This window comes from Dyella sp. CR10, assembly GCF_055814425.1.
Map to the genome: position 1 here is coordinate 4,653,300 of NZ_CP185986.1, position 56,849 is coordinate 4,710,148.

A 56,849-nucleotide genomic window follows, 5' to 3' on the forward strand; every position below is an offset into this window, starting at 1 on the left:
CGGTTCGTCGGCGCCGTTCATCGGTCTGCTCGGTACCGTGTGGGGCATCTACCACGCGCTGATCAAGATCTCGGCTTCGGGCAATGCCTCGATGGAAGCGGTGGCCGGTCCGGTGGGTGAGGCGCTGATCATGACCGCGTTCGGTCTGTTCACCGCGATCCCGGCGGTGCTCGCCTACAACTTCTTCAACCGTTCTAACCGCCTGACCTACGCTCAGTTCGACGAGTTCGCGCACGACCTGCACGACTTCTTCGCGACCGGCGCCCGCGTCGAAGGCAAGTGAGGGATTGACCCATGGCGATGAGCACTGGAGACAGTTCCGGCGGTCCGATGTCGGAAATCAACGTCACGCCGCTCGTCGACGTGATGCTGGTGCTGCTGATCATCTTCATGATCACCGCGCCGCTGATGTCCCACCGGATCACCGTTGAACTGCCGACCGCCAATCCGAAGGTCACCGATACGGAACCGGTCGAACCCATGGATCTGGCCATCAAGCCCGACGGAACCATGTACCTCAACGACATCGAGGTCACGGAAGCCGAGCTGAAGGCACAGTTTGCGGTTGCGGCGGCGAAGTCGCCGCAGCCGGAACTCCAGCTCCGTGCGGACAAGACGACGGAGTACAAGATCGTGAAGAAAGTTCTGGCAAGTGCCAAGGAGCAAGGCATGGTCCATGTCGGTTTCATCACGACCGGCAAGGAGTAAGAGTCATGGCATTCAGTAGTGGAAGCGGCAAGGGGCCGATGGCGGACATCAACGTCACGCCGCTTGTCGACGTGATGCTGGTGCTGCTGATCATCTTCATGATCACGGCGCCCATCCTGACGCACAAAGTGAAGATCGACCTCCCGCAGCCGAACCCGAACGTGGTTCAGCCGGAAAACCCGCCGGATCCGATCCGTCTGAAGATCGACCAGTCGGGCGCGCTGTACTGGAACGACACACCGGTCGACGAACTGGGCCTGCGTGCCCAGATCGCGGTGATCGCCAGCCAGTCCAACCAGCCCGAACTGCAGATCAATGCGGACGATGGCGTGGCTTACGAGCATGTGGCCCGCGTGCTGGCCGCCGCCAAGAGCTACGGCCTCACCAAGATCGGCTTTACGGAAGGTCAGTGATCCGGCAACGGATCGTTTGAACGCTACCCGCGAAACCCCCGCTTCGGCGGGGGTTTTTTTATGCGCGCCCGATAGGTGGCGACGCCTGTGGTAGCGAAAAGCGTGTCGGCCTGCAGATGGAAAAAACGATCACGCCGAGCGACGCGCGCGTGCCGCCGGCATCAAGCATATGGACGTCCAGACGTCCCGTTGCTCATCTTTTTCCCTGCTGGCACGATGGCCAGAGCAACGCTCAGCGCAGAATCTGCAGGTAATTCCTTACCGTAGTCGCCAGCCCCTCGTAGAGCGCCTCTCCGATCAGTGCGTGTCCGATCGAAACCTCGGCCAGTCCCGGGATGGCGACATGGAAAGCACCAAGATTGGCCTGGCTAAGATCGTGGCCGGCATTGACCGCGAGCCCAGCCTGCTGCGCGCGCCGCGCCGTCTCCGCGCATAACGCCAGCATCCCTCGCGCATCGCCTTCCGCAAAAGCGTGAGCATAAGGACCCGTATAGATCTCGACGCGCCGCACGCCGATCGCCGCGAGACGCTCGAAACCGCTGGCGCCGGCGTCGACGAACACGCTGACGCGACAACCGATCTCGCGTAGCGCAGCCACCAACGGCTCCAGCTTCGCGATGTCCCGATCATCCATGGGATCGAAGCCGTGGTCGGAGGTGATCTGCTCGTCGCTGTCGGGGACCAGCGTCACCTGGGCCGGTCTGGCTTCGCGCGCCAGCGCGATCAAGCCGGGATAGCTGCCGTGCGGCGGCGCGAACGGATTGCCCTCGATATTGAACTCGACGTGCCGGTACTCCGCGCGGCTGCGCAGCAGCTCGGCGATGGCGCGTACGTCGTCCGGTCGTACGTGTCGCTGGTCCGGCCTGGGGTGCACGGTGATACCGCCGCAGCCTGCGTCGATGCAGGTCTGCGCGGCGCGAAGCATGTCGGGTTGATCGCCGCCGCGGGAGTTGCGCAGCACGGCGATCTTGTTGAGGTTGACGCTAAGCAGGGTCATGGGTGCATCGGCTCGCGGCGAACGCCTTTTGCGGGACGATGGCAAGCCGGCATCCCGCGGCAGGCAGGACCGGCAACACTGCGCCTATCGGGGCGCCGTGGCAAGTGTCCGCCACTGGATCGTTCGCGGCCCCCCGCGCCAGGCGATGCTGCCCACGTGCTCCGCATCCAGCACCAGGCGATGCAGCTGCCATTGGGCCGGAAGCTCACCGTCGAGAAAGCGCAGCACCAGGCGCTCCTCCTGATCATGAATACCCAGCCGATGCAGGCCGAAGGCAAGACCACGACCGGTCGCCTTCAGTACCGCTTCCTTGGCCGTCCACAGCTGGAGAAACGCCAGATCGAGCCGCTCCGATGGCAGCGTCGCAAGCGTTGCGGTTTCTTCGTGGCTGAAGTAACGCTCCGCGATAGTCAGCGCACGCGGTCGCGGCCTCACGCGTTCGAGATCGACACCAGGCTCGATGCCGCGCGCGACCGCGAACAATGCCTGGTCGCCACTGTGCGACCAGTTGAAATGCAATCCGCTTTCATCGGCACCGGATAGCCGGGGACGGCCGAACTCGCCAGCCTCGAACAATACGTCTTTGGCAGGCACGCCCAGATAAGCCGCCAGCAGCGCCTGGAAGGGCGCGCGACCTTGGTGATGGTCATAAGCCATCCGCCATAGGTGTATCTCGTCATCGCGCAGGCGCTCTGCTACTTTCGCTGGCACCTGGTCGTCCGTCGTGGTCATCCGCGCATGGTGCCGGCCGGAAGGGGAACGAACAAGCGGCCAGGCGCGCCGGTGCCGCCGCTTGCTGGCAATGAAGGCGATGGAGTGCCCATGACGGGAGAACTACCCTTGATCGCCGGCTGGCTGTTGCTGCTCGTGTCGCTGCTCTATGTGGGCCTGCTTTTCGTGGTGGCCTACGCGGGCGATCGCCGGCCGCTGTACCCGCGCCAGCCGAAGCTCCGCCCGATCGTCTACAGCCTGGCCCTGGCGGTGTACTGCTCGTCCTGGACGTTCTACGGCGCGGTCGGCACCGCGGCGCGCGAAGGTCTGGGCTATCTGCCGATCTATCTTGGTCCCGCGCTGCTGTTCGTGTTCGGCTTCGGCCTGATGCGGCGGCTTGCGCTGGTGGCACGGCGGCGCAACATCACCTCGATCGCGGACTTCATCGGCGCCCGTTTCGGCAAGTCGCACGGGCTCGCCGCGGCCGTGGCGCTGATTGCCGTGATCGCGATCGTCCCCTACCTGTCGCTGCAGTTCAAAGCAGTCTCGATGTCGTATGCGGCGCTCGGTGGCGGCGCTTCGCAATTCGGCGACAGTGCGATGTGGTGCGCGATCCTGCTGGCGACCTTCGCCATCCTGTTCGGCACACGCACCATCGACGCGACAGAACATCACCACGGCATGATGCTGGCGATCGCACTGGAATCGCTCATCAAGCTCGCGGCCTTCGCAGCACTCGCTGTCTACGCGCTTTGGCACGGGCCCGGACTGAAAGCGACCGCGGCCTTACCGGTGCAGCAGTTCGCCGAAGGCATTTCGCCCGGCTTTCTCGCGCAATCGCTGCTCGCGTTCTGCGCGATGTTCTGCCTGCCGCGCCAGTTCCAGATCGGCGTGGTCGAATGCGAGGATCCCAACGATCTTTACCGCGCGCGCTGGATGTTCCCCCTATACATGCTGATCGTCAGCGTGGCGGTGATACCCATCGTGGCGGCCGGCCTGCAGCTGCCGGCGGTGAGTCATGGCATCGCCGATGCGTGGGTGCTGAATCTGCCGCTGGCGCATGGCCATCGAGGGATGGCGCTGCTGGCCTTCATTGGCGGCTTCTCGGCTGCCACCGGCATGGTGATCGTCTCTTCGGTCGCGCTTTCCACGATGATCAGCAACGACCTGGTGATGCCGGCGCTGCTGCGCATCCGCCGGCTTCGGCTGGAACAGCGCAGCGATCTGTCGCAACTGGTGTTGCTGGTGCGCCGCATTGCCATCGTCGCGCTTGCGTGCATGGCTTACGTCTACTATCGGGTCGCCGCGGATACGGCCAATCTCGCCGCGACGGGCCTGCTCGCCTTCGCCGCCGTCGCGCAGTTCGCGCCGGCCATCGTGTCCGCGCTGTACTGGCGTGGCGCCAGCCGCCGCGGTGTCGCCACCGGTTTGCTCGCCGGCTTCGCGGTGTGGGTCTACACCCTGCTTCTTCCGGCAATGATTCCTGCCGCGCCTTGGTTAAGCGAAGGCCCGCTCGGGCTCAGCTGGCTGCAGCCGCAGGCGTTGTTCCACCTGAGTGGCTGGGATCCTGTCATGCACGGCACGTTCTGGTCGTTGCTGACGAACATCGGCTGCCTGGTCTTCATCTCGCTGCGCTTCCGTCCCAGTCTCGAAGAGCGGTTGCATGCGGCGATGTTCATCGAACCCGACGCCGTGGATCGCGGCGGGGCGAGCGATTGGCGCGGCCGCGTCTCCGTGGCCGATCTGCGCACCATCGCCGAGCGCATCGTCGGCGAGCGCAGTACCCAGCGTGCCTTCGAGGATTACGGCGAGCGCCGCGGTCGAGCGCTCGCGGCGTCGGAATCGGCCGACCGCGCGCTCATCCAGTACACCGAACGCCTGCTCGCTTCCGCGGTCGGCGCGGCCAGCGCGCGGCGCATCCTGATGGGGGCGCTATCCGGCTCCGGCCTGGATATCGCCGAAGCCATGGCCCTGATGGACGAAGCCTCGCAGGAACTGCGCTTCAACCGCGAGCTGCTTTCCACCACGCTGGAAAACGTTTCCCAGGGCATCAGCGTGGTCGATGCGGGTATGCGGCTGGTGGCCTGGAACCGTCGTTACCTGGAGCTGTTCGATTATCCCGACGGCATGGTCTATGTCGGTGTGCCGGTAGCGGATCTGATTCGCTGGAACGCCGAGCATGGCGAATGCGGCCCTGGCGAAGTGGAAGGACATGTCGCCAAGCGCATCGGCCACATGCGCGCAGGCTCGCCCCATCTGTTCCAGCGCATACGCCCGGACGGCACCGTGATCGAAATGCGCGGGCGCGCATTGCCCGGTGGCGGCTATGTCACCACCTACACCGACGTCACCGCATACAAACACGCCGAGCAGGCGCTGATCGAGGCGAACGAGAACCTGGAACAGCGCGTGGACCAGCGCACCGCCGAACTGAGCGAAGCGCTCACCGCCACCGCGCATGCGCGCCGTGAAGCGGAGGCGGCCAATGCTTCCAAGACGCGCTTCCTCGCCGCCGCCAGCCACGATCTGTTGCAACCGCTCAATGCGGCGCGTCTGTTCACCTCAGCATTGCGCCAGCATCCTGGCCTGGATGCGGAAGCCGGCCAGCTCGCCGAACGCATCGACGCTTCGTTCCGTGCCGCTGAAGACTTGCTCGACGCGTTGCTCGATACCTCGCGTCTGGACGCTGGCAGTTATCGTCCGGACATCGGCAGCTTCGCGCTGGCGGACCTGTTCGACTCGCTCAAGGCGCAGTTTGGCGTGCTGGCCGAACAGCGCGGGTTGCAGTTGCGCATCGTCGATAGCCGCCTTGCGGTGCGCAGCGATCCTCAGCTGTTGCGGCGCATTCTGCAGAATTTCGTATCGAATGCGCTGCGCTACACCCAGCGTGGCGGTGTACTGGTGGGTGCGAGGCGTGTCGGCGATGAAGTGCGCATCGAAGTGTGGGACACCGGCCCGGGAATCGCCGAAGAGCAACGGGCGCGTATTTTCGGCGAGTTCCAGCGGCTGGACCGCCCTTCGCCCTGGGGCGAGAAAGGTCTGGGGCTGGGTTTGTCCATCTGCGATCGCATCGCGCATATCCTCGGTCACCGCCTCGAGCTTTCCTCGCGCGTGGGGCGCGGCAGCCGCTTCGCGGTCGTGGTGCCGCGCGTGATGGCGGCGCCGGTCCGGCGGCGCGCGGCCGCGCCGCCTGCCGCGGTCGCCGAGCGCCTGCCATTGACCGTGCTGTGTCTGGACAACGATGCGGCGATCCTCGACGGCATGCGCGCGCTGCTGCAGCGTTGGGGCGTGGATTGCCGCGTCGCGCTGGACGTGCAGCAGGCGCAGCAGGAGTTGCACCGCGGCGGCATCGATATGATCCTTGCCGATTACCACCTCACCGAAGAAATGAACGGCCTGCAGGCGCTGCAGTACCTGCGCGGCATCGTCGGCGACCTGCCTCCGGTCGCGATGATCACCGCCGACGGCAGCAGCGAGTTGAAACAGCGCGCGCGCCTGCTCGGTTACCCGCTGCTGCACAAGCCGGTGCGCCCCGCTGCTTTGCGTGCGCTGTTGAGCGCACGCTTGCGCAAGGCAGCAGTCTGAGCGAAAGACTCAGTCGTCTTCTTCGGGCATCGGCTGCAATGCGCCAGGCTCCAGCGAAAGCTGGCTCGCGGCGAGCGCCACCTGGGTGCGGTTGTTGACGCCGAGCTTGCGCATGATCGCCGTCATATGCGCCTTCACGGTAGCTTCGGATACGCCCAGGTCATAAGCGATCTGCTTATTGAGCAGGCCTTCGGCGATCATGGTCAGCACGCGAAATTGCTGCGGCGTGAGCGACGCTACGCGATTGGCCACATCCGCTTCGTCGTCCCGCAGCATGGCACCGCCATCACCGAGCATGGCACGAGGCAGCCACACGTCACCGTCGAGCACGGCACGGATCGCCTTTACGATCTCTTCGCCGGAACTGGACTTGGGAATATAGGCGGATGCGCCGTGCGCCAGCGCGCGGCGCGCCACGTGTGCTTCCTCGTGGCCGGACACCACGATGGTGGGCAATCCCGGAAACTGTCCGCGGATATGCGCGAGAGCGGAGTAGCCGCGCGCGCCGGGCATGTGCAGGTCGAGCAGCAGCAGGTCCGCTTCCGGAAACTGCTCCACCAGGATCAGCAAGCTATGCACGCTGTCCGCGCAATGCACGCGCGCGTCGGGCAGGGCGTTGAGCACCGCGCGCTGCAGGGCATCGCGGAAAAGAGGATGGTCGTCGGCGATCAGGACATCGGGCATGGGTATGAAAAAGGAGCCGGATCATCGATGACTCGTCGCCACGCGATTCGCCCGGCTCCTCGGGTCCTCATTTGATCAGGCGTTCTTCCACCAGGTTTTTCACCACGCTCGGATCGGCCAGCGTGGAGATGTCGCCCAGCTGGTCGGGCTGGTTCTCGCCGATCTTGCGCAGAATGCGGCGCATGATCTTGCCCGAACGCGTCTTGGGCAGGCCTGGCGCCCACTGCAGGTAATCCGGTGTGGCGATCGGGCCGATCTCCTTGCGTACCCAGGCGATCAGCTCCTTGCGCAGCTCATCGCTGCCTTGTTCGCCGGCGATCAAGGTGACGTAGGCGTAGATGCCCTGGCCCTTGATCTCGTGCGGGCAGCCCACCACCGCGGCCTCGGCCACCTTCGGGTGGGCGACCAGCGCGCTTTCCACTTCGGCGGTGCCGATACGATGCCCGCTCACATTGATCACGTCGTCCACGCGGCCGGTGATCCAGTAGTAGCCGTCCTCATCGCGGCGCACGCCGTCGCCGGTGAAGTAGTTGCCGGGGTAGGCGGTGAAATAAGTTTCGATGAAGCGCTGATGGTCGCCGTACACCGTGCGCATCTGACCTGGCCAGGAATCGGTGATCACCAGGTTGCCCTCGGTGGCGCCTTCCAGCACCGCGCCGCCCGCGTCGACAATGGCCGGCTTGATGCCGAAGAAAGGCTTGGTGGCGGAGCCGGGTTTGGTGTCGATGGCGCCGGCCAGCGGGGTGATGAGGATGCCGCCGGTTTCGGTCTGCCACCAGGTATCCACGATCGGGCAGCGCTCGTCGCCCACCACGCGGTAGTACCACTCCCACGCCTCGGGATTGATCGGTTCACCCACCGAGCCGAGCAGGCGCAGCGACGCGCGCGAGGCCTTCTTCACCGGCGCCTCGCCTTCGCGCATCAGCGCCCGGATGGCGGTCGGAGCGGTATAGAACAGGGTGACCTTGTGCTTGTCGACCACGTTCCAAAAGCGGCTGGTGTCCGGATAGTTGGGCACGCCGTCGAACATCAGCGTGGTTGCGCCGTTGGCCAGCGGGCCGTACACCACGTAGCTGTGGCCGGTGACCCAGCCCACGTCGGCGGTGCACCAGTACACGTCGTCTTCGCGCAAGTCGAACACCAGCTCATGGGTGTAGCTGGCGTACACCAGGTAGCCGCCGGAGGTATGCAGCACGCCCTTCGGCTTGCCGGTCGAGCCGGAGGTGTACAGGATGAACAGCGGGTGCTCGGCCTCCACCGGCGTGGGCGGGCAATCCGCCGACTGGCCTTCCATCAGCACGTGGTAGTAGCGGTCGCGCGGCGATTGCATCGGCACGGCGCTGCCGGTGCGGCGAACGACGATCACGGTTTCCACGCTGTTGGTACCGGGGCGCTCCAAGGCGGCGTCGACGTTGGCCTTGAGCGGGATCTTCTTGCCGCCGCGCACGCCTTCGTCGGCGGTCACTATCACCTTGGCGGTGGAATCGGCGATGCGGCCAGCCAGCGAATCGGGCGAAAAGCCGCCGAATACCACCGAGTGCACCGCACCGATGCGCGCGCAGGCCAGCATGGCCACCGCCGCTTCGGGGATCATCGGCATATAGATGGCCACGCGGTCGCCCTTGACCACGCCCAGGTTCTTCAGCGTGTTGGCGAACTTGCACACTTCGGCGTGCAGTTCGCGATAGCTGATGTGGCGCGATTCGTTCGGGTCGTCGCCCTCGAAGATGATCGCGGTCTTGTCGCCGCGCGTGGCCAGGTGGCGATCCAGGCAGTTGGCCGAGACGTTGAGTTCGCCGTCCTCGTACCAGCCGATGCGGAAGTCCTTGGGATCGAAGGAAACGTTCTTGATGCGCGTGGGCGCCTTGCTCCACGTCAGGCGTTGGCCGATCCGGCCCCAAAAACCCTCGGGATCGCGCACAGACTCCGCATAAAGACGCTCGTAGTCGTCCTTGCGGACGCGGGCCTGGGCGGCGAACTCGGGCTTGACGGGGTACACCTTGCTCATGGGGGAAGCTCCTGACCGGGCGGACAGGCGCCCGAGAAACGTGGAAAAGCCCGTGGCAAGGCCCTTGCCAACGGCGCGTCCAGCGAGTTTAGCGAAAGGGCGGCAAAGCGGACGTGACCGGTTCGCTTCGACTTTGGTCGAGGTTCGACCAATGGGGAATAGGCGCCCGCAACGCAGCACGCCCAAGCTCGGCCTGGCCATAGCCTGGGGAGGCAAGATCATGGTGTTCAAACGTTCGGGCGGTCGTCGCACCGCCGTCGCGCTGGCCATTGCCGTCGCGCTGGCCCTGCCGCTGGGGGCGCAGGCCGAGCCGCAAGCCAAGGCCAAGACCAAGCCGGCCACGCGCGAGCAGCAGCTTGAATCGCGCGTGTCGCAGCTCGAACAGGAGCTGACGGAACTTAAGGACATGCTGCGCCAGCAACAGGCCCAGCAGCAGCAACAGCAGCAGCAGGTGGTCCAGGCGCAGCAGCAGGCGGCCGAGGCCAACGCCACCGCGCAGAAGGTTGCGGCCGCGCCGCCGCCGAAGGAAACCTTCACGACGGCGCCGGGCGTGTCGGTGGCCCTGCACGGGTTCATCAGCACCAGCGCCTTCACCCAGAGCAAGAACTTCTCGTTCGGCAACGGCCAGAACGCGGAGTACCCGGTCCCCAAGACCACCGCGGCGCCTTCGTCCGGCTCGCTCAGTGGCGTGGACATACGCAACACCCGCTTCTGGCTCGACTTCAAGGGTGCCAAGCTCAACGACAGCTGGAATGGCGGCGGCCGCATCGAGATGGACTTCTTCGGCGGCTTCAACGGTACCGGCCCCTACAGCGAGCAGCAGCCGGTGCCGCGCCTGCGCCAGGCCTACATGGACCTGACCAATCCGGACATCGGCAGCACCGTGCGTATCGGCCAGCAGTGGGAGCTGTTGTTCCCGCTCGACATGGTGCCGACTTCGTTGTCGCACATCGCTTTCCCGCCGGGCTTCGGCACCGGCCTGATCGGCTGGCGCTTCCCGGGCGTGGTGTGGATGCAGGACCTCAATCACGGATCGTCCTCCGGCCCCAAATGGCGGCTGGACGTCGGCGCCTTCGAGGGCACCTGGAACGGCCCGGGCGACAACGTGAACTACCTCACCGCGGGCAATGCCGGCTTCCGGCCGCAGGTGGAAGCGCGCCTGCATGTGCAGGACAAGGACTGGCTGGCCTTCTTCGTGGCGCATTACAGCCAGGTCAGCCTCAAGGGCGTCGGCGACACGGTAGCCGCGCCGATCAAGGACAAGATCACCAGCCTCGCCTACGAAATCGGCGCCAACTGGAAGCCGGGTCCGTGGAATCTCAAGGCCCTGGTGTATGCGGGCAAGGGCATCGGCCAGGTGTTCGGCGACCTCTCGCAGTTCGGTGATATCAAGGACAAAGGCGGCTATCTGCAGGTCGGCTACAACTTCACCAAGAACTGGAGCGTCAACGCGTTCTATGCGCAGAGCAATCCCGATGACAAGGATGTGATCCGCTGGGCCGGCAAGGCGCCGTTCGCCAATGGCCGCCTGCGCAACCGCCAGTCCATGCTCAGCCTGCAGTACGCCGCGGGCGCATACGAACTGGGCGCGGAGTGGATGTACGACAAGCTCGACTACACCACCACCGGCCTCGACCGGAAGAAACTCAGCGGCAACCAGTTCAGTCTCAACGCGCTTTACAAGTTCTGATCGAAGGAGCGACGCACGGGGGTGCGTCGCTCTTACGACGCCTCATGGACGATCGCGTCATCGCCCGATCCGCCTTCGTGGCGGCCGATACACCTTGGCCCAGCCTTTCCATCCCTGGGGGAGCAACATGGCAACGACCGCAATGGACGCCTCGCTGGACACCAGTCACCGCAGGGTGATTCTGGCCTCCAGCCTAGGCACCGTCTTCGAGTGGTACGACTTCTACCTGTACGGCTCGCTCGCCGTGCTGATCGGCAAGCACTTCTTCTCCGGGCTCAACGAGACCAGCGCCTTCATTTTCGCGCTGCTGGCGTTCGCGGCCGGCTTCGCGGTACGACCGTTCGGCGCAATCGTGTTTGGACGGCTGGGCGATCTGGTGGGGCGCAAGTACACCTTCCTGATCACGATCATCATCATGGGTTTGTCCACGTTTCTCGTCGGCGTGCTGCCCAGCTATGGCACGGTGGGCATCATCGCGCCGGTGATGCTGATCGCGCTGCGCCTGTTGCAGGGCCTGGCGCTCGGCGGCGAATACGGCGGTGCGGCCACCTACGTGGCCGAGCATGCGCCGCATGGCAAGCGCGGCCTGTACACGAGCTTCATCCAGATCACGGCGACCTTCGGTCTGTTTCTGTCCTTGCTGGTGATCCTCGGCACGCGCATGAGCCTGGGCGACAAGGTGTTCGAGGACTGGGGCTGGCGCATTCCGTTCCTGATCTCCGCGGTACTGGTCGCGGTATCGGTGTACATCCGCATGCAATTGCAGGAGTCGCCGGTGTTCCGCCAGATGAAGGCCGAGGGCAAGCACTCAAAGGCCCCGCTGACCGAAGCCTTCGGCCAGTGGAAGAACCTCAAGCTGGTGATCCTCGCGCTGCTCGGTGCCACGGCCGGGCAGGCGGTGGTGTGGTACACGGGCCAGTTCTATGCGTTGTACTTCCTGACCCAGAGCCTGAAGATCGACGGCACCACGGCGAACCTGCTGATCGCCGCCGCGCTGGTCATCGGCACGCCGTTCTTCGTGGTCTTCGGCTGGCTGTCGGACCGCATCGGCCGCAAGAGCATCGTGCTGGCAGGCTGCCTGCTGGCGGCACTGACTTACTTTCCGATCTTCAAGGGCCTGACCCACTTCGGCAACCCGGCGATCGAGACGGCCGCGGCCAGTGCGCCGGTCACCGTGGTGGCCGATCCGAACGCGTGCAGCTTTCAGTTCGATCCGGTCGGCAAGAGCAAATTCACCAGCTCCTGCGACGTAGCCAAGACCTTCCTCGCCAAGAAGGGCATCCCTTACCGGAACGAAGCGGCTCCGGCGGGAGCGGTGGCACAGGTGAAGATCGGCGACCGCACGCTCGACTCGTTCGAAGGCGGCAGTCTCGACAGCGCGGCGTTCGCGGCGCAGAGCAAAGCCTTCAGCGCCAGCGTCGGCGACGTGCTCAAGAAAGCTGGCTATCCGGACAAGGCCGACCCCGCGCAGACCAACTACCCGATGCTGGTGATCCTGCTGGCCATCCTGGTGCTGTACGTGACCATGGTCTACGGCCCGATCGCCGCATGGCTGGTGGAGATGTTCCCCACGCGCATCCGCTATACCTCGATGAGCCTGCCGTACCACATCGGCAACGGCTGGTTTGGCGGCTTCGTGCCCACCATCGGATTCATGCTGGTGGCGTGGAAGGGCGATATCTATTACGGCCTGTGGTATCCGATCATCGTGGCCGTGGGTACGTTCTTCATCGGGCTGCTGTTCCTGCGCGAGACAAAGGACGTGGACATCATCGACTGAGTGCCAGTGGATGAATCAGCGGCGAAGGCATGCCTCGAGCATGCCTTCGCCATGTCTTTCAGCTGCTCGAGAGCGTGTTTCGTCTTATCGCGGCCGGGCAGGCCAGGGAACGAACGCAAAGACCCACAGCGCTACCAGGTTCAACAAAGGCACCCAGAGCAAGAGCGCGAGCGCGCCTGGAAAGCCGGCGCGAGCGACGATGCGCCAGCACGGCACCAGCATAAATACCGAAAAGAAGAGCAGTACGAGCAGGTGAACGATCGACATCGTGGAACCCGGTAAGAAAGTGTCGAGGTCCTGCCCCGGTCATCGGCTGTCGACCGTGAATAACACGGACCGCCAGACTCGCGGGGCAGCGGCAGCTTGCTCGTTCCGATGCAAGCCGCCGGCCATGGCTGACAACACGTGCGCTCATGCCTGAGGCCAGACGGCTACGGCTTTCAGTCGTAGCCTACTTGGGGAGGCAACTGACGGTGATTCTCCCCTCGACATTCACCGAGCCGCACAGCCACTCGCGTGCGTAGTGAATGTCCTCCACTTCGGCGCCGAGGAATTGCAGGCGCTCGCGCATATCGATGACGTCATCGGCGCGGCCGTTGCCCGTGTAGTCGAAACCCCATACCTCGTTCTCGAGCTGGGTCCTCTGCACCGGCAAGGAATTGCCGTGCGAATCCCGCAACGAATCCTCCACGACCTTGTACACCGGCACGGTCGTGCTGTTGTCCAAGCGCAGGGTGACCTGGCCGCCCTCCTTGAAGTACACGATGACATCGATGGCCGGAAGCTTGTTGTTGTCGATGATGCCGAACGCGGAAAGCACCTTGGCCACGTTGTCCATGCCGATGTTCACCCTTTGCAGCATGTTGTCGCGCACGTGGTCGAGCAGCACGGCGCGCTTGGGACCGGCCTTGGCGATGTCGAACGGGGTCACATTCGGATCCGGGTAGTCGATCACCGGATTGATCGGGTTGCCGAGAATGCCGGCATTCGTGGGAAAGAAATTCCCGTCCTTGCGAAACTTCCGGTATGCGGCCGATGCCGGCTGCGTCGGGTCGACGATCTGGAACTCGTAGAACTTCTTAAAGCCCACCGGCTCCGTGTAATAGAACTGCATCATCGACTGATAGGCCTCGAGATAGGGCTGCTCGACCTCCTTGTCGTACACGTAGGTCACGATCGGCGCATCGTTCGGCCGAACGTTTCCTATCGAGCGTTCCTGCTGACAGCCCGGCTCCAATGGACTGGAACAGGGCGGCCGCGACCAGCCGCGCGCCAGCTGGTACTTGTGAATCGTCTGTGCGGGAACGTTGGCGACATAGAAATCGAACGTGCCCAGCTCACCGGTGAGACCCTTCACCATCTCGCGCTCCTGCTCCACCGAACAGCCATCGCAGGAATAGAGGTTGACGCGATCGGCGGCGACGACCGGCAGGGCCGTCAGCGCCAGCAGGGCGCCGCTGAAAATTTTGCCAATCATGAATTGCTCCTTTTCGTCGTTTGGCAACTTTGAGTTGCGAAACGGAACATGGGCCAAGGCGTCGGGCCGAGGCAATCGGAGCAAGCCGAAAATCGGCTGATGCGCTCCGGACATCGGAGCGCTGAGCCATCAAGAAAAGAAGAACGGCGAAGCGCCGCTCAGCGGCCGAAGGGCTGCTTGCCTTCGCGCAGGCGCTGCAGGTCGTACTCGGACAGGGTTTCTACGCGCGCGTTGGCGCTGATCTTCGCGTCCGCGAAGGCAAACACGGTGACGAAGGCGCCCACGACGCCGAGCAGCAGCCACAGCCCCATCGCGCCGCCGCTGTGGCGGGTGAAGCTGACGGTAAGGGAGAGCAGGGTGCCGATCAGCAATAGCCAGCGCATGGGGTCCTCATTGCCGGGGCGCAGGAAGGTCGCCGGAACGGTTCTCACGCTACGCCGGCCGCGGCGCGGAGCATAGTAGGCCGAACGCCCAGGGTATGCCGTACCACGCACAAACCTGCGGAGCCCGAGTCGTAAGATCGGGGCCGGTTTCCCCTCGGATCGCGCGGACATGAAGGACGCCGCTTCCACCCCCATCGACGCCGGGCGCCCGGGCTGGCCGCAGCGCGCCATCGACCGCGCCGGCAGCACATTCGCGCTGCTGCTGGATCACCTCAAGCCGTTGCGCGTATCGCTGTGGGTGCTGGCTATCACGGCCGTGGTCGCGACGGGCGTGGACCAGGCCGCCGAGCTGTTCCTGATTGCGGTATGGATCGACCCCAGCCTGGGCCGCTACCTGGCGTTGCTAAGCAGCAGCGCGCTGGCGGGACTGGCAGTCTGGTACGGCGCGCGCAATGCCTACCGGCTGAATTACCTGCGCTGGCCGGCGCTGCAGGATCGCCGTGGCGCCGGCTTGCGCGACTGGCTGCCGCGTGTGCTTGGTGCGTCGGTGCCGCTGCTGGTGCTGCTCGGCTATCTGTTCGCGCTCAATCGCGTGCCGCATGGCCCCTGCGGCGCGACGCTGGATTGTGCGGGACGGGCTTGGCGCGCCAGCGGCCTGCTGCTGGTGTCGCTGGCGCTGATCGTGTTCTTCATGACTCGGCGTCGCTTCGTCAACGCCTTGCCGCGCTCGGATGGCCACCTGCCGACCATGTGCGCGCGTCCGTCGGAGGAACCGCGCGTCGATCGGGCCGGCCTGCTGGGACGCACCGCGCGGCTGGTCTATGCGCTGTCCATCTTCGCCAACGTCGCCGCCACCGTGTTGATCGCGCTGCGGCCGGAGCTGCTGGACGGGATCGGGCCGCTGGCGATCCTGCTGATCGCCGCCGCCTTCTTCTGCCTCAACGGTGGCTGGCTGTGCCTGCTGGCGGACCGGCGCGGCTTTCCGCTGCTGAGCTCGCTGCTGCTGCTGAGCGTCGTGCTGCACCTGCTCCACCTCAACGACAACCATCGCGTACGCCAATACCCGGGGATGAGCACCCACCAGCATCCCGCTGCCGCGCCGGCGGATACGCGGCCCGCGTTCGAGGATTACGCCAACGCCTGGCTGGACGACCGCTGCGCCGGCCGTTCGCCGTGTCCGGTGGTGGTGGTCACTGCCGAAGGTGGCGGCATCCGCGGTGCGGCCTGGACGGCGCTGGTGCTGGCGCGCCTGACCGCGATGGTGGACGAGCGCGGTCCGCGCCATGGCGAGTCCCTGCTGCCGCGCTTCATCTTTGCCGGCAGCGGCGTGTCCGGCGGCAGCTTGGGACTGGCCGCCTACGTCGCGCTGCTGCGCCAGCCGGGTATGCGGCCAGCCGATCTGGAACCACGGGCGCGCAACCTGCTCGACCACGACTTTCTCGCGCCGGCGCTGGCCAACATGTTCTTCGTCGACTTCACCCAGCGCTGGCTGCCGGGTTCGTGGTTCGATGATCGTTCCCGCGCGCTGACCCGCGCCTGGGAGCATGCCGGCCGCCGCGAGGGCACCGACGCCTTCGCGCAGCCCTTCAGCGCGCTGTACCGCCTGGCCGACGGCCGGCCGGATACCGCTACGCCGGCGTTGTTTCTCAACAGCACCACCGTGGCCGAAGGACGACGCTTCATCCAGCATCCGTTCCGGCCGCTCGCCTCGCCGCGCGAACAGCCCTGGACCGCGGCCTTCGACGGCTCGGCCTGGCTGGATCCCCGTGTGCCGCTAGGCGAAGCGGTGCTCGACAGTGCGCGCTTCACCTATGTCAGCCCCGCCGGCACGCTGGAAACGAAACTCGCGCCGGGCCTTACCTCGCCCGTGCCAGAGCGCTTGCAACTGGTCGACGGCGGCTACTTCGAGAATTCCGGTGCTTCCACGCTGGACGAGGTGATGCATCGCCTGCGTGTCCTGGCCGATGCGCGAGGTCTGCGCCTGCGCTTCATCGTCCTGCACATCAGCAACGATCCGGAGCTCGCCGACTTCGTCGACCGCCACGATCCCGCGCAGCCGCTGCCGCTCTACACCACGGCCTGTCCGGGACCACAGGTCACCGGCAAGGGGACCTCTCCCCGAGGCGAAGCCACCGCGCCGCTGCTGGCGCTGCTGGACACGCGCACTGCACGCGGCGAATACGCACGAGCCCAATTGCTGTATCGCTTGCACCCGGATCCGGCGAATCCGGCGCAGGGAGACATGCTGTGGCATTTCCGGCTGTGTCCGGGCAGTTATCCGATCCCGCTGGGCTGGACCATTTCGGCGCCGGTGTTCGACGAGCTGCGCCGTCAGCTGGAAGCCAATTACCCGTTGGCATCGATGGCCGACGCGCTGCATTCGCAGCTGGACGCGCCTGACCGGTCGCGCTGACCGGTCGCGCGAATCTCGGGCCCTGCGACGGTGCGGGCGTAGGCTCGGTTGCCTATGTCCGAGACCGCCAAGCCCATCCAGCCCATCAAGGGCCGGGGTTCGTCCTCCCGCACGGTCAGCCGCTTCGACAAGCGCACCTACGAGGCGGAAGACGACGGCTGGTACCGCGAGCCGGACGAGGCGCCGCGCCTGCCGACCGACGTGCGTGAGGACATCGCGCGCAGCATCATCAGCCGCAACGATTCGCCCGACGTGGGCTTCTCCCAGTCAGTCAATCCATACAAGGGTTGCGAACACGGTTGCGTGTACTGCTTTGCGCGGCCCACCCACGCCTACCTGGATCTGTCGCCGGGCCTGGACTTCGAAACCAGACTGTTCGCCAAGACCAATGCGCCGGAGTTGCTGCGCAAGGAACTGGCGCGGCCGGGCTACCGCTGTTCGTCGATCGCGCTGGGCATCAATACCGATGCGTACCAGCCGATCGAACGGAAGTACCGCATCACCCGCCAGTGTCTGGAGATCTTCGCCGAAACGCATCATCCGGTGGGTTTGATCACCAAGAACGCCCTGGTCGAGCGCGATCTGGACCTGCTCGTCCCGATGGCCCGCGAGCGGCTGGTGCACGTGTACTTTTCGGTGACCACGCTGGACAACCGCCTGGCGGCCAGGATGGAGCCGCGCGCCAGCGCGCCGCATGCGCGGCTGCGCGCGATGAAAGCACTGCACGAGGCCGGCGTGCCGGTGGGCGTGATGGTCGCGCCGGTGATTCCGATGATCACCGACCGGGAGCTGGAAGCCATCCTGGAAGCGGCGCGGGAGCACGGCGCGCAAGCCGCCGGCTACGTGCTGCTGCGTTTGCCGCACGAGCTGAAGGAGATCTGGCGCGAGTGGCTGCAGCTGCACTATCCGGAGCGCGCCGAACACGTCATGAGCCTGATGCGGCAGATGCACGGCGGCAAGGATTACGACAGCGCATTCGGCAAGCGGATGCGCGGCGAAGGTCCGTTCGCCCAGCTGATCCAGCAGCGCTTCGCCAAGGCGTACGCGCGCCTGGGTTTCGGCCGGCTGGCGCCGGTGGACGTGAGCCGTTTTGTGCCGCCCAGACCGCCTTCGCCGCAAGGCGAGTTGTTCTAGCGAGCAGGGGAGCGTGTCGCGCGGAGCGAGACGCCGCCGGCGCACACTATGCCGATGACCGTGCCTTCCGATCCCACGCCTTCCGATCCCTGGCTCCGTGCGCTCAAGGGTCGTGGCGCCGCCTCCAATCCACAGGGACGTTTCGAGACCATCCGCCGCCATGCGGAGGACGACGGCTGGCAGCACGCGATGCTGCTGGAGGAACAACCGCGTCCGCAGACCGTGGTGACGGAGGAACACGCGCGCAGCGTGATCACCCGCAACGATTCGCCGGATATCGGCTTCGACCGGGCAATGAATCCCTATCGCGGCTGCGAGCATGGCTGCGTGTACTGCTTCGCCCGCCCATCGCACAGCTATCTCAATCTCTCGCCGGGCCTGGACTTCGAAACCAAGCTGCGCGCCAAGAGCAACTTCGCCGAAGTGCTGCGCGCGGAACTGGCCAAGCCCGGCTACGTGCCCAAGCCCATCAATATCGGCAGCAATACCGACGTCTATCAGCCGATCGAGAAACGCTGGCGGCTGACGCGCGCCGCGCTCGAAGTGCTGGCCGAATGCCGGCACCCGTTCACCATCGTCACCAAGAACGCCTTGATCGAACGCGACCTGGATCTGCTCGCGCCGATGGCGCGGGAAGGCCTGGTGCAGGTGTTCATCTCGATCAACTCGCTGGACAACCAGCTCGCCGCCAAGCTGGAGCCGCGCGCCAGTGCACCGCACCGGCGCATCAAGGCCGTGCGCACGCTGGCCGAGGCCAGTGTGCCGGTGGGCGTGCTGGTGGCGCCGATCATCCCCGCGCTCAACGACCGCGACATGGAAGCCGTACTCGACCAGGCAGCCGAAGCCGGCGCCAACAGCGCCGGCTACACGGTGCTGCGCCTGCCGCACGAGCTCAAGACGCTGTTCCGCGAATGGCTCGCGCTGCACGCACCGCAGCGTGCGGAGCACGTGATGAGTCTGGTGCAGCAGATGAACGGCGGCCGCGACTACGACGGCGACTTCGCCACGCGCATGCGCGGGCAAGGCGTGTTCGCCGACCTGCTGCGCCGCCGCTTCGACGTCGCCTGCCGCCGGCACGGCTTGGGGCGCGCATGGGAGCTGTCGCTGGACACCTCCCGTTTCATACCGCCGCGCGCGCCATCACCGCAGGGGCAGCTGTTCTGAGGCGGCGAATCTTCAGGAGAAGCACTGGCGCACGGGATGATCCTCAAGGCTTCGCCGGCAGGTACTTCTGGAACCACAGCAGGGCCCGCTGCAGCACATCGCGCTGGTGCGCCGGATTGACGAAGCGGTGGCCTTCGCCGGGATAGACGACCAGCGCGGTGGGCACGCCCTGCGCACGCAGCGCGTGCCAGAACTCCAGCGATTGCGCCGCCGGGCACTCGGCGTCGCGATCGCCGACGACGACCAGGGTGGGCGCGCTGCTCTGCTTGATGAAGTTGACTGCCGAGCTCTTGGCGTAGGCCGCCGGATCGTCGTACACCGAGGCGCCGAAGTACGGCAGCATCCACTGGTCGATCAGGTTCTGGCCGTAGTAGCTCTGCCAATTGCCGATGCCGGCGCCGGCGACCACGGCCTTGAAGCGCTGGGTCTGGGTGGGCGCGAACATGCTCATGAAGCCGCCGTAGCTCCAGCCGGTGAGACCGAGCCGCTTGTCGTCTACGGGCAGGCGCTTTTCGATCGCATCGATGCCGGCCAGCGTGTCACGCAGGTCGCCATAACCGAAATCCTTGCGGTTGGCCTGCACGAAGGCCTCGCCCTGGCCATAGCTGCCGCGCGGATTGGGCATGAATACGAAATAGCCCAGCGCGGCGAACGGTACGCCGCCGTAGCCCACGCCCGGCCAGCGCGGCAGGACCGCGCTGGCCGGACCGCCGTGGATATTCACCACCATCGGGTAGGTCTTGGCCGGGTCGTAGCCGGCCGGATAGATCAACCAGCCCTGCACGTGCCGGCCTTCGTGGTCCCACTCGATCGACTCGGCCTTGCCCCAGGCGGGACGGCTGTTCGCGTTGAGGCGGGTGACCGCGGGCGGCGCACTGGCGCCGAGCGGGCCGGCGTGCACTTCCGGCGCGGCGTCGAAGGCGCTCTGCACGTAGGCCAGCTGGCGCTGGTCGGCTGACAGCGACAGGGCCATCGCGGCGCTGCCGTCGCCGATCGTGGCGGGCAGGGTGAACAGCACGCGTTCCTGCGTGGCGGAGCTTCCGGTGGCGGTGTACTCGGCCACCTGGCTCTGGCCGTTGGCGATCTGGCTCACCAGCAGGCGCTGGCCGCCGGTCCAGGCCAGCCATACCGGCGTGACGCGGATGCCGGGAGTGAGGTCCACCGGTTCGCCACCCGCGGCCGCAACGCTGTAGATGTCGCCGCCGGTGGCGCCCTGGTCGCTCATCAGTCCGCCGATGAACGCGATGCGCTCGCCGTCCGGCGACCACCGCGGCAGGGCGATCTGCAGGCCACGCAGGTTGCCTCGCGTGCCGGTCGAATCGACCACCACGCGCGCGGCGGCACCGGCCTGCGCGTCCTGTACCACCAGCTTGGCGATCCACCAGTTGTTGTCGCCGGGCGGTGGCGCGGCCACGTAGGCCAGCCGCCTGGCGTCAGGCGACCATGCGAATTCATAGACGTGCGTGCTGGTGGAAGTGAGGCGGCGCGGCGCGCCGCCTTGGGCATCCACCACCGCGACCTGCTGGACTTCCACGCCATCCACGCCGACTTCGCCGGCCATCGGCCGGGCCGCCTCCAGCGCGCTGGAGCGGCGAGTGGCGTTTTCCACGTAGAGGAAGCCCAGCGCACGACCGTTCGGCGCCCAGGCCAGTTCCTGCGCGATGCCTTTGAGCGTGGCGAGCTTTCTGGCGCCGCCGGGGCTAACGACGTCGGCGACGAAGACATCCTTGTGCCGATCGCTGTTGCCGCAGTCGGACAAGTACGCGAAGCGGCGCGAGTCCGGCGTCCAGGCGATATCGCTCTGGCTGCAGCTGCCAGGCGCGATGTTGCCGACCGGCAGCGGATTGCTGCCGTCGGCCTTGGCCACCTCCACCATCGGCTTGCCCTGGCGGGTCACCACCCAGGCCAGCCAGCGGCCGTCCGGCGACAGCTTCGCCATGCTGATCTGCTGCGTCTTGGCCAGATCGGCAAGCAGGCGTTCGATGCGCGGATCCGTAGCCGCTTGATCGGCGCAAGCCAGCGGCGCGACGACCAGAGTCAGGATGCCGGGAAGCCAGCGGAGCATGTGGCGCATGGGATTCTTTGGATGGCTAAGTAAGCCGGTCACGCTAGCAGCAGACCCGGGTCCGGACCAGTCGTGGCAAGGCGATGCCCGCGGTTCGGCACGCTGGCTATAATTCGTCGCTTTCCTAATCGGCTGCCACGCATGGAATCCGCAGCGGACCTCTCGATCCTCAATCCCGACGTCGTCGCAGCGTCCGAACGCATCCGCGGCGAGTTCCTGTCGGCGTCGCCGTTTCCACATGTCGTCATCGACGACTTTCTGGATCGCGCCTTCATCCAGGCATTGCTGGAATAGTTTCCGGCGTTCGAAAAAGGCAATGCGATCGGCGACGATGGCATGCCCGGCGGCAAGTCCACGCTGGCCAGGATCCGCGATGTCGGTGCGGCCTACCGCCGGCTGGACGACGTGATCCAGAGCCAGGCATTCCTGCGCGCGGTCGGCGCTTTTACCGGCATCGACGGGCTGCTCTACGATCCCTGGTACCTGGGCGGCGGCACGCACGAGAACCGCGACGGCATGAGCCTGGACCCGCACGTCGATTTCAACTTCCATCCGAGCGAGCGCTGGCACCGGCGCCTGAATCTGATCGTCTATCTCAATCCCGAGTGGGAACAGAGCTGGGGCGGCCGCCTGGAATTGTTCCGCGATCCGCAGGCCGACGCGCGGCCTTCGCGTTCGGTCGCGCCGGTGTTCAATCGCTGCGTGATCTTCGAAACCTCGGAGCGCTCGTGGCATGCCTTTGACCGCATCTGCCTGCCGGAGGATCGCGCGCCGCTGACGCGGCGCTCGATCGCGCTCTACTTCTATACGAAAGACCGACCCGTCGAGGAAACGGCGGACCGGCACACCACGTACTACGTCAATCGACAGCTGCCCGAGCGCATCGCCGAAGGCAGCACGCTGAGCCGCGGCGACGTGGCTGAGATCAGACATCTGCTGGAACAGCGCGATGCCCAGATCCGCATGCTCTACGCGGAAAACACGGCGCTGCGCAAGGCGCAGGACGCCGGCCTCACCGGCCACCTGCTGTATCTGGCCAAGCGCGCCTACGTGCGTTTCCGCCGCTGACGCGCCGCGTCGTCAGTGCGTCGCTATCACCGGCGCGGCTGGTGCCTTGCGCGCGGCTTCGAGCGTGGCCAGCTTCGCCTTGATCGCCGGCATCGCCGCCTGCGCGGCGCGTTCGCCTTCGAGGATGGCCTGGTTCTTCTGCTCGAAATCCGTGGCGCCGATCTGATTGACCTTCGGGCGGATCACCACGTCGGCGCGGGCCAGCTCCTGCTCGCCGAGCTTCTGGCCCATGATGCTGATCGACTGGCCGACCACACCCAGCATGCCCTGCGGATTGCTGCCGTCGGCCTTGGTGGAGATATCCACCGCGATCACCATGTCGGCGCCCAGCTGGCGCGCCGCGTCCACCGGCACCGGGCTGACCACGCCGCCGTCGACGTAATGCCTGCCGCCGATCGTCACCGGCTCGAACACGCCGGGGATGCTGCTGGACGCGCGTACCGCCTGACCGGTGTTGCCGCGCACGAATACCGTGCGGTGGCCGTCTTCGAGCTGGGTGGACACGGCGGCGAACGGCAGCTTGAGTTTCTCGATCGGGCGATTGCCGACCAGCTGGTTCACGTAGTCCTGCAGTTTCTGCCCTTGCACCAGGCCGCGCGAGAAGAACTGCACGTCGCGGATCTTGGCCTCGTCCATGCCAAAGGCCTGTTCCTGCATCTGGAACGGGTCCATGCCGCTGGCGTAGAGCGCGCCTACCACGCTGCCGGCGCTGGTGCCTGACACCACATCGGCACGGATGCCATTGGCCTCCAGCATCTTGATCACGCCGATATGCGCGAAGCCCTTGGCCGCACCGCCGCCCAGAGCCAGGCCGATGCGCAGCTTGGGCACCACCACCGCCGGCGGCGGGGCCTGCGTGGGCTTGGTCTTGTCGCCGCCGAAGCAGGCGGCCAGGGCGAGGGTGGAAAGCAGCAGGGCGAGACGGGCGGGGCGGCGCATGGGGATCGGCGATGGGTGAGATGGCGGGCGAGTGTAAGGCCGGATCGGGCCGGCGCGGGGCGCGGATGAGGCCGGCGCGAGGAAGCGTCAGCCGCCGTATAGCTTCTCAGCGCGCTGGAACAGCACCCAGCTGGTGGCGATGTACTTGTCGCCGCCGCGCGGCCGGTTGCCGCGATGGGTATGGGTGAACGCAGCCGGGGCGATCAGCAGGCTACCGGTACGCGGCGCCACCTTGCGGCCCTGGTGCAGGAACTCGGTCTCGCCCTCGGCGAAGCCGTCGTTGAGATAGATGGTCCACAGCAGGTGCCGGTGCAGCGTCTGCGCGGTGGCGTCGCGCGGAAACAGCTCGCAATGCCAGTACGGGTAGCCGCCGCTGTCGGCACGATAGCGCTGCAGGTTGATCGAACCCGGCACGAAGACCTGGCGCGCGAGCGCGCCGAGCGCGGCGTCGTCCATCGAGGCGATGTCCGTTTCTTCCAGCCGGCGCCGCTCGCCGGTGGCCGGGTCGGGCACCTGCAGCATGAGCGGCGCGATCAGCGTGTAGGGATAGCGCCGCAGATACGCCACCAGGCCGGCGAGCATGGCGAGGTTGAGCGCGGTCTCCGCGTCGCGCCATGCCGGATGCTGGCTGATGGTGATGTCGCTGCTGCGCTTGAGCTGCGGATACACGCCGCCGCCGACCTGGCCGGGCGTGGCGTCGCCACTGCGTTCGAAACGCTCGATCAGCGCGGCGCAATGCTCCGGCGCCAGCGCATCCTCATAGATCTCGATGAAATCGCCCGGCATGTCCTTTCCTGCGATGCGGGCCGGCATGGGCCGGCCCGGTTCGGATACCGCTCAGCCCTGCGCGCCGTCGGCTTCGAGGTGGTAGTGCGTGGCCACCTCGACTTCGTGCTTCGAGCCAAGGAACACCGGCACGCGCTGATGCAGCCCGGTCGGCTGCAGCTCCATGATGCGCTGGCGCCCGGTGGTGGCCGCGCCGCCGGCCTGCTCGACGATGAAGGCCATCGGGTTGGCTTCGTACATCAGGCGCAGCTTGCCGCCCTTGGACTTGATCTTGGCGTCCAGCGGATAGAAGAACACGCCGCCGCGGGTCACGATGCGGTGCACGTCGGCCACCATCGATGCCACCCAGCGCATGTTGAAATCCTTGCCGCGCGGCCCTTCCTTGCCGGCCAGCAGCTCGCCGACATAGCGCTGCATCGGCGCTTCCCAGTGACGCTGGTTGGACATGTTGATGGCGAACTCCGCCGTCTCCTCCGGAATGCGGATGTCGCGGCGGCTCAGGATGAAGCTACCCACCTCGCGGTCCAGGGTGAACTCGTGCGTGCCGTGGCCGAAGGTCAGCACCATCAGCGTGGCCGGGCCGTACACCACGTAGCCGGCGGCCAGCTGCTCGGTGCCCGGCTGCTGGAAGTGTTCGGCCTTGGGTTCGGTGATGCCGTCAGGGCAGCGCAGGATCGAGAAGATCGTGCCCACCGAGATGTTCACGTCGATGTTGGACGAGCCGTCCAGCGGATCGAACAGCAGCAGGTGGTTGCCCTTCGGGTACATGTCGGGAATCTGCTGCGGGTCTTCCATCTCCTCGGACGCGCAGGCGGCGAGCTGGCCGCCCCAGGCGTTGGCTTCGAGCAGGATCTCGTTGGAGATCACGTCCAGCTTCTTCTGCGCCTCGCCCTGCACGTTCTCGCTGCCGGCATTGCCCAGCACACCGCCCAGGGCGCCCTTGCTGGTGGCCACCGAGATGCGCTTGCAGGCGCGGGCGACCACTTCGATCAGCAAGGACAGTTCGGCGTTGATGCGGCCGGCGCGGCGTTCCTCGATCAGGAACTGGATGAGCGAAACGGGCTTCATGGCGGGTCCGTGACGGAAAGGAACGCGCATTGTCCGGGCAGTTGCTGAACCGCGCCAGCCGGAAACCGGCGGCGCGCCTTCACCAAGCTGTCACGACCGGACCGTGGGCCTGCTGACAACACGTTGGCAGCAGGGGGTGCCCAGACTCCTCTTCCGTGCACTGGGCACCCACTAGGAACACAAGGACATGCTGAACCCGATCGTCACCAACTGGTTCGAGATCCCGGTCCGCGAGATGGATCGCGCCATCCGCTTCTACGACGCCGCACTGGGCACCGCCCTCAAGCGCGAGCCGTTCGGCGGCATGGAGCTGGCGGTGTTTCCGTACGACGCCGAGCAGCACGTCACCGGCGCACTGATGCGCCTGGAGCAGTGCGAGCCGTCGATGCACGGCAGCACGGTCTACCTCAGCGTGGCCGACGTGGGCGACACGCTGGCTCGGATCGAGCAGGCCGGCGGTGCGGTGATCGTGCCACGCACGGTGCTGCCGGAAGGGCGCGGCGCGTTCGCGCAGTTCCGCGACAGCGAGGGCAACCGGGTGGGGCTGTGGTCCCGGCAGTGACCGGCAGCATCCGGGCTACGACCGCGGCCGGCAGGGGCCGGCGCGGCGCGGGCCTGGGGAGCGGCGCGATGTCGTGGCGCGCTGCTCCCGTTCGTCGTTATCAGGCGCACCGTCCTGTGCGGACCGCGCGGGCTCAGGCAAAGAAAAAGTATGAGAGGAGGGATGGCAATGCGTGACACCGTGTATTTCCTGGTGTTCGACGGTTTCGCCGACTGGGAGGCCGCGCTGGCCTTATGCGAGATCCGCCGTCCGGGCGATTGGCGCATCGTGACCGTGGGTTTCTCGCGGCGCGCGGTGACCTCGATGGGCGGTCTGAACGTGCTGCCCGAACAGACGCTGGACCGTATCGATCTGTCGCGCGCGGCGCTGCTGATCCTGCCCGGCGGGCACATCTGGCAGCGCGGCGAAGGCGAGGAGGCCATGGATGCCGCCGAGCGCGTGCACGCCGCCGGCGGCACCGTAGCGGCGGTCAGCAGTGCGGTACTGGCGCTGGCGCGACACGGACTGCTGGCGCGCAGCCGGCATACCGGCAACTTCACCGGCTTCGTCGGCGGCCAGGTGCCGGCCTATCCGGGGTCCGAGAAGTACGACCCCGATGCGCTGGCGCTGAGCGAGGGCGGCTTCATCACCGCCAGCAGCCTGGGCAGCGTGGAACTGGCGCGCGAGGTCATCCGCACGCTGGATCTCTACAGCGGCAGTGACCGCGAGCACTGGTACCGCCTGTTCAAGCACGCGGCCCCGCCGCCGTGGTTCGCCGGCGAAAAGGCCGTGATGGCCTGAAGGAGACGTGCCGTGAGCGACGTAATCAACCGAGTGCTGATGGCCCACCGCCCGCTTTATCTGCGCGGACTGCTGATGGATGGGCAATACCGCCTGCCCGCGAGGCCGCCGCAAGCTTCGCGCGGCAAGCGCGCGCCGGTTCCGCCGCGCGTCGCTGCTTCGGCGAGCGGCCTGGCGGCGATTGCCGCGATCGCCGCCGCCGCGCGCCAACCGATCAAGGGAGTTTTTCGATGACCAAGACCTACCACGGCAGCTGCCATTGTGGCCGCGTGCGCTACGAAGCCGACCTCGACCTCGCGGCCGGTACGGGCAAGTGCAATTGCTCGATCTGCTGGAAGATGCGCTTCTGGGGCAAGACGGTGAAGCCGGAGGCGTTCCGCCTGTTGGCCGGCGAGAGCGACCTGACCGACTACCAGTTCAATACGAGCAGCTGCCACCACGTGTTCTGCGCGCATTGCGGCGTGCATGCGTTCGGTCGCGGCTATATCGAGGAAGCCGGCGGCGCCTATGTCTCGGTCAACCTGGCCTGCCTCGATGACGTCCAGCCGCAGGAACTGATCGAAGCACCGGTGCGCTATTTCGACGGCCGCCATAACAACTGGATGGAGACGCCGGCGGAAACCCGCCATCTGTAATGGTCATGAGCAGGCTCGCGGCACATTGCCATGAGGGTCATGCGGACCGCATGGACGCGGCTGCATGGCGCCGTGACATCCGGCGCTGGTCGCGATCGGTCGGCTCGGCGATCATGCACGGATGCGCCGCGCCGATCGTCTCTTCCTCATCATCCACGCCCTGCGCGGGCGCCGTACGGCGCTGCCGGCGCGGCACCTGGCGGACACGCTCGGCGTGTCGCTGCGCACGGTCTACCGCGACGTGGCGGACTTGCAGCTATCCGGCGTACCGATCGAAGGCGAGGCCGGCGTGGGCTACATCCTGCGCAAGGGCTCGGACATTCCGCCGCTGATGTTCAACGCCGACGAGCTCGAATCCCTGGTGGTCGGCACGCGCTTCGTGCGCGCCTTCGCTGGCGAGAAGCTGGCGGCCGGTGCGCAGGCGGCGCTGCTGAAGATCGAGGCGGTGCTGCCGCCGGAGCTGCGCGAGCGCGCCGCGCGCACGCGCATCTATGCGCCGATCTGGCGCGACCCGGGTCGGGTGGCTTTCGCCGAAATGATCGATCGGCTCAATGCGGCCATCGCCGACAGCCAAGTGCTGAGTCTGGACTACGCCGACGAGGCCGGCCGTGCCAGCCAGCGCGAGGTTGAGCCGCTGTGCCTGGCCTTCTGGGGCGGCAAGTGGACGCTGGGCACGTGGTGTCGCCTGCGCGGGGGCTTCCGCAACTTCCGTCCCGACCGCATCGCCGACTGCCGCGTCACCGGCGAGCGTTTCGCCGCGCAGCCCGGCCGTGACCTCGATGCGTATCTCGAGGCCATGCGCGGCTATTACGAAGGCATGGGCTGAGCCGTCAGGGCGACTGCCTCAGCGCTTTGAGAATGCGCTGGCCGGCGCGACCGTCGTCCGGCAAGCCGTGCTTGCGCTGTTCCTGCTGGATCGCCTGGCGCGTCTTGTCGCCGATCATGCCGTCCGCATCGCCGATCTCGTAGCCGCGGGCGATCAGCAGGCGCTGCAGTTCGCGGCGTTCCGCGCGCGAGGTGCCAGGGTCGTCGGTCGGCCATGCGGCGACCAGGCCCGGCTTGCCGCGCAGCCGCTCCGACAGCAGGGCGATGGCCAGGGTGTAGTTGATCGATGCGTTGTACGCGTAGATCGCGTCGAAGTTTCGCAAGGTGAGGAAGGCCGGACCCTGCGTTCCGGCCGGCAGCACCAGGCCGGCGGGTTCGTCGCCGCCGGGCAGGGGCGAGCCGTCGACCAGACGCACGCCCTGGGCGCGCCAGTAGCTCAGCGGGCGTTTCGCGGTGCGGCCGCTCACCTTGCTGTCGAACGGCGTCGGCAGCTTGACCTCGTAGCCCCAGGGCTGGCCGCTCTGCCAGTGCGACAGCTGCAGATAATGCGCGGTCGAACCGAGCGCGTCAGGGACGCTGGCGATCAGGTCGCGACGGCCATCGCCGTCGAAGTCCACCGCCACGCGCTCGAAGGTCGACGGCATGAACTGCGTGTGTCCGAACGCGCCGGCCCACGAACCCTTGAACTCGTCGGCGGTGATGTCGCCGCTCTGCACGATGCGCAACGCCGCGTAGAACTCGCCGCGGAAATAATCCTGCCGCCGCCCCATGCACGAGAGCGTCGCCAGCGACTGCAGCAGCGGCCGCTGGCCGAACTGCTGGCCGTAGTTGCTCTCCACGCCCCACACCGCCATCACCGTGGCCGGATCGACGCCGTAGGTCTGCTGCGCGCGGTCCAGCACCGCGGCCCACTGTTTCATGCGTGCCTTGCCGTCATCGACGCGCTCCTGGTCGACCAGGGCGGACAGGTAATCCCACACCGGGATGACGAACTCGGGCTGGCGGTTGAGCGCGTCGATCACGCTGGTATCGGCCACCAGGTCGCGGGTGTAGCGCTGGTAGGTATCGGCGCGCACGCGCTGCTGCGCGGCCTTGGGCGCCAGGTCGGCGAGGCAGCGGGCGAAGTCGTCCTGCGACTGCGCCAGGGCAGGCGTCGCGAAAAGAGCGAGCAGCATGGGAACAAGGCGGGCGGGGGACACGGGCATGGCGTGGCCGTCTTGGCGGGGAGGGGCATGCAGCGTAACGCAGCGACCGGCCGGCTTGCCGGGGCGCCGCAGAAAGCTGCGCCGCGCTTGGGCTAATCTCGCCCGGCCATCTCCGCCGAGCTGCTCATCGAACCCCGTCGATCAAGGAGCTTCACCATGTCCGAACCGCATGTACGCCACCCCTTGCTGAGCGTTGCGCCCGCCAAGCTGCGGCCGACCCAGCTCACCGTGGGCAAGGCCGAAGTCGCCGAGAAACGTGCCCTCTGGCGCAGCCTGGGCAAGAAGAAGCGCAAGGAGCTAATCGACGCGCACTGGTTTCCCGGCGTGCTCGGGCCGAAGAACAAGGTCTACATCGTTGACCACCATCATCTCGGCCTGGCCTTGCTCGAAGAGGGCGTGAAAAGCGTGCCGGTGATGGTGCAGCGGGATTTCTCCTGGCTGGAGCCGGACGTGTTCTGGCGCACCATGGAGTTCAATCGCTGGGCGCACCCTTACGATGCGCAGGGCAACCGCACTGCCTACGACGCGATCCCCGTCGGGCTGGATCAGCTCGCCGACGATCCATTTCGCACGCTGGCCGCCCGGCTGCGCCAGGCCGGCGGCTACTCGAAGGACGCCACGCCGTATGCCGAGTTCCTGTGGGCGGACTTCTATCGCCGCCGCCTGAAGCTGGCGGGCGGCAAGGTCACCCGCCGCGTCGTAGACGAAGCCCTGTTGCACGCCCACACCCACGACGCGGCTTATTTGCCCGGCTGGACAGGCGTGATCGGGTGAGCGCCCGGCCTTCCGCCGTGCCTGGCTCGCCGGGCGTCGTGGCCGACGTCCTCGCCGGCTTGGCCATCGCCGGTTTGTTGTTGCCCGAAGCGGTGGCTTATGCGGGTATCGCCGGCCTTCCGCCACAGGCCGGCGTGATGGCGCTGTTCGCCGGCCTGGTCTGCTATGGCGCATTCGGCAGCAGCCGCTACGCCATCGTTTCGGCCACGTCGTCGTCGGCTGCGGTGCTCGCTGCCGGCACGCTGGCGCTGGCCGGCGGCGATCCGCTCGCGCGCGCCGCCATCGTGGCGGGGCTGGTGGTGCTTACCGGAGTGTGTTTCCTGCTGGCCGGTGCCCTGTGGCTGGGCGGCCTCTCCCATCTGATCGCGCGCCCGGTGCTGCGCGGCTACACCTTCGGCCTCGCTTGCGTGATCGCGCTCAAGCAGTTGCCTGCGCTGCTGGGCGTGCCGTCGCTGCACGGCGATTTCGTGCCGGCCCTGCTGCTGGATCTGCTCGGCGATATCGGCGGGCTGAAGCCGGCGGCGCTGGGCATCGGCGCCATCGCGCTGCTGCTGCTGTTTGTCTGCGAGCGCGTGCGCCGGCTGCCGGGCAGCCTGCTGGCGATCGCGCTGGGCATCGCCGCCTCCGACTGGCTGGCACGGCACGGCGTCGCGCTGGTCGGCGCGATGCACTTGGCACCGCAGTGGGCGTGGCCGACCTGGCCGGCCAGCGGGCAGTGGCTGCCCAGCGTGGAACTGGCGGCGGCCCTGGTGCTGATCCTCTATGCCGAGTCGTATGGTTCGATCCGCAACTTCGCGCTCAAGCATGGCGATGCGGTGAACCTCAACCGCGACCTGGCCGTGCTTGGTGCGGCCAACATGGTGGCTGGTCTGCTGCATGGCATGCCGGTGGGCGCGGGCTATTCGGCCTCCTCGGCCAACGAAGCGGCCGGTGCGCGTTCGCGCGTAGCCGGCCTGGTTGCGGCGGCCGGTGTGTTGCTGATGGTTCTGCTGCTGTTGCCATGGATCGAGCGCATTCCGATGCCAGTGCTGGCGGCGATCGTGATCCATGCGGTGAGCAAGTCGTTGCGGCTGTCGGTATTCACGCCGTATCTGCGCTGGCAGCGCGACCGCCTGGTGGCATTGGCGGCAGTGCTGTCGGTGTTGTCGCTGGGCATCCTCAACGGTCTGCTGGTAGCGATCGCCTTCAGTCTGATCATGCTGTTGCGCCAGCTCGCCACGCCTCGCCTGAGCGTGCTCGGGCGGCTCGCCGACGGGCACGATTTCGTCGACATTGCCACGCACGCGCAAGCGCACGAGGTGCCCGGCGTGCTGATCGTGCGGCCGGAAGAGCCGCTGTTCTTCGCCAACGCCGAGGCGGTATTCGCCCAAGTACGCCATCGCGCGACCGATCACACAGGCTTGCGCGACGTGGTGTTGAGCCTGGAGGAATCGCCCGATCTGGATGGCACCGTGCTGGAATCGCTGGGCGATTTCGCCGCCTGGCTGGACGCGCGCGGCATCGCGTTGCGCGTGGCGCGACTGAAGGATCTGGCGCGCTCGGCGCTGGAGCGCATGGCGCTGCCCCAGCTTCCGCCACAGGCGCTGGATTACTGGAGCGTCGAGGATGCCGTGCTGGCATGCTCGTCAGAAGCAAAGGAAACGACCTAGTGAAGATCACCCCCCGCATGACCTGGCTGGCGCTCGGTGCCCTGGCGCTCGCCGCGCCTGCCTGGGCCGACGACGCGGCCGCGCGCTTCCATCGGATCTACGAGCAGGAGTGGGCGTGGCGCAACGGCCAGGCCGGCATCAGCAACGCGGGCGAAGCGCAGCCGAGCAACGCGCGCCTGGACGACGTGGATGCGGCCAGCCAGCAGCGCCGGCTGGACGTGTGGCAGAAGGCGCTGGCCGACCTGGGCACGATCGATCCAAGACAGCTCGGCGCCGAAGACCGCATCAACTACGCCGTCTACCGCGCGCAGATCCAGAACCTGCTGGCCGCGCAGCAGTTCAAGCAGTGGCAGATGCCGTTCAACAGCGACTCGGCGTTCTGGAGCGACCTGGGCTACGTGCTCAATGCCGATGACCTGCGCACGCCGCAGGATTACCGCCGCTACCTGGATCGCCTCGGCCAGGTGCCTGCCTATTTCGCCCAGCAGATCGACAACATGCGCGACGGGCTCGACCGCGGCTTCACCGTGCCGCGCGCGGTGCTGGACGGACGCGACGCGTCGATCGTCGCCGTGGCGGAGCTGAAAGACCCTGTGCAGAGCGGTTTCTACAAGCCGTTCGAACATATGCCGCCGAGCGTCCCCGCGGAGGACGCGGCGCGCATGCGTGAGGAAGCGAAGCAGACCATCGCGCAGAAGGTGATTCCCGCGTACGCGACGCTGCTGAAGTTTTTCCGCGAGGAGTACCTGCCGCGCGCGCGCACCACGCTCGCCGCGGAAGCGATGCCCGACGGCAAGGCCTGGTATCGCCAGCAGATCGTCGAGTACACCACGCTGGACCTAGACCCCGATGCGATCCACCAGGTCGGCCTGGAACAGGTCGCGAAGATCCATGCCGAGATGGTCAAGACCATGCAGGAAAGCGGCTTCAAGGGTAGCTTTCCCGAGTTCCTGAAGTTCCTGCGCACCGACCCGCAGTTCCATGCCAAGACTCCGGACGAACTGCTGATGCGCAGCGCCTGGGTAGCCAAGCAGGTGGACGGCCAGCTGGGCAAGTTCTTCGGCCGCCTGCCGCGCCAGCGCTTCGCCATCGTGCCGGTGGCGCCGGACATCGCGCCGTACTACACCTCCGGTCGCGGCGGCGCGAGCGCCTACCTGGTCAACACCTACGACCTGCCGTCGCGCCCGCTGTACAACGTGGCGGCGCTGACGCTGCACGAATCGGCGCCGGGTCATTCGCTGCAGCTGGCGCTGGCCGCGGAGCAGAAAGGCCAGCCGGCGTTCCGCCGCGACGGCTACATCTCGGCCTACGGCGAAGGCTGGGGCCTGTACTCGGAGTACCTGGGCAACGAAATGGGCATCTACAAGACGCCCTACGAGCGGTTCGGCTATCTCACCTACCAGATGTGGCGCGCGTGCCGCCTTGTCGTGGATACCGGCATTCATCACCTGGGCTGGACCCGCCAGCAGGCGATCGACTACCTCACCGACAACACCGCGCTGTCCGCGCGCGAAATCGCCAATGAAGTGGACCGCTACATCAGCTGGCCAGGCCAGGCACTGTCGTATGAACTGGGCTATCTGAAGATCCTGGAGCTGCGGCGCAAGGCCGAGCAGGCGCTGGGCACGAAGTTCGACATCCGCCATTTCCACGACACGCTGCTGCAGATCGGCTCGGTACCGCTGCCGGTGCTGGAGAAGCGCATCGACCGCTTCATCGAGGAGGGCGGCCCGGCGCCGGATTTCGGCTGCGATTGCGCCAAGGGCGACGGGAAGTCCTGATCGGAACGGGCCTGGCCCGGCCAAGCCAGGCCGTCCCCCTGGCTATCTGTGGCAACGACTTCACAAATGTAGTAAAGTTGACCACAACTTCACATGGAGAGTCGGATCATGGCGGCACATCTCCAGCCAGGCACCTTCCCCGCGGCCGACCTCGGCGGCCCGGCGCTGCGCGCGTTCTTCAAGCTCGCCGAGCAGTGGGAGTTGCGCATCAGCGACCAGCGCAAGCTGCTCGGCGATCCGCCGGAATCGACGTTCTACAAGTGGAAGCGCCAGCAGGAAGGCAGCCTCGGTCGCGACGTGCTCGAGCGCATCAGCTATCTGCTGGGTATCTACAAGGACCTGCAGATCCTCTTCACCGATCCCAAGCAGGCCGATGCCTGGGTGCGCAAGCCGAACACGGCGCCGCTGTTCGGCGGCCGTTCGGCGCTGGATCGCATGCTTTCGGGCAACGTTGCCGACCTTTATGTGGTGCGGCAATACCTCGACGCGCAGCGCGGCTGGTGATGGCGGCGCGGCGCGCGTCGCAATCGACGATACGTCGCGCCGGCATACTCGATCGTCCCGGCAGGCATACCGAGACCGCTCCCGTCATGGCTGACACCCCACCCCTCAAACGCCTTCGCTGGAGCCATGCCTATCGCATCGTGCCCAGCCGCTTTCCGCCGGTGAGCGTGTACGACCGCATCGCCGATCCGCAGGACCTGGAAGCGCTGTTCGCCATCGAGGAACTGACCAATCCGCGCATCCGCGACGAGCTTGGCACGCTGCCTCTGGTGCCGAAGGACCGTCGCGTCAGCGGGCCCGGCACGACGCCAGTGATGGCCGCATTCACGCATCTGAATCCCGATGGCAGTCGTTTTTCGGATGGCAGCTGGGGCGTGTTCTACGCCGGGCACAGCCTGATCACCGCGGTGGAAGAAACCGTCTACCACCGTGAGCGTTTCCTCGCCGCCACCAGCGAACCGCCGTGCGATGTGGAGATGCGCTGCTACCGCACCAGCATCCATGCCAGGCTGCACGACCTGCGTGGTGGCTGGGCCGCCGAACACGATCCGGACAGCTACGTCGCCAGCGTCGCGCTGGCACGCCGGCTGCGCGACGCCGGTTCGGACGGCATCGTGTACGACAGCGTGCGTCACCCAGGCGGCGAATGCGTCGCCGTGTTTTATCCGGACTGCGTCGCGCCCTGCGTGCAGGCCGATCACCTGCGCTATTGCTGGGACGGCAAGCGCATCGCGAAAGTGCTGGCCGTGAGCGAGTTGAAGCGCGGCAAGAAGCACGAGGCCTGAAGCGCCGCAGCGACGAAAGAAAAACGCGGGCCACGTCGGTCGCGGTGGCCCGCGGCGCCTTCCCTGCATGGAAGGCGAGAAAACTCAGAGGCGGTAGGCGAAGCTCAGGCCGTAGGCCAGCGGATTGACCGTGACGTGGCCGACCCTGGCACCATCGACGCGCACGTCGCTGGACAGGTCGATCCAGCGCACATCGGCGGTGATGCTCCAGCGCGGGTTGATCCTCACATCGATGCCGGCGTGCGCGGCGACGCCCCAGCTGCTGTCGATGTCGACCTTGGTGCCCTTGAGCGGGCCCTTGCCGTCGATATTGAAGAAGCGCGTGTAGTTCACGCCCAGGCCGACAAAGGGCGACACGGTGCGCTCGGGCATGAAGTGGTAGTTCACGCCCAGCACCGGCGGCAGCTGGTGCGCCTCGGCTACCTTGGCGCCGTCGAGGCGCACGTTGTGGCGGAACGGGGCGGCAAGCAACAGCTCCGCGCCCCAGTTCGGCGTGACCAGGTACTCGATGCTCGCGGTCGGCTTGAGGTCGCTGCTGACCTTGGCCTTCATGCCGGCCAGCGTGCCGTTGTCGGATTTCGGATCGACGACGTGCGCGCCGAAGCGCAGTACCCATGCATCGTCGTTGGCATGGGCGGGCAGGGTAGCGGCGAGGCCCGCCGCGACGAGCAGCGGAAGCAGGATCTTCATGGCGTGTCCTTGTGGTTTTCTCGGATGGCGCATCCATGCTGGCCCTGCGCCGCGATCGCGCATCTGATCTGAGTCAGGAACAAGGCATCGTGAAGGTCTGGCGCGACAATGCGCCGCACGCGAGAGGCGCGTCACAGTTTGCGCAAGCGACAAAAAAAGCCCGCATGAGCGGGCCCTTTTCAGCGACTTTCGACGCCGCTCAGGTGTCGGCGCCTGTCGCGAAACCTTCGCGCGTGCCGCGGTTGAACACACGGTCGCCGTCGAGCACGTCGGCCGCCGCATGCGCCTCGTTCGCCTTCAGGCGCGCGTAGATCGGCGTGAAGTCCGGCCGCGTGGCTTCGAACAGCTGCTCGAAGCTGTCGATCACGAAGTACGTCTGCTGGTAGGTATCGATGCGGTAGCGCGTATTCATCACGCGCTCCAGGCCGAAGCCGATGCGGTTGGGTGCGGCCGAGTCCAGGCAGTAGATCGACTCGCCCTTGGAGCTGACGATGCCGGCGCCATAGATGCGCATGCCCTCGGCGGTGTTGATCAGGCCGAACTCCACCGTGTACCAGTACAGACGCGTGAGGTTCATCAGTGCTTCCGGGCCGATGCCGAACGCCTTCATGCCGCCGCGGCCGTAGGCTTGCATATAGTCGGCGAACACCGGGTTCAGCAGCAGCGGCACGTGGCCGAACAGGTCATGGAACAGATCCGGTTCGCTCAGGTAGTCGAGCTGCTCGGGCTTGCGGATCCACCAGCTCACTGGAAAGCGACGATTGGCCAGGTGATCGAAGAACACCTCATCCGGCAGCAGGCCTTCCACCGCCACCAGCTGCCAGCCGGTGGCCTTGCCCAGCACCTTGTTGAGGTCGTCGAACTTCGGGATGCCGTTCTCGCCCATGCCGAAGCGTTCCACGCCATCGAGGAACTCCTGGCAGGCGCGTCCCGGCAGCAGTTCGCGCTGGCGCCGGTACAAGGTGTTCCACACGTCGTGATCGGTACGGCCATAGCTGGACCAGGGCTGCTCGACCACGCCGGTGGCGTACACCGGCACATAACCGCGGTCGGTCTGCTGGTGTTCGACTTTGCGTGGCGTGCTGTGGTCCATGGCGGGCCTCCGGAGCGGAATGGTCAATCCCGGCGAGGCCGGGAAGCTACCCAACAGCATATGGCCAAGCCCACGCACGAAGGTTGTTTTGTTGCATGCATTGGCGTCATATGAGCAATATTCTTGCTCATATGGCGTTATTGTTTGGAGTATCTTGCATGGCCAATCTCGACCGTACCGACCTGCGCATGCTCGCCGTCCTGCAGTGCGAAGGACGCATCACCAATGCGGAGCTGGCCGAGCGGGTGAGCCTGTCGCCCTCGGCCTGCCTGCGTCGCCTGCAACGGCTGGAAGCCGAGGGCATCCTTACCGGCTACAGCGCGCAGGTGGACCCGGAAGCGGTGGGCCTTGGGCTGCAGGCCTTCGTGCGCGTACAGCTGGGCAAGCACGAGAGCGAATCGATCGAGCGCTTCGTGCGGCAGGTGAACGAGTGGGACGAGATCGTCGCGTGCTATGCGCTGACCGGCGACATGGATTACCTGATGCATATCTATGTCGCCGATCTGCAGCACTTCTCACGCTTCCTGCTCGATCGGCTCCTCAACGCCTCCGGCGTGGCGGACGTGAACTCCAGCTTCGTGCTGCGCACGGTGAAGCGCTCGGCGGCGCTGCCGTTGTCGCAGCTCGAAGGCTGACGCTCAGGCCGCGTCGCCGGCCAGCGCCGGCAGCTCGCCGCGGTCGCGGCTGCGGCCGATGCGCAGCGCCAGGAAGGCGGCGACCACGCCGGTGGCGCCGGCGATCACGAACGGCATCAGGTAACTGCCCAGCTGCACGCGCAATACGCCGGCCAGGAAGGCCGCGCAAGCCGCGCCGACCTGGTGGCCGGCGACCACCCAGCCGAATACCACCGGCGCGTCGCGATCGCCGAAGGCATCGGTGGTCAGGCGCAGCGTGGGCGGCACTGTGGCGATCCAGTCCAGGCCGTAGAACACGCCAAACAGCGACAGGCTGGACAGCGAGAAATCGGAATAGGGCAGGTAGATCAGGGATAGCCCGCGCAGCCCGTAATAGGCGAACAGCAGCTTGCGCGGATCAATGCGGTCGGTGAGCCAGCCCGACGCCGTCGTGCCGAACAGGTCGAAGATGCCCATCATCGCCAGGAGTCCGGCCGCGCGCACCTCGGGGATGCCGTGGTCGCCGCACAACGCGATGAAGTGCGTGCCGATCAGGCCGTTGGTGGTGAAGCCGCAGACGAAGAAGGTGGCGAACAGCAGCCAGAAGGTGCCGCTGCGCGAGGCGTTGCGCAACACGCCCAGGGTGAGCGCGAACAGGTTGCCTGAAGAGCTGCCGGCATCGACCGGCTCATCGGCGGGCGCGCCATAACGGCGCAGGCCGATGTCGGCGGGCCGTTCGGGCAGCAGCCAGAGCACCAGCGGAATCAGCGCCGCGCTCACCGCCGCGATGGTCAGCACCACCGCGCGCCAGCTGAAGTACTCGGCGATCGCCGCCAGGCCGGGAAGGAAGATCAGCGTGCCGGTGGCCGTGCTGGCGGTAAGCAGTCCCATCATCAGGCCGCGGTGCGTGCTGAACCAGCGGCCCACCACGGTGGCGCCCAGCACCACCGCGATGCAGCCGGTGCCGGCGCCCGACAGCACACCCCAGGTGGCGACCAGCTGCCAGGGCCGGCTCATCAGCGCACTGGAGGCGGCGGCCAGGGCCATCACCGCCAGCGCGGTCAGCATCACCCGGCGGATGCCGAATTGCTGCATCAGCGCCGCGGCGAACGGACCCATCAGGCCATAGAGCAGGATGCCCACCGCAGCGGCGGAGGAAATGCTGTCCTGGCTCCAGCCGAAGGCGCGGCCCAGCGGCAGCATCAGCACGCCGGGCGTCGCGCGCATGCCGGCCGAGGCGAGCAGGGCCAGGAAGACGACGGCGATGACCACGAAAGCGTAGTTTTGGCCGAACGGCCGGCGTCGTTGTATAGTCATGTTACCGATCGGTACGTGGCGGGAGCGCAGAGTACGTACCGATCGGTAACATTGTCAACAGGCCGACCATGTCCCAGCGCACGAAATCCACCCCGGAAACCACGGAAACCCCCGAGACGCCGCGCCGCGCCGCCGACCGCATCCGCGATACCGCCTTCGACCTGTTCTATCGCGAGGGCATCCGCGCCATCGGCGTGGAAGAAATCGTCAATCGCGCCGGCGTGACCAAGCCCAGCCTCTACCGGGCGTTCGAGTCCAAGGACGAGCTGATCGCCGCCTACCTGCGCGACTACGACCGCCGCTTCTGCCAGAGCTTCGAGGCGCCGGCTGCCGATCACCCGGACGATCCCAAGGCGCACCTGCTCGCGTACGTGGACAGGCTCGCCGTGCGTGCCAGCAGCGAGGGGTATCGCGGCTGCGGCCTCACCAACGCCGTCATCGAATACCCGGATCCGGCCCACCCGGCCCATCAGGTCGGCGTGGACAGCAAGCAGGCGCTGCGCCAGCGCCTGCGTGACATGTGCACGGCGATGGGGGCGAAGGATCCGGATGAATTGGCTGACGGGCTACTGCTGTTGATCGAAGGCAGCTACGTCTCCGGCCAGGCGTTCGGCGAGGGCGGTCCCGCGCGCGTGCTCGGCGCGATGGCGCGCCGCCTGATCGAGGCCAGCCTGACCTCGCGCTAGTTTCAAACGTTGGGGATGGCCGTCTGCACCATGCGCATGCGCATCGCCGACGTATCGTCCGACTAACGCTAAACTAACCGGACTGATGAGCACCGATACCGTCTCCACCCAGGACCGGGATTTCCTGCGTCCGCTGCGCTATTTCTGGCGCATCCCCCTGTTGCTCCTGCATGTCCTGCTGGGCGTGCTGCTGTGCGCCGGCATTCTCAGCTGGAACAAGCACGTGGTGATGAAGGACGGCCGCGAGCCGTTCGCGCATCGCATGATCCGCTGGTGGTCGACCAAGCTGCTGCGCATCTTCGGCCTGCGTTCGGTGCGCTTCGGGCAGCCGTTGCGCGACCCGGTGCTGTTCGTCGCCAATCACACTTCGTGGATCGATATCGAGCTGCTGCACAGCCAGCGCGCGGCCTGCTTCGTGGCCAAGGCCGAAATCGCCAGCTGGCCGCTGGTCGGCTGGCTGGCCGCCAGCGGCGGCACCATCTTCCACCGCCGCGGCAACAACCATTCGCTGGCCACGGTGATGCAGGTGATGGTCGATCGCCTGCGCGGAGGGCGATCGGTGGCGGTGTTCCCGGAGGGCGGTACCGGCCACAACGGCGCGTTGCGCGTCTTCCATGCGCGCATTTTCCAGGCTGCGCTCGACGCCGAGGTGCCGGTACAGCCGGTGGCGCTGCGCTTCGCGCGCGACGGGCGCCGCGTGATCGACGCCGGCTTCCGTGAGCGCGAGAATTTCATGCAGAACTTCCTGCGCTTGCTCGGCGAGGCGCCGCTGGACGCCGAAGTGCATTTCCTCGAGCCGGTACCGGCCACGCCCGATGCGCGCCGCCGCATGGCCGAGCTGTCGCGCGAGCGCATCGCCGCGGCCCTGGAAGATCGTCCGGCATGACGCTCCCGCGCGGCGCCGATTTCCGTCCGCCCTGGCCACTGAGCAGCGGGCACATCCAGACCATGCTTTCCTCCAGCGGGGTGCGCCGGCAGCTGTTGCCGCGCGCCGCGCAGACCGTGCGCGAGAACGCGCAGGCGGTGATGGTGGACGGCGGCGACGGCGTGCGGCTTACCGGCGCCTACACGGCGCAGACGTCGCGGCCGCGGGCGCGCGGACTGGCCGTGTTGTTCCACGGCTGGGAAGGCAGCGTGGATTCCACCTACGTACTGCAGACCGGCAGCCGGCTGCTGGCCGACGGATGGGACATCTTCCGCCTCAATTTCCGCGACCACGGCGACAGCCATCCGCTCAACGAGGCGCTGTTCCATTCCTGCCGCATCGATGAAGTGATGCACGCGCTCGGCGATATCGCACGCCGCTGGCCGGCGCGGCCGCTGGCCCTGGCCGGCTTTTCGCTCGGCGGCAATTTCGCCCTGCGCGCCGCCCTGCGCGCGCCGGCGGCCGGCGTGCCGCTGAGCTACGCACTGGCGGTATGCCCGATCGTGGATCCGGGCGAGGGCCTGTTCTCGCTGGAGGAGGCCGCGCCCTGGTTCTATCAGGCCTACTTCCTGCGCAAGTGGCGGCGCTCGCTCAAGGCCAAGCAGGCGGCGTTCCCGCAGCGGCAGTACTTCGAGCTGGACGAGCTGAAGCAGAATCTGCGCGGGCTCACCGAGTCGCTGGTGCTGCGCCATACCGATTTCGGCTCGCTGCAGGCGTATCTGGATGGCTATTCGGTCGCCGGCGACGCGCTGGCGGCGATGCAGGTTCCGGCCACCATCCTGACCGCGCGCGACGATCCGGTGATCCCGGTAGCGGCCTTCGAGCAGCTGCGCCTTCCGTCCAACGTGGAGCTGGATATCGCGCCGCACGGCGGCCATTGCGGCTTCATTCGCGGCCTGGACATGACCAGCTTCACCGACGACTACATCGCGGCGCGTTTCAACGCGATCGCCTGAGCGCCACCCGCTCCCAGGGATTCGTTATAGGCTGGGGAACCCCTTCCCATGGAGGTCCCCATGCGCCTGTTGCTCGCCTTCGTGTTCGGCCTGCTCGCCGTGCCCGCCGTGGCCGCGCCCCAGCTGGACAAGCTCACCCTGCCCAAGGGTTTCCATATCGCGGTGTACTCGGACCAGGTGCCCAATGCGCGCGAGATCGCGCTCGGCGCCAAGGGCACCGTGTTCGTCGGCTCCAACGATGCGGGCAAGGTCTATGCCCTGACCGACAGCACCGGCAGCGGCAAGGCCGACAAGGTGCGCACCATTGCCACCGGCCTGCAGCTGCCGGTAGGCGTGGCGTTCAAGGACGGCGACCTCTACGTATCGGCGGTGAGCAAGATCGTGGTGCTGCGCGATATCGAGAACCATCTCGACGATCCGCCGAAACCCGAAGTCGTGTACGACAAGTTTCCCACCGATACGCACCACGGCTGGAAGTTCATCGCCTTCGGCCCGGACGGCAAGCTCTATGTGCCGATCGGCGCACCCTGCAACTTGTGCGACAAGGACAAGGACTACGCCAAGCTCACCCGTCTCAACAAAGACGGTAGCGGACTGGAAGATGTGGCTTACGGCATCCGCAATACCGTCGGCTTCACCTGGCGGCCGGGCAGCAAGGATCTGTGGTTCACCGATAACGGCCGCGACCTGATGGGCGACGACATGCCCAGCGACGAGCTCAACCGCCTCACCCGCGTGGGCGAGCATTTCGGTTACCCGTATTGCCATCAGGGCGACACGCTGGATCCGGAATTCGGCAAGGGCAAGAGCTGCAAGGACTACACGCCGCCGGTGTACAAGCTCGGCCCGCACGTCGCTTCGCTGGGCCTGCGTTTCTATGAAGGATCGCAGTTCCCCGCCAGCTACAAGGGGGCGTTGATCATCGCCTTGCACGGCTCGTGGAATCGCACCAAGAAATCGGGCTATCGCGTTATGGTCGCCCGCCTCAACGGCAACAAAGTAGTGTCATACGAACCGCTGATCGACGGCTTCATGCAGGACGAGAAAGTCTGGGGTCGTCCCGCCGATGTACAGCCGCTGCCGGACGGCAGCCTGCTGGTGAGCGACGACGAAGCCGGCGCGATCTACCGCGTGACCTACCAGGCCAAGTAGGCGGCATCGAGGCAACACGACGAAGGAGAACAGCCTTGCAGCTACGCAGCGATAGTTTCCAGAACGGTCAGCCGATTCCGCCCCGGCTCGCTTTCGGCAAGCCTGGCGAACCGGTGGCTCTGTCGGACAATCTCAGCCCACACCTGGCGTGGAAAGATGCGCCTCCCGCCACGCGTTCGTACGTGCTCACCTGCATCGACACCGACGTGCCCAGCCGCGGCGACGACGTCAACCAGCCCGATCGCACCGTGCCCGCCGATCTGCCGCGCGTGGAGTTCGTCCACTGGCTGATGGCGAACATCCCTGTAGAGTTCGTCGAACTGGGCGAAGGCGCCTGCAGCACCGGCATCGTCGCGCGCGGCAAGCGCGCGCCGGCCGGACCGCCCGGCAGCGTGCAGGGCAAGAACGACTACACCGGCTGGTTCCAGGGCGACCCGGACATGGGCGGCGAGTACCTGGGCTACGACGGCCCGTGTCCGCCATGGAACGACGAGCGTCTGCATCACTATCACTTTCGCGTCTATGCACTGGATACCACGCTGGCGCTGGCCGACGGTTTCACCATCGACGAACTGCGCAAGGCGATGCGCGGCCATGTGCTCGCCGAGACGGAAATCGTCGGCACGTATGCGATCTACGACCGCGCGGTGGCGCGCGCTTAGCGGCCGTTTAGCACGCCAAACGCTGTAGCGGTTCGATGTAGTGAAGGTGTGCAGGCCGCGGCGCGCGGCCTTCACGCCGGCAAGGCGCGCGCTATGGATGAATGAGCCAAGGACGTTCCGTCCCGCTTCGCCACCGAGGAATCGCGCCATGCTGCACTATGCCCTGGTCTTTCTGGTCATTGCCATCATCGCGGCGCTGCTGGGTTTCACCGGAATCGCAGGCACCGCGGCGGGCATTGCCAAGATACTGTTCATCGTGTTCCTGATCCTCGCCGCGATCGCGTTCTTCCGGCGGGCCAGCTGAATGCGAAGCTCCGTTCCGCGCACATCGGCGCGGGAAATTCGCTAGAGTCCATCTTCCCGTCCCAAGGAGAACGCCATGAACCATGAAGTCCGGGCGCAGGAAACGACTCCCGATCAGGCCATCGGCACGGGCGGCAGCCGCATCGAGGAGAAGGCCGAGCGCATCAAGCACGCCGCGTCCGATGCCGTAGCCGGCGCCAAAGAGAAATTCGACCACGCCGCCGATCGCGTGGAGGAAGGCATCCATCGCGCCACCGACAAAGCGGCCGGCGCCGCCACCCGCGCCAGCGAGAAGGCCAACGAATACAGCGAGCGCGGCCGTGAAGCCTACGACGAAGCCATGGACCGCGCGGACGTCTGGCTGGAGAAGGCGCGCGACTACGTGCGCGAGAAGCCGGTGCAGTCGGTCGCCATCGCGCTGGGCGCGGGCTGGCTGCTCGGCCGCATTCTGCGTCGCTGATCCGGCGGACGGCGAGGATAGGGGATGCAAGATGCCGGAGGCGAGGAAGGCCCTGCGACGTCCGGGGATGGCCCGCAAGCGGACGCCGCGCCGGGCCTGCTCGACGAGATAGGCCGCGCGGGTCGCGCGGCTCGGCATCTGTTCGGCGCGCAATGGTCGTTGTTCATCGCCGAACTGGGCTTGGCGCGCAGCGCGATTTCCTGGATGCTGCTGGCGGCCCTGGCCGCCACCGTCGCCGGCGTGGGCCTGGGCCTGACCCTGATGGCCCTGATCGGCGTGCTGCTCGCGCAATGGCTGCATTCCTGGGCGTGGGCGCTAGTGGTGCTGGGCGTGCTGCAGGCGCTGTTGCTGTACGCCATGATCGTGCTGTTCCGCCGCTGCATGCATTGGCTGAGCCTGCCCGCCTCGCGCGCCGAGTGGCGTGAGACCATAAGGCAGGCGATGCGCCGGTCCGAGCGTCGCGACGCGTCCATGCCGGAGACGGATCCGGCTGGCGCGAAACGGGAGGAGGGCACATGAGCATGTTCAAGCAAGTGCGTGCCGTGCGCGAAGCGCGCGGCCGCGTGGCCGCGGCGCGAGACGCCCTGGCCGAGCCGGCCGGCGCGCTGCTGGCGCGTGGCCGCCGGCATCCCCTTGGCACGGTGAGCGTGGCGGCAGGCCTCGGCGTGGTGCTGGGCACGCTTAATGTGCACCCGCTGCGAATACCGGGCCTGGGTGCGCTGCTCAGCGGCAGCGCGGCCGAACTGGTGACGCAGGCCGTACGTCTGGTCGCCGAATTCAGCGAAGGCGGCTTCGATCCCTCATGAGCCATGCCGGCCCCCTGGTACCGCCGCCGCCTGCCGGCGGGGGACATGACGGTGCGCAGGCTCCTTGGGTTCCTCGCCTCGCCCAGCGGCATCTGCTGCGCATCCGCGTGGTGCTCAACATGCTGCTGGCGCTGGCGCTGCTCTATACCGTCACGATCGCGCGCGGTTTGCTGATTCCGTTGGTGCTGGCCGCCTTCATTGGCTTGGCGCTCAATCCGATCGTGGCCTTCTGCGCACGCCGTCGCGTGCCGCGCTGGTTCAGCGCCAGCGTGCTGGTGATCGCGTTGATCTCCGGGCTCGTCACCGGCATCGCGCGGCTCACGCCGCCGGCGCTGGAGTGGTTTCACGACGCGCCGGCGCTGGTGCGCAACGTGGTTCCGAAGCTGCGCGCCGTCATGCAACCGCTGGAGGCGGCCAACCGTGCCACGCAGACCCTGGTCGGCGGTCAGGCCGCGCGGCCCGCTGCGCGGCCGCCTACGGTCGCCTTCGATACGTGGGACGTGCTGATGGGCACGCCCAAGGTGCTGGCCGCGGTGCTTACCGTGGTGCTGCTGGTGTTCTTCTTTCTGATCTACGGCGACACGTTGCTGCGCCGGCTGGTCGAAATCGCGCCGAACTTCCGCTACAAGCGCCGCACCGTATCGATCGTGCGCAGCATCCAGGTCGAGGTCTCGCGCTACATCCTCACCACGATAACCATCAATGCCACGTTGGGCACGATCACTGCCGGGATGCTGTGGGCCTATGGCGTGCCCGATCCGGTGCTGTGGGGCACGGTGGCGATGATCGCCAATTTCATTCCCTATGTCGGCTCGATCACTACCACCACGTTGCTGGCGCTGGTGGGCATGATGCATTTCGACCAGCCTGGCGCGGCGCTGCTGCCGGCGCTCACCTTCGCCGGCATCACCATGGTGGAAGGCAACCTGATCACGCCGCTGATCCAGGGACGCCGGATGCGTCTGAGCCCGGTGGCGATCCTGCTATGGCTGCTGGTGTGGGGCTGGCTGTGGGGCATCCCCGGCGCGCTGCTGGCCGTGCCGATGCTCACCAGCGTCAAGCTGATCGCTGAGAAGCTCCGCGGCTGGCGCTGGTTCGCGCTGCTGGTGCAGCGCTAGGGCGGAAGCCATCCGAGGGGTCGCTTCCGCCCCGCCGGCTCACCAGTTCAGCCGCACGCCCACGGTTCCGTTCACGGCCTGGATGCCTCGGCTGAAGCCCTTCTGGTAGCCCAGGGTGGCATAGACGGACGTCATGCGCGTCAGCTGCGCGTTCGCGCCGGCGCTCAGTTCGTACCACGAGCCGCGCAGATTGGAGCGGAACGGCACGAAGCCGGTTTCCGACGAGATCTCGGTCCTGGGATTGGCCGAGAACTCGTGCCACACGTTGCCGCGCAGCCATGCCGTAACCAGCCGCGGATGGGCACCATCGTCCAGCGCCCAGGTGCGGGCGAGGCGCGCGCCGACGCGACCGGCAACCGAGTTGGCATTGCCGAAACGCACATCGGCGGCGCTGTCGGATGCCTTGTCCACGCTCACGCCCTGGTATGTCAGCTGCGCCTGCGGTTCGATGATCCACTGATTGCGCAGCTGGAACGGATAGCCGGCTTCCACCGATGCGGCGAAGGCAAAGGCATCGGTCTTGAGATCGGCCAGCGCGCCGGAGCCGGAGCGGGCGTCGTACCAGCTGCCCTGCATGACCGCGTCTATGTACCAGCGCTTCGCGCCGTAGTAGGTCCAGTAGCCTCCGAACGACACCGCGTCGAACTTGTTGTTGCCCGCGCGGCTGCCGTCGTAATGCGTCACGCTGCCATGGCTGTGACCCACCGCGCCGTACAAGCCGGCGCGCTCATATGCTCCGTCGGCCATCTCCCGGTGATAGAGGTCAGCGCCGGCTTGCACGGCGACGAAGTTGTCGTCGAACGATGGGCCCTGGTTGTAGATGCCACCGGCGCGCGCATTCCACTTGCCGTCCTGGCCGATCACGCGAGCCCAGGCGCCATCCACGCCGCCGTCGGCGGCAGGCAGCTGCGCCTGTTCGCCCATGCGCTCATGCAGCGTGCCGAGCGTGGCGCGGCCGAAGTTGAGCATCATCGACGACAGCGCGGTGTAGTCGGAGACCTCGCGGCGATAGTCGGGGCGCGGGTCCGGTCCGGGCTCCGGCTCTGGCGGGACGACGTTGGTGCCGTTGTCGCCGCCTTCCTTGATCTCGGTACGCAGGTACCACGCGTCCGGCGTCGATCCGTCGCGCCCGCCGCGGTACAGCGAGTACTCGTAGGGGCCGGCGACCGCACGGCCGCCGAGCACGAAGGCGCCGGCCGCGGTGGTGCCGCCGTTGATCGCATTGACCACCAGGATGCCGTTGCCCGGCGTTTCCTGGCCTTCGCCGCCGACGTTGGTGATCTTCAGCGTGGAGGCGCCGGTGGCGCGGCCGCCATCGATCACCAGCCGATCCGAGGGCGCGTTGTCGCCGGCCAGCTGCGTGTTGAGCGCAACGGTACCGCCCTGGCCCACGTAATGACCCACGGTAAGCGTATTGCCGATGCCGCTGCCGCCGACCTGCGCAAGGCCTGTGTTGGTCAGCGTGCCATTGATGGTGAAGCCGCCCTTTGCGCCGCCAGCGAACGCGGGCAGTGCATCGGCCACCGCGATAGTGCCTGCGTTGTTCACCGCGCCGCTGACGCTGCCATAGCCGCCCAGCGTCGCACCGGACAGCACCTGCGCTCCGCCGCCGCCGCTCAGCGCAGCCGTCGCATGCGCCGCATCGCCCACGGCCAAGGCTCCGGCCGTCACCGTGGTAAGGCCGGTATAGGTGTTCGTGCCATTGAGCACCGTGGTGCCGCTGCCCTTCTGCTCGAGCGTGCCGCTGCCGCTGATGGTGCCTTTGAAGGTCACGGTATCGGCGCGGTTGAATACCAGTGCGCCGTTGTCGACCACGTCGCCGACGATGCTGCCGCTGCTCGCGCCGTTGCCCAATTGCAGCGTGCCGCCGTTGACGGTGGTGCCGCCGGTGTAGGTATTGGCGGCGGTGAGGATGACCGTGCCGCCTTCGCTCTTGGTCAGCGCGCCAGTACCGCCGATCGCGCTGTTGACCGTCAGCTGCGTACCCGCCGCGGTGGCCAGCGTGCCGCCGCCGGCATCGACCGTGATGCCGCGGCTGGTGCTGAAGCTGCTGGTGGTGCGCAGCGTGCCCTGGTCGAACCCGAGCGCGCTGGCAGCTGCGCCGAGGTTGGCGTCGCCGGACACCTGCACGGTGCCGCCGTTGATCTGCGTGCCGCCGGTGTAGGTATTGCTTGCGCCGAGCACCAGGGTGCCCTGATCGGTCTTCACCAGCGTGGAATTGCCGCTGAGTACCGAGTCGATGGTCGCGATGTAGCTCGCGCCACCGCTGGTGCCGTCGCCCACGCGGATCACCGAGTGCGCTGGATCGGCCGCGGTGCCGACCAGGGTGATCGCGTCGCCCTGGATGATGTAGCCGCCGCTGGCGAACTGCATGCCGGCAACATTGACGTTGCCGAGGCTGTTGTCGACCGTCACCGTGCCGGGCGTAGCCGTGAAGATGGCGAAGGAGCGATCCGAGAACGGTGCGTTGATCGCGCCGGTGGCCTCGGTCCAGTTGTCGTTGCCCTTGTAGTTCTGCCACACGCCATCGCCACCGTTGATCGCGCCGTTGTCCTTGGGACCGGCCGCGCCGTCCCAGTAGTTGAGCGTGAGGCCGTGGGTGTTGATCAGGTTGACCTGCTTATCCACCGAGGTCTGCAGATAGAAATCAGGCGACGGGATCGTGCCGATGACCAGGCCGTTGTTCGTCAGCGTGCCCTGGTAATTGATGACGCGATAAATGCCGGCGTCGAAACTGCCGCCCGCCGGAATCTGCACGTTGAGCGTGCCGGCCAGCTTCAGGTCGCCGCCCACGTTGACCAGGTCGTTGAGTGCGCCGCCCGGCACATTGGCCTGGCCGAAGCGGTAGTCGAGGGTGGAGCGCGCACCGAGGCTCAAATCCTTTTGGATCGTCAGCGTGCCTGGCGCGGCGAGGCCGCCGGGCGACAAGGTGGCGCCGTCGGCCACCAGTACGGTGCCGCCGAGCGTGCCTGTACCGCCCAGAGTCGTGCCGCTCGCCACGGAAGTGACGCCGGTGGCGGCAGCCTGATTGCCGTTGACGTAAAGCGCGCCGGCATCGACGTTGGTGGCGCCCGCATAACTGTTGTTACCGGTCAGCACGGTTGTGCCGCCGCCGATCTGGCTGAGCGAACCACTGCCGCTGATGGCGCCGTTGAAAGTCACGATGTCGGCGCGGTTGACGACGAGCGCCCCATTGTCGACGACATTGCCCACGATGCTGCCGGTGGTGCCGCCGTTGCCCAGTTGCAGGGTGCCGCCGCTGATCGTGGTGCCGCCGGTATAGGTGTTATTGCCCAGGAGCATGGCCGTGCCGTCTTCGCCCTTGGTCAGCGCGCCGGTACCGCCGATCGCACTGTTCACGGTCAGCTGCGTGCCCGCCGCGGTGGCCAGGGTGCCGCCGCCGGCATTGAGCGTGATCGCGCGGTCGGTCGTCATGTCCGCGGTGGTACGTAGCGTACCCCGGTCGAAACCGAGTGCGCCGGCGGCGGCACCGAGATTGGCGTCGCTGGACACCTGCACAGTGCCGCCGTTGATCAGCGTACCGCCCGTGTAGGTGTTGGCGGCATTGAGTACCAGCGTGCCCAGGTCGGTCTTCACCAGCGCAGAGTTGCCGGTGAGCACCGAACCGATCGTCGCCGTGTAATTCGCGCCATCGCTGGTGCCGTCGCCGACGCGGATCACCGAATGCGTCGGATCCGCCACCGTGCCCACCAGCGTGATCGCATCGCCCTGGATGGTGTAGCCGCCGCTGGCGAACTGCATGCCGGCGACATTGACGTTGCCGAGGCTGTTGTCCACCGTCACCGTGCCGGGCGCAGCGGAGAAGATCGCGAAGGCGCGGTCGGAGAACGGCGCGTTCGGCGTGCCGTTGTCGTCGGTCCAATTGTCGTTGCCGCTGAAGTTCTGCCACACGCCATCGCCGCCGTTGACGTGACCGTCGTTCTTCGGGCCGGCGGCGCCATCCCAGTAGTTGAGCGTGAGGCCGTTGGTGTTGACCAGGTTGACCTGCTTGTCCACCGAGGTCTGCACGTAGAAGTTCGGCGATGGAATGGTGCCGATGGCCAGGCCATTGTCCGTCAGCGTGCCCTGGTAGCTGATGACCCGGTAGATGCCCGTGTCGAAGCTGCCGCCCGGTGGCGTCTGCACATTGAGCGTACCGTCGAGCACCAGATTGCCGTTGACCTTGGTCAGGTCATTGAACGGGCCGCCCACCACGCCGGCCTGGCCGAAGTTGTAGTCGAGCAGTGAACCGCTGCTCAGGTTCAGATCCTTCTGGATGGTCAGCGTGCCGGGCGTGCCCGTGGGGGCGCCCGGCGACAGCGTGGCTCCATCGGCGATCGTCACGTTGCCGCCGATGATGCCGGTGCCGCCCAGCGTGGCGCCGTTGGCCACGGTGGTCGCACCGGCGGCGGCCGTCTGATTGCCATTGATGTACAGCGCGCCTGCGTTGACGTTGGTCGGGCCGGTGTAGCTGTTGTTGGCGGTGAGCACGGTATTGCCGGTGCCGATCTGGTTGACCGTGCCGGTGCCGGAAATCAGCTGGCCCGTCGTCACCGTATCGCTGCGATCGAAAGCGAGCGTGCCGTTGTTGACGATGTCGCCGACGATGCTGCCAGTGGTGCCGCCATTGCCCAGCTGCAGCGTGCCGCCGCTGATGGTGGTGCCGCCGGCATAGGTGCTGCCGCCGGTCAGCACGAGCGTGCCCGCGCCGGTCTTGCTCAGCGCACCGGCGCCGGTAATGCCCTGGCTGAGCGTACTGGTGACGCCGGAGGCGGTGTCGATGGCGCCGTTGTTGCCGGTGATCGACACCGCGCGCGTCGCCGAAAGATTGAAGCTGCTGGTCAGGCTCAGCGCGCCGTCGTCCAGCGTAATGGAGCCGCTGCTGCCGCCGATGGCGTTGTCCGCGCCAATCGCGATGGTGCCGCCCTTGATCGTGGTGCCGCCGGTATAGCCGTTGACGCCAGTCAGCGTCAGCACGCCGGCCTGCGTCTTCTCCACCGCACCGCTGCCGTTGATCGCGCCGGCGTAGGTGCCGTTGTCCGGCTGCGCGAAGCGCACCAGGCCGTTGTCGGTCACTGCCGGTGGGAGACTCTGCGCGCGGGCCTCCAGAGTGCCGGCCGGGTTGACGGTGACGCTGCCGTTGAAGCCGGTGTTGTCGCCGGTGAGCGCCAGCGTGCCTTCCTGCACCAGTACGGACAGCGGCGTGCCGCCGCCGTTGTTGCCGATCGCGCCGGACAGCGTCCACAGGCCCGCGCCGGTCTTGGTGAGAGTTTGGAAATTGCTGATATTGCCGGTCAGCGAATCGCTCGATCCGGCACCGCCGGACAGCGTCAGCGTATTGGTGCCGCCACCGCCGTTGAAGCTGCCGGTGATGATCGAGCCGGCTTCCAGCGTCAGATTGTCGTTGCCGCTGGCGAAGGACAGGCTGCCTTCCACCCGCGCGCCGTTGCGGTTGATGAACGTCACGCCGCCGCCACGGCTGTTGCCGATCACATTGGTATTGGTGCCGAGCAGGCTGCGGATAGTGCCGTAGTTGTCGACCACATTGCCGGCGCCGACACTGCGGTCCTCGAACCAGATCGCCGCGCCGTTCGCCGAGGAGATGAGGCCGCGATTGATGATCTGATTGCCGGAGCCCATCACATTGATGGCCTCGCCGTTGGCCTGGGTGCCGGCAGCTACGACCTGCGCGCCCTGCGCGATGTTGATGATGCCGTTCGAGCCGAATTCCACCGTATTGTTGCCGGCTGTCCACAGGCCGGGACCGCCTGTGGCGTTGTTTTGGATGCTGGCTCCGGCGCCCACCGTGATGTTCGCGTTGTCGCCCAGGCTGACCGCGTTCGAGTTACCTACGGAGATCTGGGCGTTGGGCGCGAGATTGACCACCGCGCCGGAAGGCGTGCTCGGGCCGCTGCCGACCACCGACGTCCATGGATTGGGCGAGGCGGTATCGCAGTTGGTGGTGTTGGTCGACGTGTTGGTGGCGCAGCTGGCCATGGCAGGCGCCGCGTGCATGGCGCCGAAGGCGACGAGGCTGAGGACTGCGGTTCTGAGGGCACGCCGTGACGCGTGGGAAGGCTGGGTGTACTGCATAGATTCCTCCATGGATCAGGCGCGACGTACACGCACACGGCCGCCGGATAGGGGCCGTGACCTGCCACCCGGGGTGGCTTTGGCGGAACTGCATCACAGTAAAACTGGGCGCTAATTCACATATGGGCCATCAAAAATGCGTGACGGACCCTAGCAGGCGTTCCGAGCTGTACGGGGTTGGGGTCAGGAGGGACGAGCGTCCCCGGCCGCGGAAGGCGGCCTCTATGGCCGCATGAAGCGGGCACGGCGCGGGATGGCGCTGTGGGCGGCCGGGTTCTGGAGGCGTGGCAGCGGCGGACGTCACTGCGAAACGCAGGCAGCCGCCAAAACCTGCGCCGCAGTCTAGTCAGCAAGGGCCTGCAAAAGGCCTTGCATACGTATGGCAGCGACCGGACGCCGCACCCGGGGGCAAGCTCACCTGGGTGACTGTCGAGCGCTAGTTACCAGGCGATGGGCGCACGATCGCGGAAGAATCCGCCGGTAACGGCCCCCCGCGAGGGCAGGCTGGCGGCCCATACGATACCGGCCGCGCCGTCGGCGACGGGTCGCCCGCCCGGGCCGCCCATGTCAGTGGCGACCCAGCCCGGGCAGACCGCATTGACCAGGATGCCACTGCCCTTCAGTTCCGCGGCAAGCATGCGTGTGTGGGCATTGAGCGCTGCCTTGGACACCCGGTAAGCCGGGCAGTCTTCGCCCTCGCTGTCGGTCGCGCCGCAGCCGCTGGAGACATTGACGATGCGGCCGTAGCCATGGCGCCGCATGAAGGGAATGACCGCTTCGCTCAGACGCCACGCGCCGAGCAGATTGGTGTCCAGCGCGCCCTGCACGCGCGCGAGGTCGACATTGGAAGCGCGGTCCCCGAAGTCGAAGAACGCGCCGGCATTGTTCACCAGCACGTCGAGGCGGCCGAAGTCGCGTTCGATGCGCTGGATCAGGGCATCGACGTCTGCCTGCGCCGTCACGTCCAGCTGGACGGCCGAGACGTCGCCGCCTTCGCGGCGCAGCGCTTTGGCAACCTTCTCGCCGGCAGCGAGGTGGCGCGCGCCGAGCAGCACGGTCATGCCAGCGGCGGCCAGCTGGCGCACGACCTCCAGGCCAAGGCCGCGGTTGGCGCCGCTGACCAGCGCGACGCGCTGGCTCAGCGGCGGTTCGGTGCCGGGGCCGCGTTCACGCGGCGTGCGGCGAGGAAAAGCGAGCGGGGGACTCATGGCTACGCACTCACGGCACCTGCGCCACCTGGCTGCAGCGCTCGTCGCCGCAGGCTTCCCAGCCGCCGCCGATGGCCTTGTATACGGCCACCGCGCGAAGGTTGATCGCCGCTTCCGCCTCGGCCAGCGCGTCTTCGGCGCTCAGCTGGGTGCGTTCGGCATCGAGCAGCTGCAGGAAGTCGGTCGCGCCTTCTTTGTAGCGGATGCGGGCCAGTTCGGCCGCGCGGCGGCTCTGCGCCACCTGGTCGAGCAGCTTCTGCACGCGCTCGCGCTGCAGATTGAAGCCGACCAGCGAGTTGCTCACATCCTCCACCGCCTGAAGCACGGTGCGCTGGTAATTAGCCAGCGCCGCGTCGGCGCGTGCTTCGCTCGCCTTCACGTTATTGCGCACGCGCTGCACGTTGAGGCCCGGCCAGCTGATACTCGGCGCGATCGACCAGGCGCGGCTCGCCGGACCGCCGAAGTCATTGCTGCGTCCGGCGAGAAAACCGACGAAGCCACCCAGCGTGATGTGCGGAAACCAGTCCGCCTTGGCTACGCCGATGCGCGCGTTGGCAGCGGCCAGCTCGCGTTCGGCTACGCGCACGTCGGGGCGGCGGGCCAGCACGTCGCCGGCGTTGCCGATCGGCAGCGCCACGTCGATCGGCTTGAAGCTGCCGGGCGACAAGTCGACATCCAGCTCACCGGGACGCTCGCCCAGCAGCACCGCCAGGTGCGCCGCGTCGGCATGCGCCTGCGTTTCCAGCACCGGCAGCTGCGCTTCCACCGCGCTCAGGCGCGCATTGGCGCTGGCGACATCCTGCTCCGAGCCCGTGCCGATGTCGGAACGTGCACGGATCAGCCGCAACGTCTCGCGCTGGTTGTCGATATCGCGCTTGGCGACATCGATGCGCAGCTGGGTGCCGCGCAGGTCGAAGTAGTAGCGCGCGACTTCGGCGAACAGCGTTACCTGCGCATCTTGCAGCGAGGCCGCGCTGGCCTGGGCATCGGCGCCGGCTGCCTCGACCGAGCGGCGCACGCCGCCGAACAGATCGATCTCCCAGCTCGCGTCGAAGCCGGCGCGATAGCTTTCCGCCGTCACCCGGTTGGTGGTGAAGCCGGGCTGCTGCTGGCGGCTGCGCTGGTAGCCGATGTCGGTATCGATGGTCGGCCACTGGTCGGCGCGGGTGACGCCGAGCAGCGCGCGCGATTCCTTCAGGCGTGCCACGGCGATCTTGAGATCCGGCGCGTTCTTGGCCGCGCGCTGAATCAGCGCATCCAGTGCCGGATCGTTGAATTGCTTCCACCATGCGGCCTGGAAGCCCTCGGCGCTCTCTTGTTTTGCGTCGGCCTCCTGCAGCGTCAGCGGTTTCTCGTCGGGGCGGTGGTAATCCGGGCCCACGCTGACGCAACCGGCCAGCAACAGGGCGGCGGCCATCGCGCTGAGGCGGACTTGCCGTGGCGCGCGGCGGCCAAGCCAGCCGCGCATCGTTTCAATCAAGGTAGACATCAGTGTTCCTCCAGCGCGGGCGTGTTGAGGCCCTTGGCGGCGCGGCGGGCGGCGCGGCGCGCTTCGGCGCGCTCGCTCCAGCCGCGGATGATCACGTAGAACAGCGGGGTGAAGATCAGGCCGAAGAAGGTGACGCCCAGCATGCCGGCGAACACCGCCACGCCCATCGCATGACGCATCTCCGCGCCGGCGCCGTGCGAGGTGACCAGCGGCACCACGCCCATGATGAAAGCGATCGAGGTCATCAGGATCGGGCGCAGACGCAGGCGGGCGGCTTCCAGCACGGCCTGCTTGCGATCCATACCTTCGAGGATCTGCGCTTCGCGGGCGAACTCCACGATCAGGATTGCGTTCTTGCAGGCCAGGCCGACCAGTACGATCAGGCCGATCTGGGTGAAGATGTTGTTGTCGCCGCCGGACAGCCACACGCCGGAGATCGCGGACAACAGCACCATCGGCACGATCAGGATCACCGCCAGCGGCAGGGTCAGGCTCTCGTACAGCGAAGCGAGCACCAGGAACACCAGCAGCACGCACAACGGGAACACCAGCACCGCGGTATTGCCGGCGAGGATCTGCTGATAAGTCAGCTCGGTCCACTCGAACGACATGCCGTTGGGCAGATTCTCGCGCGCCAGCTTCTCCATCGCGTCCTGCGCCTGGCCCGAGCTGAAGCCCGGTGCCGGGCCGCCATTGATCTCGGCGGTGGGATAGCCGTTGTAGTGCTGCACGCGATCCGGACCCACGCCCTGGCGCACGGTCAGGAACGAACCCAGCGGGATCGGCTCGCCGCGCGCATTGCGAGTGCGCAGCTGCAGCAGGTCTTCCGGCTCACGGCGGAAGTGCTGGTCGGCGGACACGTTGACCTGGTAGGTGCGGCCGAAACGGTTGAAGTCGTTGACGTAGAGCGAGCCCATGTAGGCCTGCATGGTCTGGTACACATCGGCCAGATCCACGCCTTCGGCCTTGGCCTTCTCGCGGTCCACGTCGGCGTCGATCTGCGGCACGCTCACCTGGTAGCTGGAGAACAGGCCGGCCAGGGTCGGCGTCTTGCGGCTTTCGGCGATCAGGTTCTGGGTCTGCTTGAACAGCTCCTCGAAGCCGACGTCGCCGCGGTCCTCGATCTGGATGCGGAAGCCGCCGATCGTGCCCAGGCCCATCACCGGCGGCGGCGGGAACACCGCGATGTACGCGTCCTGGATGCCGGCGAACTTCTGGTTGAGCGCCATCGAGATCGCACCGGCGGACATCGACGCATCGCGGCGCTCTTCGAACGGCTTGAGCGTGGCGAACACGATGCCGGAGTTAGTGCTGTTGGTGAAACCGTTGATCGACAGGCCCGGGAACGCTACCGCGCTTTCCACGCCCGGCTGCTTGAGGGCGATGTCGCTCATGCGGCGGATCACGTCTTCGGTGCGATCGAGCGAAGCCGCATCGGGCAGCTGCGCGAACGCCACCAAGTACTGCTTGTCCTGCTGCGGCACGAAACCGGTCGGCACGTGGGCGAAGCCCAGGAAGCCCAGCGCGACCAGGCCGCCGTAGACCATCAAAGTGACGGTGCCGGCGCGCAGGATGCGCTTCACACCGCCGACGTAGCGGTTGGCGCCGCTGGTGAACACGCGGTTGAACGGACGGAACAGCCAGCCCAGGCCCTTGTCCATCCACACCGTGAGCTTGTCCTTCGGTGCGTCATGATCGCGCAGCAGGATCGCGGCCAGCGCCGGGCTCAGGGTCAGCGAGTTGAACGCGGAGATCACCGTGGAGATGGCGATGGTCAGCGCGAACTGGCGGTAGAACTGGCCGGTCAGGCCGCTGATGAAGGCCGTCGGCACGAACACCGCGCACAGCACCAGCGCCGTCGCCACGATCGGCCCGGTCACTTCCTTCATCGCCTGGCGCGTGGCCTCCTTCGGCCGCATGCCGTGCTCGATGTGGCGCTCGACGTTCTCCACCACCACGATGGCGTCGTCCACCACGATGCCGATCGCCAGCACCAAGCCGAACAGCGACAGCGCGTTGAGCGAGAAGCCCGCGACGTACATCACCGCGAAGGTGCCGATCAGCGACACCGGCACGGCCACCAGCGGAATGATCGAGGCGCGCCAGGTCTGCAGGAACAGGATCACCACCAGCACCACCAGGGCGATGGCTTCGAACAGGGTATGCACCACCGCCTCGATCGAGCCGCGCACGAAGACGGTCGGGTCGTACACGATGTGGTAGTCGATGCCCTGCGGGAACTCCTTCTTCAGCTCCGCCATGGTGGCGCGCACTTCGTCGGAGATCTGGATGGCGTTGGAGCCCGGGCGGGCGAAGATCGGGATGGCCACCGCCGGCTGGTTGTCCAGCAGGCTGCGCAGTGCATAGTTGTTGGAGCCCAGTTCCACGCGAGCCACGTCGCGCAGATGGGTGACGCCGCCGTCGGCGGTGGTGCGCACGATGATATTGAGGAAGTCTTCCTCGTTGACCAGGCGGCCCTGCGTGTTGATGTTGAGCTGGAACGCGGCATTGCCGGGACCGGGCGGCGCATTGAGCGCGCCGGCGGCCACGGCCACGTTCTGTTCCTGGATCGCATGGATCACGTCGCCGGTGGTGAGCTGGCGCGAGGCCAGCTTCTCCGGATCCAGCCACACGCGCATGCTGTACTCGCCGGCGCCGAACAGCTGCACGTCGCCCACGCCGTTCAGGCGCGCCAGCTGGTCCT

At 66.9% G+C, this 56,849-nt stretch carries 50 protein-coding genes and 1 pseudogene (2 of these 51 cut by a window edge); 32 read left to right on the forward strand and 19 right to left on the reverse strand.

Annotated elements, in window-relative coordinates:
* The 3 genes in view from ACNR9O_RS20945 to ACNR9O_RS20955 are tightly spaced (at most 11 nt apart) and all read left to right on the forward strand, a layout consistent with a single transcriptional unit that may run on beyond the window.
* On the forward strand, positions 1-283 hold the end of the coding sequence (locus tag ACNR9O_RS20945) for a MotA/TolQ/ExbB proton channel family protein (RefSeq protein WP_473685135.1). The gene continues 470 nt to the left of window position 1, outside the view; the window shows 283 of its 753 coding nt (coding positions 471-753); its start codon lies beyond the left edge, outside the window; it ends in the stop codon at positions 281-283.
* Between the two features lie 11 nt (positions 284-294).
* Positions 295-708: an ExbD/TolR family protein gene (locus tag ACNR9O_RS20950; protein ID WP_473685133.1), complete on the forward strand. Its 414-nt coding sequence runs from the start codon at positions 295-297 to the stop codon at positions 706-708.
* Between the two features lie 5 nt (positions 709-713).
* Positions 714-1,121 (forward strand): ExbD/TolR family protein, encoded by a 408-nt coding sequence (locus ACNR9O_RS20955; protein WP_214571209.1) that lies wholly within the window; start codon positions 714-716, stop codon positions 1,119-1,121.
* Between the two features lie 232 nt (positions 1,122-1,353).
* On the opposite strand, the gene ACNR9O_RS20960 is transcribed toward ACNR9O_RS20955, so the two are convergent.
* Together ACNR9O_RS20960 and ACNR9O_RS20965 are read right to left on the reverse strand one after the other, a co-directional pair.
* Entirely contained in the window at positions 1,354-2,118 is a 765-nt protein-coding gene (locus tag ACNR9O_RS20960) for a pyridoxine 5'-phosphate synthase (RefSeq protein WP_473685131.1), read from the reverse strand.
* An 84-nt stretch (positions 2,119-2,202) separates the two neighbouring features.
* On the reverse strand, positions 2,203-2,850 hold the full coding sequence (locus ACNR9O_RS20965; RefSeq protein ID WP_473685129.1) for a 4'-phosphopantetheinyl transferase family protein: 648 nt from the start codon (positions 2,848-2,850) through the stop codon (positions 2,203-2,205).
* Positions 2,851-2,958: 108 nt separating this feature from the next.
* Between ACNR9O_RS20965 and ACNR9O_RS20970 the strand changes: the two genes are divergently transcribed.
* On the forward strand, positions 2,959-6,414 hold the full coding sequence (locus ACNR9O_RS20970) for a hybrid sensor histidine kinase/response regulator (RefSeq protein ID WP_473700825.1): 3,456 nt from the start codon (positions 2,959-2,961) through the stop codon (positions 6,412-6,414).
* Positions 6,415-6,423: 9 nt separating this feature from the next.
* On the opposite strand, the gene ACNR9O_RS20975 is transcribed toward ACNR9O_RS20970, so the two are convergent.
* Complete coding sequence (locus tag ACNR9O_RS20975) at positions 6,424-7,098, reverse strand: response regulator transcription factor (RefSeq protein WP_473685125.1); 675 nt, start codon at positions 7,096-7,098, stop codon at positions 6,424-6,426.
* 67 nt (positions 7,099-7,165) lie between these two features.
* The gene (gene acs / locus ACNR9O_RS20980; protein WP_473685123.1) at positions 7,166-9,106 is read right to left on the reverse strand and encodes an acetate--CoA ligase; all 1,941 of its coding nucleotides are present in this window, start codon (positions 9,104-9,106) and stop codon (positions 7,166-7,168) included.
* 220 nt (positions 9,107-9,326) lie between these two features.
* Here acs and ACNR9O_RS20985 point away from each other — a divergent pair, with 220 nt between their 5' ends.
* Both ACNR9O_RS20985 and ACNR9O_RS20990 read left to right on the forward strand, forming a co-directional pair.
* Positions 9,327-10,796, forward strand: a complete 1,470-nt coding sequence (locus ACNR9O_RS20985; protein WP_473685121.1) for a hypothetical protein — start codon at positions 9,327-9,329, stop codon at positions 10,794-10,796.
* A gap of 127 nt (positions 10,797-10,923) precedes the next feature.
* Positions 10,924-12,576: an MFS transporter gene (locus ACNR9O_RS20990; RefSeq protein ID WP_473685119.1), complete on the forward strand. Its 1,653-nt coding sequence runs from the start codon at positions 10,924-10,926 to the stop codon at positions 12,574-12,576.
* An 84-nt stretch (positions 12,577-12,660) separates the two neighbouring features.
* Here the strand turns inward: ACNR9O_RS20990 and ACNR9O_RS20995 are convergent, their stop codons facing one another.
* The 3 genes from ACNR9O_RS20995 to ACNR9O_RS21005 all read right to left on the reverse strand — a co-directional run bounded on the left by ACNR9O_RS20995 (position 12,661) and on the right by ACNR9O_RS21005 (position 14,436).
* A complete protein-coding gene (locus tag ACNR9O_RS20995; protein WP_473685117.1) occupies positions 12,661-12,843 on the reverse strand; it encodes a hypothetical protein in 183 nt (60 codons plus the stop codon).
* Positions 12,844-13,027: 184 nt separating this feature from the next.
* Positions 13,028-14,053, reverse strand: a complete 1,026-nt coding sequence (locus ACNR9O_RS21000) for a hypothetical protein (protein WP_473685115.1) — start codon at positions 14,051-14,053, stop codon at positions 13,028-13,030.
* A gap of 158 nt (positions 14,054-14,211) precedes the next feature.
* Positions 14,212-14,436, reverse strand: a complete 225-nt coding sequence (locus ACNR9O_RS21005; RefSeq protein WP_473685113.1) for a hypothetical protein — start codon at positions 14,434-14,436, stop codon at positions 14,212-14,214.
* 169 nt (positions 14,437-14,605) lie between these two features.
* On the opposite strand from ACNR9O_RS21005, the gene ACNR9O_RS21010 reads away from it, so the two are divergent.
* Genes ACNR9O_RS21010 through ACNR9O_RS21020 form a run of 3 tightly spaced genes read left to right on the forward strand, consistent with a single transcriptional unit; the run spans position 14,606 to position 19,147 of the window.
* Positions 14,606-16,849, forward strand: coding sequence for a hypothetical protein (locus tag ACNR9O_RS21010; RefSeq protein ID WP_473685111.1), 2,244 nt, complete (start codon positions 14,606-14,608; stop codon positions 16,847-16,849).
* A 54-nt stretch (positions 16,850-16,903) separates the two neighbouring features.
* Complete coding sequence (locus ACNR9O_RS21015; RefSeq protein ID WP_473685109.1) at positions 16,904-17,983, forward strand: PA0069 family radical SAM protein; 1,080 nt, start codon at positions 16,904-16,906, stop codon at positions 17,981-17,983.
* 54 nt (positions 17,984-18,037) lie between these two features.
* The gene (locus ACNR9O_RS21020; RefSeq protein WP_473685107.1) at positions 18,038-19,147 is read left to right on the forward strand and encodes a PA0069 family radical SAM protein; all 1,110 of its coding nucleotides are present in this window, start codon (positions 18,038-18,040) and stop codon (positions 19,145-19,147) included.
* A 43-nt stretch (positions 19,148-19,190) separates the two neighbouring features.
* Here the strand turns inward: ACNR9O_RS21020 and ACNR9O_RS21025 are convergent, their stop codons facing one another.
* Positions 19,191-21,221 carry a S9 family peptidase gene (locus ACNR9O_RS21025; protein WP_473685105.1) on the reverse strand — a complete coding sequence of 677 codons (2,031 nt, stop codon included), beginning with the start codon at positions 21,219-21,221 and terminating at the stop codon, positions 19,191-19,193.
* A 132-nt stretch (positions 21,222-21,353) separates the two neighbouring features.
* Between ACNR9O_RS21025 and ACNR9O_RS21030 the strand changes: the two genes are divergently transcribed.
* Together ACNR9O_RS21030 and ACNR9O_RS21035 are read left to right on the forward strand one after the other, a co-directional pair.
* Positions 21,354-21,506 carry a hypothetical protein gene (locus ACNR9O_RS21030; protein ID WP_473685103.1) on the forward strand — a complete coding sequence of 51 codons (153 nt, stop codon included), beginning with the start codon at positions 21,354-21,356 and terminating at the stop codon, positions 21,504-21,506.
* A 42-nt stretch (positions 21,507-21,548) separates the two neighbouring features.
* A complete protein-coding gene (locus ACNR9O_RS21035) occupies positions 21,549-22,280 on the forward strand; it encodes a 2OG-Fe(II) oxygenase (RefSeq protein WP_473685101.1) in 732 nt (243 codons plus the stop codon).
* Between the two features lie 12 nt (positions 22,281-22,292).
* Here the strand turns inward: ACNR9O_RS21035 and ACNR9O_RS21040 are convergent, their stop codons facing one another.
* The 3 genes from ACNR9O_RS21040 to ACNR9O_RS21050 form a co-directional block, all read right to left on the reverse strand.
* Positions 22,293-23,225, reverse strand: coding sequence for a patatin-like phospholipase family protein (locus ACNR9O_RS21040; RefSeq protein ID WP_473700826.1), 933 nt, complete (start codon positions 23,223-23,225; stop codon positions 22,293-22,295).
* 81 nt (positions 23,226-23,306) lie between these two features.
* Entirely contained in the window at positions 23,307-24,005 is a 699-nt protein-coding gene (locus tag ACNR9O_RS21045; RefSeq protein ID WP_473685097.1) for a 2OG-Fe(II) oxygenase, read from the reverse strand.
* Positions 24,006-24,056: 51 nt separating this feature from the next.
* Complete coding sequence (locus ACNR9O_RS21050; protein ID WP_473685095.1) at positions 24,057-25,073, reverse strand: class 1 fructose-bisphosphatase; 1,017 nt, start codon at positions 25,071-25,073, stop codon at positions 24,057-24,059.
* A 187-nt stretch (positions 25,074-25,260) separates the two neighbouring features.
* On the opposite strand from ACNR9O_RS21050, the gene ACNR9O_RS21055 reads away from it, so the two are divergent.
* The 5 genes from ACNR9O_RS21055 (at position 25,261) to ACNR9O_RS21075 (ending at position 27,876) form a co-directional block, all read left to right on the forward strand.
* A complete protein-coding gene (locus ACNR9O_RS21055; protein ID WP_473685093.1) occupies positions 25,261-25,635 on the forward strand; it encodes a VOC family protein in 375 nt (124 codons plus the stop codon).
* A 168-nt stretch (positions 25,636-25,803) separates the two neighbouring features.
* The gene (locus ACNR9O_RS21060; protein WP_473685091.1) at positions 25,804-26,415 is read left to right on the forward strand and encodes a DJ-1/PfpI family protein; all 612 of its coding nucleotides are present in this window, start codon (positions 25,804-25,806) and stop codon (positions 26,413-26,415) included.
* Positions 26,416-26,427: 12 nt separating this feature from the next.
* A complete protein-coding gene (locus tag ACNR9O_RS21065; protein WP_473685089.1) occupies positions 26,428-26,649 on the forward strand; it encodes a hypothetical protein in 222 nt (73 codons plus the stop codon).
* The gene (locus ACNR9O_RS21070) at positions 26,646-27,050 is read left to right on the forward strand and encodes a GFA family protein (RefSeq protein WP_473685087.1); all 405 of its coding nucleotides are present in this window, start codon (positions 26,646-26,648) and stop codon (positions 27,048-27,050) included. Before ACNR9O_RS21065 ends, ACNR9O_RS21070 begins: the two co-directional genes overlap by 4 nt.
* A gap of 121 nt (positions 27,051-27,171) precedes the next feature.
* Positions 27,172-27,876: a helix-turn-helix transcriptional regulator gene (locus ACNR9O_RS21075; RefSeq protein ID WP_473685085.1), complete on the forward strand. Its 705-nt coding sequence runs from the start codon at positions 27,172-27,174 to the stop codon at positions 27,874-27,876.
* A 7-nt stretch (positions 27,877-27,883) separates the two neighbouring features.
* Here the strand turns inward: ACNR9O_RS21075 and ACNR9O_RS21080 are convergent.
* Positions 27,884-29,080 (reverse strand): annotated as a pseudogene (locus ACNR9O_RS21080) (lytic murein transglycosylase); the annotation flags it as partial.
* A 156-nt stretch (positions 29,081-29,236) separates the two neighbouring features.
* On the opposite strand from ACNR9O_RS21080, the gene ACNR9O_RS21085 reads away from it, so the two are divergent.
* The 5 genes from ACNR9O_RS21085 (at position 29,237) to ACNR9O_RS21105 (ending at position 34,573) form a co-directional block, all read left to right on the forward strand.
* Complete coding sequence (locus ACNR9O_RS21085; RefSeq protein ID WP_473685081.1) at positions 29,237-29,854, forward strand: ParB-like protein; 618 nt, start codon at positions 29,237-29,239, stop codon at positions 29,852-29,854.
* Positions 29,851-31,503, forward strand: a complete 1,653-nt coding sequence (locus tag ACNR9O_RS21090; protein WP_473685079.1) for a SulP family inorganic anion transporter — start codon at positions 29,851-29,853, stop codon at positions 31,501-31,503. Before ACNR9O_RS21085 ends, ACNR9O_RS21090 begins: the two co-directional genes overlap by 4 nt.
* Before the next feature lie 17 nt (positions 31,504-31,520).
* Positions 31,521-33,284, forward strand: coding sequence for a DUF885 domain-containing protein (locus ACNR9O_RS21095; RefSeq protein WP_473700827.1), 1,764 nt, complete (start codon positions 31,521-31,523; stop codon positions 33,282-33,284).
* A 108-nt stretch (positions 33,285-33,392) separates the two neighbouring features.
* A complete protein-coding gene (locus ACNR9O_RS21100; RefSeq protein WP_473685075.1) occupies positions 33,393-33,788 on the forward strand; it encodes an MbcA/ParS/Xre antitoxin family protein in 396 nt (131 codons plus the stop codon).
* An 86-nt stretch (positions 33,789-33,874) separates the two neighbouring features.
* Positions 33,875-34,573, forward strand: a complete 699-nt coding sequence (locus ACNR9O_RS21105; protein ID WP_473685073.1) for an RES family NAD+ phosphorylase — start codon at positions 33,875-33,877, stop codon at positions 34,571-34,573.
* A gap of 84 nt (positions 34,574-34,657) precedes the next feature.
* Here ACNR9O_RS21105 and ACNR9O_RS21110 read toward each other — a convergent pair whose 3' ends face one another.
* A complete protein-coding gene (locus tag ACNR9O_RS21110) occupies positions 34,658-35,263 on the reverse strand; it encodes an OmpW/AlkL family protein (RefSeq protein WP_473685071.1) in 606 nt (201 codons plus the stop codon).
* A 199-nt stretch (positions 35,264-35,462) separates the two neighbouring features.
* Positions 35,463-36,356: a phenylalanine 4-monooxygenase gene (phhA, locus tag ACNR9O_RS21115; RefSeq protein ID WP_473685069.1), complete on the reverse strand. Its 894-nt coding sequence runs from the start codon at positions 36,354-36,356 to the stop codon at positions 35,463-35,465.
* A gap of 158 nt (positions 36,357-36,514) precedes the next feature.
* Between phhA and ACNR9O_RS21120 the strand changes: the two genes are divergently transcribed.
* Positions 36,515-36,991 carry an Lrp/AsnC family transcriptional regulator gene (locus ACNR9O_RS21120; RefSeq protein WP_473685067.1) on the forward strand — a complete coding sequence of 159 codons (477 nt, stop codon included), beginning with the start codon at positions 36,515-36,517 and terminating at the stop codon, positions 36,989-36,991.
* A 3-nt stretch (positions 36,992-36,994) separates the two neighbouring features.
* On the opposite strand, the gene ACNR9O_RS21125 is transcribed toward ACNR9O_RS21120, so the two are convergent.
* Complete coding sequence (locus ACNR9O_RS21125; RefSeq protein ID WP_473685065.1) at positions 36,995-38,287, reverse strand: MFS transporter; 1,293 nt, start codon at positions 38,285-38,287, stop codon at positions 36,995-36,997.
* Between the two features lie 68 nt (positions 38,288-38,355).
* Between ACNR9O_RS21125 and ACNR9O_RS21130 the strand changes: the two genes are divergently transcribed.
* The 10 genes from ACNR9O_RS21130 to ACNR9O_RS21175 all read left to right on the forward strand — a co-directional run bounded on the left by ACNR9O_RS21130 (position 38,356) and on the right by ACNR9O_RS21175 (position 45,355).
* Positions 38,356-38,973, forward strand: coding sequence for a TetR/AcrR family transcriptional regulator (locus ACNR9O_RS21130; protein WP_473685063.1), 618 nt, complete (start codon positions 38,356-38,358; stop codon positions 38,971-38,973).
* An 85-nt stretch (positions 38,974-39,058) separates the two neighbouring features.
* Complete coding sequence (locus tag ACNR9O_RS21135; RefSeq protein ID WP_473685061.1) at positions 39,059-39,859, forward strand: lysophospholipid acyltransferase family protein; 801 nt, start codon at positions 39,059-39,061, stop codon at positions 39,857-39,859.
* Positions 39,856-40,854: a YheT family hydrolase gene (locus ACNR9O_RS21140; RefSeq protein WP_473685059.1), complete on the forward strand. Its 999-nt coding sequence runs from the start codon at positions 39,856-39,858 to the stop codon at positions 40,852-40,854. The genes ACNR9O_RS21135 and ACNR9O_RS21140 overlap by 4 nt, the downstream gene beginning before the upstream one ends.
* Positions 40,855-40,914: 60 nt before the next feature.
* On the forward strand, positions 40,915-42,006 hold the full coding sequence (locus ACNR9O_RS21145) for a PQQ-dependent sugar dehydrogenase (RefSeq protein ID WP_473685057.1): 1,092 nt from the start codon (positions 40,915-40,917) through the stop codon (positions 42,004-42,006).
* Positions 42,007-42,041: 35 nt separating this feature from the next.
* Positions 42,042-42,668, forward strand: a complete 627-nt coding sequence (locus ACNR9O_RS21150; RefSeq protein ID WP_473685055.1) for a YbhB/YbcL family Raf kinase inhibitor-like protein — start codon at positions 42,042-42,044, stop codon at positions 42,666-42,668.
* Positions 42,669-42,816: 148 nt separating this feature from the next.
* Complete coding sequence (locus tag ACNR9O_RS21155) at positions 42,817-42,972, forward strand: DUF1328 domain-containing protein (RefSeq protein WP_473685053.1); 156 nt, start codon at positions 42,817-42,819, stop codon at positions 42,970-42,972.
* Positions 42,973-43,047: 75 nt separating this feature from the next.
* Entirely contained in the window at positions 43,048-43,431 is a 384-nt protein-coding gene (locus ACNR9O_RS21160; protein ID WP_473685051.1) for an ElaB/YgaM/YqjD family protein, read from the forward strand.
* Between the two features lie 24 nt (positions 43,432-43,455).
* Positions 43,456-43,950 carry a hypothetical protein gene (locus ACNR9O_RS21165; protein ID WP_473685049.1) on the forward strand — a complete coding sequence of 165 codons (495 nt, stop codon included), beginning with the start codon at positions 43,456-43,458 and terminating at the stop codon, positions 43,948-43,950.
* The gene (locus tag ACNR9O_RS21170; RefSeq protein WP_473685047.1) at positions 43,947-44,237 is read left to right on the forward strand and encodes a hypothetical protein; all 291 of its coding nucleotides are present in this window, start codon (positions 43,947-43,949) and stop codon (positions 44,235-44,237) included. Before ACNR9O_RS21165 ends, ACNR9O_RS21170 begins: the two co-directional genes overlap by 4 nt.
* A complete protein-coding gene (locus tag ACNR9O_RS21175; RefSeq protein ID WP_473685045.1) occupies positions 44,234-45,355 on the forward strand; it encodes an AI-2E family transporter in 1,122 nt (373 codons plus the stop codon). The genes ACNR9O_RS21170 and ACNR9O_RS21175 overlap by 4 nt, the downstream gene beginning before the upstream one ends.
* Positions 45,356-45,394: 39 nt before the next feature.
* On the opposite strand, the gene ACNR9O_RS21180 is transcribed toward ACNR9O_RS21175, so the two are convergent.
* The 4 genes from ACNR9O_RS21180 to ACNR9O_RS21195 all read right to left on the reverse strand — a co-directional run.
* Entirely contained in the window at positions 45,395-51,352 is a 5,958-nt protein-coding gene (locus ACNR9O_RS21180) for an autotransporter outer membrane beta-barrel domain-containing protein (RefSeq protein ID WP_473685043.1), read from the reverse strand.
* A gap of 536 nt (positions 51,353-51,888) precedes the next feature.
* Entirely contained in the window at positions 51,889-52,656 is a 768-nt protein-coding gene (locus ACNR9O_RS21185) for an SDR family NAD(P)-dependent oxidoreductase (RefSeq protein ID WP_473685041.1), read from the reverse strand.
* A 10-nt stretch (positions 52,657-52,666) separates the two neighbouring features.
* Positions 52,667-54,124 (reverse strand): efflux transporter outer membrane subunit, encoded by a 1,458-nt coding sequence (locus ACNR9O_RS21190; RefSeq protein ID WP_473700828.1) that lies wholly within the window; start codon positions 54,122-54,124, stop codon positions 52,667-52,669.
* A gap of 20 nt (positions 54,125-54,144) precedes the next feature.
* On the reverse strand, positions 54,145-56,849 hold the 3' portion of the coding sequence (locus tag ACNR9O_RS21195; RefSeq protein WP_473685037.1) for an efflux RND transporter permease subunit. 493 nt of this gene lie beyond the right edge of the window; only the last 2,705 of its 3,198 coding nucleotides appear in the window; its start codon lies off the right edge, out of view; the stop codon is at positions 54,145-54,147.

Coding starts and splice junctions, on each gene's coding strand:
- ACNR9O_RS20950 (WP_473685133.1), top strand. CDS start 295: ATGGCGATGAGCACTGGAGACAGTTCCGGCGGTCCGATGTCGGAAATC.
- ACNR9O_RS20955 (WP_214571209.1), top strand. CDS start 714: ATGGCATTCAGTAGTGGAAGCGGCAAGGGGCCGATGGCGGACATCAAC.
- ACNR9O_RS20960 (WP_473685131.1), bottom strand. CDS start 2,118: ATGACCCTGCTTAGCGTCAACCTCAACAAGATCGCCGTGCTGCGCAAC.
- ACNR9O_RS20965 (WP_473685129.1), bottom strand. CDS start 2,850: ATGACCACGACGGACGACCAGGTGCCAGCGAAAGTAGCAGAGCGCCTG.
- ACNR9O_RS20975 (WP_473685125.1), bottom strand. CDS start 7,098: ATGCCCGATGTCCTGATCGCCGACGACCATCCTCTTTTCCGCGATGCC.
- acs (WP_473685123.1), bottom strand. CDS start 9,106: ATGAGCAAGGTGTACCCCGTCAAGCCCGAGTTCGCCGCCCAGGCCCGC.
- ACNR9O_RS20985 (WP_473685121.1), top strand. CDS start 9,327: ATGGTGTTCAAACGTTCGGGCGGTCGTCGCACCGCCGTCGCGCTGGCC.
- ACNR9O_RS20990 (WP_473685119.1), top strand. CDS start 10,924: ATGGCAACGACCGCAATGGACGCCTCGCTGGACACCAGTCACCGCAGG.
- ACNR9O_RS20995 (WP_473685117.1), bottom strand. CDS start 12,843: ATGTCGATCGTTCACCTGCTCGTACTGCTCTTCTTTTCGGTATTTATG.
- ACNR9O_RS21000 (WP_473685115.1), bottom strand. CDS start 14,053: ATGATTGGCAAAATTTTCAGCGGCGCCCTGCTGGCGCTGACGGCCCTG.
- ACNR9O_RS21005 (WP_473685113.1), bottom strand. CDS start 14,436: ATGCGCTGGCTATTGCTGATCGGCACCCTGCTCTCCCTTACCGTCAGC.
- ACNR9O_RS21010 (WP_473685111.1), top strand. CDS start 14,606: ATGAAGGACGCCGCTTCCACCCCCATCGACGCCGGGCGCCCGGGCTGG.
- ACNR9O_RS21015 (WP_473685109.1), top strand. CDS start 16,904: ATGTCCGAGACCGCCAAGCCCATCCAGCCCATCAAGGGCCGGGGTTCG.
- ACNR9O_RS21020 (WP_473685107.1), top strand. CDS start 18,038: ATGACCGTGCCTTCCGATCCCACGCCTTCCGATCCCTGGCTCCGTGCG.
- ACNR9O_RS21025 (WP_473685105.1), bottom strand. CDS start 21,221: ATGCGCCACATGCTCCGCTGGCTTCCCGGCATCCTGACTCTGGTCGTC.
- ACNR9O_RS21030 (WP_473685103.1), top strand. CDS start 21,354: ATGGAATCCGCAGCGGACCTCTCGATCCTCAATCCCGACGTCGTCGCA.
- ACNR9O_RS21035 (WP_473685101.1), top strand. CDS start 21,549: ATGCCCGGCGGCAAGTCCACGCTGGCCAGGATCCGCGATGTCGGTGCG.
- ACNR9O_RS21045 (WP_473685097.1), bottom strand. CDS start 24,005: ATGCCGGGCGATTTCATCGAGATCTATGAGGATGCGCTGGCGCCGGAG.
- ACNR9O_RS21050 (WP_473685095.1), bottom strand. CDS start 25,073: ATGAAGCCCGTTTCGCTCATCCAGTTCCTGATCGAGGAACGCCGCGCC.
- ACNR9O_RS21055 (WP_473685093.1), top strand. CDS start 25,261: ATGCTGAACCCGATCGTCACCAACTGGTTCGAGATCCCGGTCCGCGAG.
- ACNR9O_RS21060 (WP_473685091.1), top strand. CDS start 25,804: ATGCGTGACACCGTGTATTTCCTGGTGTTCGACGGTTTCGCCGACTGG.
- ACNR9O_RS21070 (WP_473685087.1), top strand. CDS start 26,646: ATGACCAAGACCTACCACGGCAGCTGCCATTGTGGCCGCGTGCGCTAC.
- ACNR9O_RS21075 (WP_473685085.1), top strand. CDS start 27,172: ATGCGCCGCGCCGATCGTCTCTTCCTCATCATCCACGCCCTGCGCGGG.
- ACNR9O_RS21085 (WP_473685081.1), top strand. CDS start 29,237: ATGTCCGAACCGCATGTACGCCACCCCTTGCTGAGCGTTGCGCCCGCC.
- ACNR9O_RS21095 (WP_473700827.1), top strand. CDS start 31,521: ATGACCTGGCTGGCGCTCGGTGCCCTGGCGCTCGCCGCGCCTGCCTGG.
- ACNR9O_RS21100 (WP_473685075.1), top strand. CDS start 33,393: ATGGCGGCACATCTCCAGCCAGGCACCTTCCCCGCGGCCGACCTCGGC.
- ACNR9O_RS21105 (WP_473685073.1), top strand. CDS start 33,875: ATGGCTGACACCCCACCCCTCAAACGCCTTCGCTGGAGCCATGCCTAT.
- ACNR9O_RS21110 (WP_473685071.1), bottom strand. CDS start 35,263: ATGAAGATCCTGCTTCCGCTGCTCGTCGCGGCGGGCCTCGCCGCTACC.
- phhA (WP_473685069.1), bottom strand. CDS start 36,356: ATGGACCACAGCACGCCACGCAAAGTCGAACACCAGCAGACCGACCGC.
- ACNR9O_RS21120 (WP_473685067.1), top strand. CDS start 36,515: ATGGCCAATCTCGACCGTACCGACCTGCGCATGCTCGCCGTCCTGCAG.
- ACNR9O_RS21125 (WP_473685065.1), bottom strand. CDS start 38,287: ATGACTATACAACGACGCCGGCCGTTCGGCCAAAACTACGCTTTCGTG.
- ACNR9O_RS21130 (WP_473685063.1), top strand. CDS start 38,356: ATGTCCCAGCGCACGAAATCCACCCCGGAAACCACGGAAACCCCCGAG.
- ACNR9O_RS21135 (WP_473685061.1), top strand. CDS start 39,059: ATGAGCACCGATACCGTCTCCACCCAGGACCGGGATTTCCTGCGTCCG.
- ACNR9O_RS21140 (WP_473685059.1), top strand. CDS start 39,856: ATGACGCTCCCGCGCGGCGCCGATTTCCGTCCGCCCTGGCCACTGAGC.
- ACNR9O_RS21145 (WP_473685057.1), top strand. CDS start 40,915: ATGCGCCTGTTGCTCGCCTTCGTGTTCGGCCTGCTCGCCGTGCCCGCC.
- ACNR9O_RS21155 (WP_473685053.1), top strand. CDS start 42,817: ATGCTGCACTATGCCCTGGTCTTTCTGGTCATTGCCATCATCGCGGCG.
- ACNR9O_RS21160 (WP_473685051.1), top strand. CDS start 43,048: ATGAACCATGAAGTCCGGGCGCAGGAAACGACTCCCGATCAGGCCATC.
- ACNR9O_RS21165 (WP_473685049.1), top strand. CDS start 43,456: ATGCAAGATGCCGGAGGCGAGGAAGGCCCTGCGACGTCCGGGGATGGC.
- ACNR9O_RS21170 (WP_473685047.1), top strand. CDS start 43,947: ATGAGCATGTTCAAGCAAGTGCGTGCCGTGCGCGAAGCGCGCGGCCGC.
- ACNR9O_RS21175 (WP_473685045.1), top strand. CDS start 44,234: ATGAGCCATGCCGGCCCCCTGGTACCGCCGCCGCCTGCCGGCGGGGGA.
- ACNR9O_RS21180 (WP_473685043.1), bottom strand. CDS start 51,352: ATGGCCAGCTGCGCCACCAACACGTCGACCAACACCACCAACTGCGAT.
- ACNR9O_RS21185 (WP_473685041.1), bottom strand. CDS start 52,656: ATGAGTCCCCCGCTCGCTTTTCCTCGCCGCACGCCGCGTGAACGCGGC.
- ACNR9O_RS21190 (WP_473700828.1), bottom strand. CDS start 54,124: ATGCGCGGCTGGCTTGGCCGCCGCGCGCCACGGCAAGTCCGCCTCAGC.